Source organism: Paenibacillus xanthanilyticus (assembly GCF_042682185.1).
Lineage (GTDB): Bacteria > Bacillota > Bacilli > Paenibacillales > Paenibacillaceae > Paenibacillus_Z > Paenibacillus_Z xanthanilyticus.
This window is the reverse complement of sequence record NZ_JBHUHA010000002.1, coordinates 1,546,544-1,602,758: the sequence shown is the minus strand read 5'-3', so window position 1 is coordinate 1,602,758 and position 56,215 is coordinate 1,546,544. Positions and strand designations below refer to the sequence as shown.

At 56.5% G+C, this 56,215-nt stretch carries 63 protein-coding genes (2 of these 63 cut by a window edge); 51 read left to right on the top strand and 12 right to left on the bottom strand.

Features of this window, described 5'->3' with window-relative positions; all coding sequences use genetic code 11:
- On the top strand, nt 1–280 hold the 3' end of the coding sequence (locus ACFSKT_RS24265; RefSeq protein WP_377721073.1) for a glycosyltransferase family 4 protein. Its footprint begins 941 nt before the window's first position; only the last 280 of its 1,221 coding nucleotides appear in the window; the start codon falls outside the window, past its left edge; it ends in the stop codon at nt 278–280.
- Nucleotides 281–303: 23 nt separating this feature from the next.
- Here the strand turns inward: ACFSKT_RS24265 and ACFSKT_RS24260 are convergent, their stop codons facing one another.
- A complete protein-coding gene (locus ACFSKT_RS24260) occupies nt 304–1,497 on the bottom strand; it encodes a macrolide family glycosyltransferase (protein WP_377721074.1) in 1,194 nt (397 codons plus the stop codon).
- A 92-nt stretch (nt 1,498–1,589) separates the two neighbouring features.
- Here ACFSKT_RS24260 and ACFSKT_RS24255 point away from each other — a divergent pair, with 92 nt between their 5' ends.
- The 12 genes from ACFSKT_RS24255 to ACFSKT_RS24200 all read left to right on the top strand — a co-directional run bounded on the left by ACFSKT_RS24255 (nt 1,590) and on the right by ACFSKT_RS24200 (nt 13,067).
- Nucleotides 1,590–2,843: an AMP-binding protein gene (locus tag ACFSKT_RS24255; protein WP_377721075.1), complete on the top strand. Its 1,254-nt coding sequence runs from the start codon at nt 1,590–1,592 to the stop codon at nt 2,841–2,843.
- A gap of 3 nt (nt 2,844–2,846) precedes the next feature.
- Nucleotides 2,847–3,116: a phosphopantetheine-binding protein gene (locus ACFSKT_RS24250; RefSeq protein WP_377721076.1), complete on the top strand. Its 270-nt coding sequence runs from the start codon at nt 2,847–2,849 to the stop codon at nt 3,114–3,116.
- The gene (locus tag ACFSKT_RS24245; protein ID WP_377721077.1) at nt 3,113–4,141 is read left to right on the top strand and encodes a Gfo/Idh/MocA family protein; all 1,029 of its coding nucleotides are present in this window, start codon (nt 3,113–3,115) and stop codon (nt 4,139–4,141) included. Before ACFSKT_RS24250 ends, ACFSKT_RS24245 begins: the two co-directional genes overlap by 4 nt.
- On the top strand, nt 4,110–5,246 hold the full coding sequence (locus ACFSKT_RS24240; protein WP_377721078.1) for a DegT/DnrJ/EryC1/StrS family aminotransferase: 1,137 nt from the start codon (nt 4,110–4,112) through the stop codon (nt 5,244–5,246). The genes ACFSKT_RS24245 and ACFSKT_RS24240 overlap by 32 nt, the downstream gene beginning before the upstream one ends.
- A 1-nt stretch (nt 5,247) precedes the next feature.
- Entirely contained in the window at nt 5,248–5,517 is a 270-nt protein-coding gene (locus ACFSKT_RS24235) for an acyl carrier protein (protein ID WP_377721079.1), read from the top strand.
- Nucleotides 5,514–6,473 (top strand): DUF6005 family protein, encoded by a 960-nt coding sequence (locus ACFSKT_RS24230; protein WP_377721080.1) that lies wholly within the window; start codon nt 5,514–5,516, stop codon nt 6,471–6,473. The genes ACFSKT_RS24235 and ACFSKT_RS24230 overlap by 4 nt, the downstream gene beginning before the upstream one ends.
- Entirely contained in the window at nt 6,470–8,254 is a 1,785-nt protein-coding gene (locus ACFSKT_RS24225; protein WP_377721081.1) for an ABC transporter ATP-binding protein, read from the top strand. The genes ACFSKT_RS24230 and ACFSKT_RS24225 overlap by 4 nt, the downstream gene beginning before the upstream one ends.
- Nucleotides 8,255–9,331: a hypothetical protein gene (locus ACFSKT_RS24220; RefSeq protein ID WP_377721082.1), complete on the top strand. Its 1,077-nt coding sequence runs from the start codon at nt 8,255–8,257 to the stop codon at nt 9,329–9,331. It begins immediately after the preceding gene.
- Nucleotides 9,312–9,593, top strand: a complete 282-nt coding sequence (locus ACFSKT_RS24215) for an acyl carrier protein (protein WP_377721083.1) — start codon at nt 9,312–9,314, stop codon at nt 9,591–9,593. Before ACFSKT_RS24220 ends, ACFSKT_RS24215 begins: the two co-directional genes overlap by 20 nt.
- Before the next feature lie 17 nt (nt 9,594–9,610).
- Nucleotides 9,611–10,960, top strand: coding sequence for a class I adenylate-forming enzyme family protein (locus ACFSKT_RS24210; protein ID WP_377721084.1), 1,350 nt, complete (start codon nt 9,611–9,613; stop codon nt 10,958–10,960).
- 33 nt (nt 10,961–10,993) lie between these two features.
- Nucleotides 10,994–11,857 (top strand): sugar phosphate isomerase/epimerase family protein, encoded by an 864-nt coding sequence (locus ACFSKT_RS24205; RefSeq protein ID WP_377721085.1) that lies wholly within the window; start codon nt 10,994–10,996, stop codon nt 11,855–11,857.
- Nucleotides 11,858–11,918: 61 nt separating this feature from the next.
- Complete coding sequence (locus ACFSKT_RS24200) at nt 11,919–13,067, top strand: class-II aminoacyl-tRNA synthetase family protein (RefSeq protein WP_377721086.1); 1,149 nt, start codon at nt 11,919–11,921, stop codon at nt 13,065–13,067.
- A gap of 128 nt (nt 13,068–13,195) precedes the next feature.
- Here ACFSKT_RS24200 and ACFSKT_RS24195 read toward each other — a convergent pair whose 3' ends face one another.
- On the bottom strand, nt 13,196–13,687 hold the full coding sequence (locus ACFSKT_RS24195; protein WP_377721087.1) for a hypothetical protein: 492 nt from the start codon (nt 13,685–13,687) through the stop codon (nt 13,196–13,198).
- A 222-nt stretch (nt 13,688–13,909) separates the two neighbouring features.
- On the opposite strand from ACFSKT_RS24195, the gene ACFSKT_RS24190 reads away from it, so the two are divergent.
- From ACFSKT_RS24190 to ACFSKT_RS24175, 4 genes are all read left to right on the top strand, one after another.
- Nucleotides 13,910–14,491, top strand: coding sequence for a TetR/AcrR family transcriptional regulator (locus tag ACFSKT_RS24190; RefSeq protein ID WP_377721088.1), 582 nt, complete (start codon nt 13,910–13,912; stop codon nt 14,489–14,491).
- A 13-nt stretch (nt 14,492–14,504) separates the two neighbouring features.
- Entirely contained in the window at nt 14,505–14,846 is a 342-nt protein-coding gene (locus ACFSKT_RS24185; RefSeq protein ID WP_377721089.1) for a DMT family transporter, read from the top strand.
- The gene (locus ACFSKT_RS24180) at nt 14,846–15,160 is read left to right on the top strand and encodes a DMT family transporter (protein ID WP_377721090.1); all 315 of its coding nucleotides are present in this window, start codon (nt 14,846–14,848) and stop codon (nt 15,158–15,160) included. Before ACFSKT_RS24185 ends, ACFSKT_RS24180 begins: the two co-directional genes overlap by 1 nt.
- A 453-nt stretch (nt 15,161–15,613) precedes the next feature.
- Complete coding sequence (locus ACFSKT_RS24175) at nt 15,614–16,159, top strand: hypothetical protein (protein ID WP_377721091.1); 546 nt, start codon at nt 15,614–15,616, stop codon at nt 16,157–16,159.
- 270 nt (nt 16,160–16,429) lie between these two features.
- Here the strand turns inward: ACFSKT_RS24175 and ACFSKT_RS24170 are convergent, their stop codons facing one another.
- Nucleotides 16,430–17,317, bottom strand: coding sequence for an NAD(P)H-binding protein (locus ACFSKT_RS24170; protein WP_377721092.1), 888 nt, complete (start codon nt 17,315–17,317; stop codon nt 16,430–16,432).
- A gap of 229 nt (nt 17,318–17,546) precedes the next feature.
- Here ACFSKT_RS24170 and ACFSKT_RS24165 point away from each other — a divergent pair, with 229 nt between their 5' ends.
- From ACFSKT_RS24165 to ACFSKT_RS24135, 7 genes are all read left to right on the top strand, one after another.
- Nucleotides 17,547–18,188 carry a TetR/AcrR family transcriptional regulator gene (locus ACFSKT_RS24165; protein WP_377721093.1) on the top strand — a complete coding sequence of 214 codons (642 nt, stop codon included), beginning with the start codon at nt 17,547–17,549 and terminating at the stop codon, nt 18,186–18,188.
- 421 nt (nt 18,189–18,609) lie between these two features.
- Nucleotides 18,610–19,137: a class I SAM-dependent methyltransferase gene (locus ACFSKT_RS24160; RefSeq protein WP_377721094.1), complete on the top strand. Its 528-nt coding sequence runs from the start codon at nt 18,610–18,612 to the stop codon at nt 19,135–19,137.
- A gap of 435 nt (nt 19,138–19,572) precedes the next feature.
- Nucleotides 19,573–19,818 carry a YgaP family membrane protein gene (locus tag ACFSKT_RS24155; RefSeq protein ID WP_377776359.1) on the top strand — a complete coding sequence of 82 codons (246 nt, stop codon included), beginning with the start codon at nt 19,573–19,575 and terminating at the stop codon, nt 19,816–19,818.
- 350 nt (nt 19,819–20,168) lie between these two features.
- Nucleotides 20,169–21,140 (top strand): NAD-dependent epimerase/dehydratase family protein, encoded by a 972-nt coding sequence (locus tag ACFSKT_RS24150; RefSeq protein ID WP_377721096.1) that lies wholly within the window; start codon nt 20,169–20,171, stop codon nt 21,138–21,140.
- Nucleotides 21,141–21,173: 33 nt separating this feature from the next.
- Entirely contained in the window at nt 21,174–22,649 is a 1,476-nt protein-coding gene (locus tag ACFSKT_RS24145) for a multicopper oxidase family protein (RefSeq protein ID WP_377721097.1), read from the top strand.
- 71 nt (nt 22,650–22,720) lie between these two features.
- Complete coding sequence (locus tag ACFSKT_RS24140; protein ID WP_377721098.1) at nt 22,721–23,242, top strand: P-loop nucleotide/nucleoside kinase family protein; 522 nt, start codon at nt 22,721–22,723, stop codon at nt 23,240–23,242.
- Between the two features lie 138 nt (nt 23,243–23,380).
- A complete protein-coding gene (locus ACFSKT_RS24135) occupies nt 23,381–23,662 on the top strand; it encodes a hypothetical protein (protein WP_377721099.1) in 282 nt (93 codons plus the stop codon).
- A 76-nt stretch (nt 23,663–23,738) separates the two neighbouring features.
- Here the strand turns inward: ACFSKT_RS24135 and ACFSKT_RS24130 are convergent, their stop codons facing one another.
- The 3 genes from ACFSKT_RS24130 to ACFSKT_RS24120 form a co-directional block, all read right to left on the bottom strand.
- The gene (locus tag ACFSKT_RS24130; RefSeq protein ID WP_377721100.1) at nt 23,739–24,686 is read right to left on the bottom strand and encodes a macrolide 2'-phosphotransferase; all 948 of its coding nucleotides are present in this window, start codon (nt 24,684–24,686) and stop codon (nt 23,739–23,741) included.
- Nucleotides 24,687–25,057: 371 nt separating this feature from the next.
- Nucleotides 25,058–25,804, bottom strand: a complete 747-nt coding sequence (gene map / locus ACFSKT_RS24125) for a type I methionyl aminopeptidase (protein WP_377721101.1) — start codon at nt 25,802–25,804, stop codon at nt 25,058–25,060.
- A 7-nt stretch (nt 25,805–25,811) separates the two neighbouring features.
- On the bottom strand, nt 25,812–26,396 hold the full coding sequence (locus tag ACFSKT_RS24120; protein ID WP_377721102.1) for a TetR/AcrR family transcriptional regulator: 585 nt from the start codon (nt 26,394–26,396) through the stop codon (nt 25,812–25,814).
- Nucleotides 26,397–26,932: 536 nt separating this feature from the next.
- On the opposite strand from ACFSKT_RS24120, the gene ACFSKT_RS24115 reads away from it, so the two are divergent.
- Complete coding sequence (locus ACFSKT_RS24115; RefSeq protein ID WP_377721103.1) at nt 26,933–27,139, top strand: hypothetical protein; 207 nt, start codon at nt 26,933–26,935, stop codon at nt 27,137–27,139.
- Between the two features lie 9 nt (nt 27,140–27,148).
- Here ACFSKT_RS24115 and ACFSKT_RS24110 read toward each other — a convergent pair whose 3' ends face one another.
- Nucleotides 27,149–27,607 carry a response regulator gene (locus ACFSKT_RS24110; protein WP_377721104.1) on the bottom strand — a complete coding sequence of 153 codons (459 nt, stop codon included), beginning with the start codon at nt 27,605–27,607 and terminating at the stop codon, nt 27,149–27,151.
- An 82-nt stretch (nt 27,608–27,689) separates the two neighbouring features.
- On the opposite strand from ACFSKT_RS24110, the gene ACFSKT_RS24105 reads away from it, so the two are divergent.
- The 4 genes from ACFSKT_RS24105 (at nt 27,690) to ACFSKT_RS24090 (ending at nt 30,511) form a co-directional block, all read left to right on the top strand.
- Entirely contained in the window at nt 27,690–28,028 is a 339-nt protein-coding gene (locus ACFSKT_RS24105) for an aminotransferase yhxA (RefSeq protein ID WP_377721105.1), read from the top strand.
- Between the two features lie 6 nt (nt 28,029–28,034).
- The gene (locus ACFSKT_RS24100) at nt 28,035–29,267 is read left to right on the top strand and encodes a glutathionylspermidine synthase family protein (RefSeq protein ID WP_377721106.1); all 1,233 of its coding nucleotides are present in this window, start codon (nt 28,035–28,037) and stop codon (nt 29,265–29,267) included.
- Nucleotides 29,268–29,291: 24 nt separating this feature from the next.
- On the top strand, nt 29,292–29,732 hold the full coding sequence (locus ACFSKT_RS24095) for a DUF350 domain-containing protein (RefSeq protein ID WP_377721107.1): 441 nt from the start codon (nt 29,292–29,294) through the stop codon (nt 29,730–29,732).
- A 122-nt stretch (nt 29,733–29,854) separates the two neighbouring features.
- Nucleotides 29,855–30,511: a hypothetical protein gene (locus ACFSKT_RS24090; RefSeq protein WP_377776358.1), complete on the top strand. Its 657-nt coding sequence runs from the start codon at nt 29,855–29,857 to the stop codon at nt 30,509–30,511.
- A gap of 105 nt (nt 30,512–30,616) precedes the next feature.
- Here the strand turns inward: ACFSKT_RS24090 and ACFSKT_RS24085 are convergent, their stop codons facing one another.
- Both ACFSKT_RS24085 and ACFSKT_RS24080 read right to left on the bottom strand, forming a co-directional pair.
- Complete coding sequence (locus tag ACFSKT_RS24085) at nt 30,617–31,003, bottom strand: hypothetical protein (protein ID WP_377721109.1); 387 nt, start codon at nt 31,001–31,003, stop codon at nt 30,617–30,619.
- Nucleotides 30,997–31,803: a copper amine oxidase N-terminal domain-containing protein gene (locus ACFSKT_RS24080; protein ID WP_377721110.1), complete on the bottom strand. Its 807-nt coding sequence runs from the start codon at nt 31,801–31,803 to the stop codon at nt 30,997–30,999. The genes ACFSKT_RS24085 and ACFSKT_RS24080 overlap by 7 nt, the downstream gene beginning before the upstream one ends.
- Nucleotides 31,804–31,959: 156 nt before the next feature.
- Between ACFSKT_RS24080 and ACFSKT_RS24075 the strand changes: the two genes are divergently transcribed.
- The 13 genes from ACFSKT_RS24075 (at nt 31,960) to ACFSKT_RS24015 (ending at nt 43,564) form a co-directional block, all read left to right on the top strand.
- Nucleotides 31,960–32,196 (top strand): ribbon-helix-helix domain-containing protein, encoded by a 237-nt coding sequence (locus ACFSKT_RS24075; protein WP_377721111.1) that lies wholly within the window; start codon nt 31,960–31,962, stop codon nt 32,194–32,196.
- Between the two features lie 37 nt (nt 32,197–32,233).
- On the top strand, nt 32,234–33,352 hold the full coding sequence (gene dnaN / locus ACFSKT_RS24070; protein WP_377721134.1) for a DNA polymerase III subunit beta: 1,119 nt from the start codon (nt 32,234–32,236) through the stop codon (nt 33,350–33,352).
- A gap of 33 nt (nt 33,353–33,385) precedes the next feature.
- Entirely contained in the window at nt 33,386–34,333 is a 948-nt protein-coding gene (locus tag ACFSKT_RS24065) for a helix-turn-helix transcriptional regulator (protein WP_377721112.1), read from the top strand.
- A gap of 66 nt (nt 34,334–34,399) precedes the next feature.
- Entirely contained in the window at nt 34,400–34,945 is a 546-nt protein-coding gene (locus ACFSKT_RS24060; protein ID WP_377721113.1) for a DinB family protein, read from the top strand.
- Nucleotides 34,946–35,189: 244 nt separating this feature from the next.
- Nucleotides 35,190–35,492: a hypothetical protein gene (locus tag ACFSKT_RS24055; RefSeq protein ID WP_377721114.1), complete on the top strand. Its 303-nt coding sequence runs from the start codon at nt 35,190–35,192 to the stop codon at nt 35,490–35,492.
- A gap of 95 nt (nt 35,493–35,587) precedes the next feature.
- A complete protein-coding gene (locus ACFSKT_RS24050; RefSeq protein ID WP_377721115.1) occupies nt 35,588–36,067 on the top strand; it encodes an SRPBCC family protein in 480 nt (159 codons plus the stop codon).
- Between the two features lie 411 nt (nt 36,068–36,478).
- A complete protein-coding gene (locus ACFSKT_RS24045) occupies nt 36,479–39,802 on the top strand; it encodes a galactose-binding domain-containing protein (RefSeq protein ID WP_377721116.1) in 3,324 nt (1,107 codons plus the stop codon).
- 202 nt (nt 39,803–40,004) lie between these two features.
- Entirely contained in the window at nt 40,005–40,457 is a 453-nt protein-coding gene (locus ACFSKT_RS24040) for a VOC family protein (RefSeq protein ID WP_377721117.1), read from the top strand.
- A gap of 164 nt (nt 40,458–40,621) precedes the next feature.
- A complete protein-coding gene (locus ACFSKT_RS24035; RefSeq protein ID WP_377721118.1) occupies nt 40,622–41,206 on the top strand; it encodes an S-layer homology domain-containing protein in 585 nt (194 codons plus the stop codon).
- Between the two features lie 19 nt (nt 41,207–41,225).
- Nucleotides 41,226–41,843 (top strand): SMI1/KNR4 family protein, encoded by a 618-nt coding sequence (locus ACFSKT_RS24030; protein ID WP_377721119.1) that lies wholly within the window; start codon nt 41,226–41,228, stop codon nt 41,841–41,843.
- Between the two features lie 42 nt (nt 41,844–41,885).
- Nucleotides 41,886–42,440: a DUF4240 domain-containing protein gene (locus tag ACFSKT_RS24025; protein WP_377721120.1), complete on the top strand. Its 555-nt coding sequence runs from the start codon at nt 41,886–41,888 to the stop codon at nt 42,438–42,440.
- Nucleotides 42,441–42,545: 105 nt separating this feature from the next.
- Nucleotides 42,546–42,737: a hypothetical protein gene (locus ACFSKT_RS24020; protein WP_377721121.1), complete on the top strand. Its 192-nt coding sequence runs from the start codon at nt 42,546–42,548 to the stop codon at nt 42,735–42,737.
- Nucleotides 42,734–43,564, top strand: a complete 831-nt coding sequence (locus tag ACFSKT_RS24015) for a hypothetical protein (RefSeq protein ID WP_377721122.1) — start codon at nt 42,734–42,736, stop codon at nt 43,562–43,564. The genes ACFSKT_RS24020 and ACFSKT_RS24015 overlap by 4 nt, the downstream gene beginning before the upstream one ends.
- A 155-nt stretch (nt 43,565–43,719) precedes the next feature.
- Here ACFSKT_RS24015 and ACFSKT_RS24010 read toward each other — a convergent pair whose 3' ends face one another.
- Nucleotides 43,720–44,094, bottom strand: coding sequence for a MoaF-related domain-containing protein (locus tag ACFSKT_RS24010; RefSeq protein ID WP_377721123.1), 375 nt, complete (start codon nt 44,092–44,094; stop codon nt 43,720–43,722).
- Nucleotides 44,095–44,175: 81 nt separating this feature from the next.
- Nucleotides 44,176–45,084 carry a phosphotransferase family protein gene (locus ACFSKT_RS24005; RefSeq protein ID WP_377721124.1) on the bottom strand — a complete coding sequence of 303 codons (909 nt, stop codon included), beginning with the start codon at nt 45,082–45,084 and terminating at the stop codon, nt 44,176–44,178.
- 1 nt (nt 45,085) lies between these two features.
- Between ACFSKT_RS24005 and ACFSKT_RS24000 the strand changes: the two genes are divergently transcribed.
- From ACFSKT_RS24000 to ACFSKT_RS23985, 4 genes are all read left to right on the top strand, one after another.
- Nucleotides 45,086–45,502: a hypothetical protein gene (locus ACFSKT_RS24000; protein WP_377721125.1), complete on the top strand. Its 417-nt coding sequence runs from the start codon at nt 45,086–45,088 to the stop codon at nt 45,500–45,502.
- A 41-nt stretch (nt 45,503–45,543) separates the two neighbouring features.
- Nucleotides 45,544–46,110, top strand: a complete 567-nt coding sequence (locus ACFSKT_RS23995; protein ID WP_377776357.1) for a GNAT family N-acetyltransferase — start codon at nt 45,544–45,546, stop codon at nt 46,108–46,110.
- An 830-nt stretch (nt 46,111–46,940) separates the two neighbouring features.
- Nucleotides 46,941–47,780, top strand: coding sequence for an alpha/beta fold hydrolase (locus tag ACFSKT_RS23990; protein ID WP_377776356.1), 840 nt, complete (start codon nt 46,941–46,943; stop codon nt 47,778–47,780).
- 315 nt (nt 47,781–48,095) lie between these two features.
- Nucleotides 48,096–49,655: an IS1182 family transposase gene (locus tag ACFSKT_RS23985; RefSeq protein ID WP_377776355.1), complete on the top strand. Its 1,560-nt coding sequence runs from the start codon at nt 48,096–48,098 to the stop codon at nt 49,653–49,655.
- Between the two features lie 153 nt (nt 49,656–49,808).
- On the opposite strand, the gene ACFSKT_RS23980 is transcribed toward ACFSKT_RS23985, so the two are convergent.
- Entirely contained in the window at nt 49,809–50,120 is a 312-nt protein-coding gene (locus ACFSKT_RS23980; protein WP_377717878.1) for a Dabb family protein, read from the bottom strand.
- A gap of 263 nt (nt 50,121–50,383) precedes the next feature.
- On the opposite strand from ACFSKT_RS23980, the gene ACFSKT_RS23975 reads away from it, so the two are divergent.
- The 5 genes from ACFSKT_RS23975 to ACFSKT_RS23955 all read left to right on the top strand — a co-directional run.
- Nucleotides 50,384–53,173, top strand: a complete 2,790-nt coding sequence (locus tag ACFSKT_RS23975) for a glycoside hydrolase family 3 C-terminal domain-containing protein (protein ID WP_377717877.1) — start codon at nt 50,384–50,386, stop codon at nt 53,171–53,173.
- 252 nt (nt 53,174–53,425) lie between these two features.
- On the top strand, nt 53,426–54,790 hold the full coding sequence (locus tag ACFSKT_RS23970; RefSeq protein WP_377717876.1) for a hypothetical protein: 1,365 nt from the start codon (nt 53,426–53,428) through the stop codon (nt 54,788–54,790).
- Between the two features lie 107 nt (nt 54,791–54,897).
- Nucleotides 54,898–55,452, top strand: a complete 555-nt coding sequence (gene lepB, locus ACFSKT_RS23965; protein WP_377717875.1) for a signal peptidase I — start codon at nt 54,898–54,900, stop codon at nt 55,450–55,452.
- Between the two features lie 131 nt (nt 55,453–55,583).
- A complete protein-coding gene (locus tag ACFSKT_RS23960; RefSeq protein ID WP_377717874.1) occupies nt 55,584–56,033 on the top strand; it encodes a hypothetical protein in 450 nt (149 codons plus the stop codon).
- Nucleotides 56,034–56,163: 130 nt separating this feature from the next.
- Nucleotides 56,164–56,215, top strand: the start of a protein-coding gene (locus ACFSKT_RS23955; RefSeq protein ID WP_377717873.1) for a DUF4127 family protein. Its footprint extends 1,643 nt past the window's final position; the window shows 52 of its 1,695 coding nt (coding positions 1–52); it begins with the start codon at nt 56,164–56,166; the stop codon falls past the right edge of the window.

Sequence of the window (56,215 nt, the reverse complement as noted above, 5' to 3'; positions counted from 1 at the left end):
GATCCCGGTGAAGCCGATCGCGTCCTACGAGACCCGAGTGGACGAACGGCTTATTCCGATTCCGGTCATTCCGGAACAGAACATGGATCCATGGGCAGCCGCGCTGGCGAAGCTGACGGAAGACCGCGCGCATTATGAGCGGATCGCCGAGCAGTCCAAACAAGCGGCGCGCGCTTTCCAGGCGGAGATCCGGCCGGAGAAGCTCGTCCGGTATTTGATGGACCTGCAGCCGGATTCGGCGCGCTCGCATCAGGAGCAGCAAGAAGAAGCGCGGCCTTAAGCGCCGCGCCTCTTCTTGCATCCTTATCGCAGACGATGTTGTTCTTTGAAAGCCCTGATGTGGGCCATCGCCCTCCGGTGGCCGCCGGCGGCGCGAAGGGTCTCTCCGATCGCGACGCTGTTCATCTTGTAGTCGCCGGATGCAAGCACCCGGTCGACTGCCTCGCGCAGCTCCGGGCCCGTCAGCGTATCCCGGTTCAGCCGGAGACCAGCGCTCAGCGCTTGAACCCGGTCGCCGTTAATCGGCTGATCGGCCGCCATCGGGATGACGATTAGCGGCACGCCATGGTACAGCGCCTCGTTCACGCTGTTCATGCCGCCGTGGGTGATGAACAGATCGGCATGCCGCAGAATCTCCAGTTGCGGCATGCGGGCGGCCACGGTGAAGTTGCCGGGGACATCGCGCAGTTCGGAGAGGTCGATTCGGGTACCGACAGCCATGAAGACGTCCCCGTCGAACGAAGCCAGCGCCTCGAACATAAGCCGGTACAGCTCGGCGACGTCGTTGAACATCGTGCCCATGGAGATATAGATCAGCTTGCGGCCGGATTGGCCGACAATCGGCGGCATCTCCGCTTGCCCGCGCCGGTCGGTCAGGCTCGGACCGACGAATTTGTAATGGCTGCCAAGCCGCTCGCGATCCGGCTGGAAGCGGTCGGAAGTGAATACCAGGTTCAGCAGTCCCTCGTTGAAGAACACGCGATCGATCTCCAGCTTGCGCCGGATTCCGTATTCGGCTCGGATGCGGGCGGCCAAGGCGGCGAAGTGCCGGATGAGCTGCAGGTTGTCCTTCATATGGGTGGCGCTCCCGGCGTTCTCGCTTAACCGCTCGGCCCGGATGAGCGATGTGCACGTCGCGATATGCGGGATGCCCAGCATGTCCGCGACGACCTGGCCGCAGCCGTACATGGAATCGTGAATGAGATAGTCGAACGAATGGATGGACGCCGCTTGCCGGACGCAGGGGAGTATGATGTCGTACGCGCTTAGTATCTTGATGACGAGCGAGAGGAAATGTTTGGTATCGAAGGGATCTTCCCGTTCAAGAAAGTTGTCGTACGCGATGAAGGTTACGCCGGGCCGTTCTACGAGGCCGCGGAATTGTTCGCCGCATAGATAGACGATCTCTTCTCCCTCGGCGACGAGCTCCTCTACGAGTCCGAGCGTTGGATTGACGTGGCCGCTGGCGGGGCCGTTGATGAACAGAACCTTGGACAAGCGCGATCTCCTTTCACGATATGCAATAAATAGAAGTAATACTATATTTATTCAACTATACCATATTTTAATTGGTTGTTAAGAGGTGGTTCATGCTTACCGTCAATCAGGATCGATTCGACGAGCATGCGTTCAGAAGCAGACATGCCGAGATGGAACGAACCGGCGCGTATCGCCATCCGGAGGGAAAGCGCTATGCGGTATGCGTCGGCCATGCGTTCGATCTGATCGCGATCGTGCTGTATATGCGCGAGCGCGGAGGATCGGTGCTGCTGATGCATGAGGCGACGCCATTCCAATTGGCTGTCGATACGGCCCGCAAGGCGGACTGCGCCTGCTTGATCCACGGCAGATGGGAGGATGCGTTGGAGCTCGCGGGCGCGGCGGACCATCGGCCGTCGATACTGCAGTACAGTTCCGGCACCTCGCGTGAACCGGCGCTGGTCGAGCGGAGCTGGCGGCAGGTGGAGACGGAAATTATGCATTACAATCGGTTGTTCCGCGAGGAGGGGCGCGTCGAGCCGGTCATTCTCGTGCCGGTATCCCATTCGTACGGTTTGATCGCCGGCACGCTTTCTTCCATCGCACGCGGAGAGGAGCCAGCGGTCATCCAGCACCGCAATCCGAAGGCCGTCTTGCAGGAGATTCGGAGCCGGCCGCGCGCGATGGTCTATACGGTGCCTTTTCTATTCAGCGTTCTGGATGCGATGGCGAAGGAGGAGGACCGGTTCCATCGGATGATCGTATCGGGGTCGCCGCCATCCGATCCGCTGCTGGATCGAATGAAGTCCCGCGCGGGCGAAGCGTGGCAGCAGTACGGCTGCACGGAGGCCGGCTGCATCTCCGTGGCCCGCAATCCCGAATGCGCCTCGGACGTCGGTCATCCGCTGGGCCACGTCGAGATCTCGATCGCCTGGGGAGAGGCGGACGGCGCTTCGCCCGGTCAAGGGGAGATCGTGGCCGCGATCGGCGGCTGCTTGGTCCGCACGCGGGATCTCGGCGCCGTGAATCCGGCGGATGGCCGCCTCCATGTGCTGGGCCGGCTGGACGACTTGCTCAACGTATCCGGGCTCAAGGTCATCCCCTCCGAAGTGGAGTCGGTCATCATGCGCATGCCGGGCATCATGGAATGCCTGGTCCTGCGGACCGCTCACCGAGTATGGGGCGAAGCCGTCCGGGCGATGATCGTCGCGGCGACTCCGATCGAGGCGCGGGACGTGCGGGAGTGGTGCATCCGGCACCTCCCGGCTTACAAGGTGCCGAGCGTCATCGACATGGCGGACGAGATTCCCCGTACGCCGGCCGGCAAGATTAGCCGAGCCTATATTGCAGAAATGGAGAGATGAGAGATGGACAATCGCCAATGGATCTTAACCGAGCTTCGCGCGTTAATTACGGAGAACCTGGAGCTTGAGGCGCCCGAGACGCTGACCGAATCGATGCGCCTGTACGACGATCTCCATATCGATTCGATTATGGTGCTGCAGCTGATGGTGTATATCGAGGAGGTGTTCCAGGTGAGCATTCCGGACGAAGGCGTCGATCCGGAGCACTTCCTTATGATCGGTTCGCTGGCGGAGCTGATCGAATCGTTCCGGCAAGCCGCGGTGCAGCCATGAACGACACGCTCAGACTGGGCATCGCGGGATTCGGCCGGATCGTCGAGCTGGTGCATCTGCCGCTCTTGAAGCGGCTGCCGGAGATTGAAGTCGCCGGCATCTGCGACGTGACGCCGCAGCGGCGGGCGCTGGCCGCGAAGCGGGGGTTCGAGGTCTACGACGATCCGGAGGCGCTGCTCGCCGCCCCGATCGATGCGTTGCTTATCGCAACGCCTCCGAACAGCCATGCGGAGCTTGCGGAACTCGCGCTTCGCGGCGGCAAGCACGTGCTCATCGAGAAGCCGGTCGCGCTGAACGCCGAGGAGGCGATGCGCGTCCGGGATATCGCCAGACAGGAGAAGCGGGTCGTCACCGTCTTCCATAACCGCCGGTTCGACGCCGATTACCTCCTCGTGAAGCGGCTGCTGGACGAAGGCGTTCTCGGTTCGCCGCTCTTCGTCGAGAGGCGGCACCATATGTTCGGGACCGGCGCTTCGTTCGGCGTGAAATCGTTCTATCCGAAGTGGCGCGACGAGCGGCGCTACGGCGGCGGCGCCTTGCTGGACTGGGGCGTCCATCTGGCCGATCAGCTGCTGCGGCTTCAACTGGGGACGTATGGCGCCGTCCGCGCGACGATGGGCGGCATATGGCCGCGCGAAGACGAGGTGGACGATTACGTCCAGGCCAACATGGTCACGGACCGGAACGTGATCTTGTCGATGAACATTAATTTTGGCTCGGCGCTCCCTTCTCCGATGTGGGTCGCGGGCGGCGACAAGGCCACGCTCCAAGTGGTCTCGCCCGGCGAGGCTTATCTATGCGAGCCCGGCAAGTCCCCTAGAGCGCTAGAGATGGGCAAGGATGAACGACAGGGGCCGGAGCGAATTTACGCTTCGTTCGCCGACGCCATATGGCATGGCGGCCCTCTTGCGATTACGCTCGACGAGGCGATCGAGACGATGACGATGTTGGATGAAATCCGCGCTTCCGCGCGGCAAACGAAGGAGCGGGCAGATGGGAATCTTATTTGCGGCACCGCAGGTTGAGTACGACCTCATCCGGGAGGAGTGGCTGGCGTCCGTGGCGCAGATCGGCCGGCAAGGCGTCTTCGTCGGCGGCGCTTGGGTCTCGAAATTCGAAGCCGCCTTTGCAGCCTATCTCGGCGTGGACGCGGCGGTCGGCGTCGGCAATGGAACGGACGCGCTGTTTCTGGCCTTGAAGGCGCTTGGCATAGGTCCCGGAGACGAAGTCATTACGGCGGCGAACACGTTCGTGGCGACGGTAAGCGCCATTCATCATACCGGGGCTGCGCCCGTACTCGTCGATTGCAACGACGGGTACTTGATGGATCTGGACGACGTGCGCGCCGCCGTCACGACTAACACGAGGGCGGTCATTCCCGTTCACTTATACGGGCAATTAATCGACCTGGACGAATGGAAAGCATGGTCCGAAGAGACGGGGATCGCGCTCGTCGAGGACTGCGCGCAGGCGGCGGGCGCCTCCCGCCGGGGACAAGCCGCCGGAAGCTGGGGCGTCATGGGCTGCTACAGCTTCTACCCGGACAAGAACCTGGGCGCCCTCGGCGACGGCGGGGCCATCGTTTCCTCCTCGCCGGAGACGGCGGGCCGGCTGAGGAAGCTGCGTAACCATGGCGGCGAGGTCCGCTACCAGCACGAGCTGCCGGGATTCAACAGCCGCCTGGATCCGATACAGGCAAGCGCCCTGCATTGCAAGCTGGCCTATCTGGACGAGTGGAATGCCCATCGGCGCAAGGCCGCCGGCTGGTACCGGAACCATCTGGCCGATGTCGCCGAACTTGCGCTGCCCGGCCATGTCGAACCCGATGACGGCAGCCACGTCTTCCATCTCTACGTGATCCGCGTCGGCGGCGGGCGCCGGGAAGAACTGAAGAAGCATTTGCAGAAGAAGGGCATTCTGACCGCCGTGCAATATCCGGTTCCGGTTCACCTCCTGCCGGCCTACGCGCATTTGGGTTATGGTCCGGGCTCCTTTCCGCAAGCGGAGCGTTATGCCCAAGAGATCTTGTCGCTGCCGATGCACGCCGCCCTGCAGGAGAGGGAGGCCGCCGCGATCGGAGCCGAAATCCAATCGTTCTTCGCCGCGCCGCCGGTTACGGGGAGGTCTTAGCATGAGCGGTAACGCGTTGGAAGAAATCAAGCGGTTCGTAAGGAACAGCGTGGCCAGCCTGTCGAAGAACCCGCCGGCGGCCGGCGAGCTGGACGAAGACGCGCCGATTCAGAGCGCGGGCATCGACTCTATGCAGCTGATCAACCTGGTCGTGCAGCTCGAACTGCATTACGACCTCGTATTCGAGGACGATGAGATGCTGCTCGAGAATTTCAAGACGATCGCGATCATAGCCGACAGCATCGTCGTGAAGCTCGGGGGCGCGCGGTGAAGAAGCGGGATCAGATTCACTGCATGCTGGACTGTTATGCCTGGATCATCGAGCGGGCCGGATTCGACAGCCGCCCGCTGTACAGCGGAGTGTGGGAGGCCAGTTACGACGTCAACGAGCGCGGCATCGCCTATTTCGGAGAGGAGATCGATCCCAAGCGCTGGCATGAACGGGTACGCCGTCTTTATAACGCCGCGGTCGTGTATTGGTGCGACTATGAGGCCGATAAGAGCGTGAATTTCGCCAAACTGCTCGACACCCTGGATGCCCGCGGCCCCGATGGCGCATTCGTGCTGACCGTCGACCTGTACCATTTCCCTCACGCGCCGCAATTCGGCTCGCGGCATCTGCCGCATATCGTCGTTTTCGAAGTCCGGGCCGATGGAGAGTGGCGGATCGTCGATCCGTATTTCTCCTGGTCGGGCGGCATCTCGCGCGATGCGCTCCGGGCGGGCTTCCTCTCCGGCGTGCGGCTCGATACGGCCGGCATGCGCGATGCCGCTCCGGAAGCGGCGGCGGAGCTGTTCCGGCAGGACATCCATCTCGGGGTCAATCCGCTCATCGGGGACGTGGAACGGTTCGTGCGCGAAGCGATTCGGCGCAATGACGGCTATGCGCCGTCAACCTTGTTCGACGCCATTCAGCAGACGGGCGTCATCGCCAAGCGTTTCGGCGGCTACCTTCGCGTGTTCCGCTATCTAGCCGGCCGCGACGAGGAGGCGTGCGAAGCGCTGGCCGCCGACGTGAGGACGCTGATCCAAGGCTGGGAGAACTTCATGCTGACCATCGCGCGCCTCGGCCTGCTGAAGCGAGCCGTTGATTGGCCGGCCCTATCGGGCAAGCTCGCAAGTCTGCACGAACGGGAAGCGGGCATAAGGGAGAAGCTGCTGCGCTCGTTCGCTTCGTGGCGGTCCCTCGCCGGGTACCGAGATGAATGCGAGGGGATAAACGAATGAAAAGCATTCGCATGTACGTTCGCTTGATCCGGTACATCCGCCCGCGATGGCGGATGACCGGCCTCGGCTTTCTGTTGACCTTGATTTGCCTGGTGCTGAATCTGTGCCAGCCTTACTTGATTTCGCAATTTATCGATCGGGTGTTAATCGGCCGGAATACCGAACTCGTCGTCCCGATTCTGGGCGCCTCGATCGGCTTCGCGGCCGTAGCCGCCGTCTGCACGGTCATCGGGTTTACGATATTCAGATTTCTCGAAGCCCGTCATACGCTGGATATGCGAACGACGATCCTTCGCCATATCCGGCGCATCCCGCTGCCGGAGATCGAGAAGCACGGCCCGGGCAAGTATATGGCGCTCATGGGGATGGACACGACGACGACCGCCCGGTTCATCAACGTCATCGCGGTCGAACTAATCTCGCTTTGGCTCCAGATGCTGGTCGCGCTCGCCTTCATTTTCACGATCGACTGGCGTCTTGGCCTTATGGCCGTCGCCGGTATTCCGATCGTGATGAGCATCCCCCGGCTCTACCGGAAGCCGATCCGCGCGGCCGTCGGCGGACTCCGCTCGCATAATGAGCACATCGGTTCCTACTTGTACGAGAGCATTCAGGGCTCGAGAGAAATTCGCGCGTACGGCTTGGAGGGTTGGGAGGAGGAGCGGAATGACGCCATGTACAAGGATCTCGTCAAGGTTAGCATCCGGGAAGGCATGTTCCGGCAGCTATCGGGCCAGACGGGGTCTCTGGCCGTCGCGCTCGCGACCGTCCTCATCTACGGCTTCGGCAGCGGTCAAGTAATGTCCGGTTCGTTCTCCGTCGGCTTGCTGGTCGCCTCCGTTCAGTACATCCAGTCCGTGCTGAACCCGATTCAGGGCATGAACTATCTGATCAGCGATCTGATCGGCAGCGAAGTCGCGATGGGACGGATCGAATCCTTCCTCTCCACGCCCGCCGAACAATCGGATGCAGGCGGCAGCGCGAATGGATCCGCGCCTCCTGCATCCGAGCGGGCCTCTAATTTGACGTGCAGGGATTTGGTCGTGGCCTACGAAGGGACGACGATTCTGCGAAACGTCGACGCGGATATTCGGGAAGGTCAGATGGCGGCCTTCGTCGGGCGAAGCGGATCGGGCAAATCGACGTTCTTCAAGGCCGTGCAAGGGTTCATGCCGGTTCAATCCGGCATGCTCCGCATCGGAGGGCTGCCGATTCGCGAATGGCCGCGCAGCGCCCTCTCCCGATCGATCAGCTTCGTCTCGCAGGAGACGTTCCTGTTCCGGGGCACGCTGTACGAGAACGTGGCCTTGGGGAAACTGGACGCATCGGAGGAGGAGGTGTATCGGGCGCTGCGCGAAGTCGGTCTGCAATCCTTCGTCGATGCGCTTCCGGCAGGCATACATACCCAGCTGGACAACCAAGGCTTCCGGCTGTCCGGCGGGCAGCGGCAGCGGATGGCGATAGCCAGGGCGATCATGAAGCAGCCCGATCTCTTGATTCTGGACGAGCCGACTTCTTCGTTGGACCGGCATACGGAGCAGCAGGTGCTCGACACGATTCATCGCGTCATGCGCGGCAAGACAACGCTGATCTCCACCCACCGGATGGAGACCATCCGCGCGGCGGACGTGATCTATGTCATGGAGCATGGCGGCATCGTCGACAGCGGCACCCATGACGAGCTAATGAGCCGTTGCGGTCTCTATATCGACCTGGTGAAGCGCGAAGAGCTGCAAGAACGGGTCGAACGAACCGGCGACGAGCGATTGGAGGCGATGTGAATGGTCGGCAAGCTTGCGGAGCTGAGGCCGGAGGACAATATTCAGCTGGCCTATATGGAGTGCTTAACCTCCTGCATCCTGACGTACCTGAAGAGCACGGGCCGCGATTATCGGAAGGTGCTGTTGAATTACTGGAACTTGAGCTATGAGCAGCGTACGCTGCTGTCGAGCAAGAACGCGGCGCATATTCCGCTGCGGTATTTGTACGGCATCGACTTGACGTTCAGGGAAGACACGCTGGAGAAGCTGCAGTCGGCCGTGATGGCGGGTCAATCCGTCATTTGTCTGAGCAAGGCGTCGCTGCTGGCTTATTTCCCGCACAAATTTCTGAGCATGGAGTCGAGCGGGTTCCGGCATGCGATCCTCGTGCAAGGATGGGATGCGGAGAAGGAGATGCTGCTCGTCGCGGATCCCGTCGTCGGCGCGGTCGTCGAGCTCGATCCCGACCAATTGCGGAAGGCGAGCGTCGTTCGCACGGATCGCGAAGAGCTCCAATTCTTCGTGCTGACGGAGCCGCAGTCCCCGTACCCGGAGCCGGATACGATGGCCTGTCTGCGAACTAGCGCGGAGCGCAACTTGTTCGCGTATCATACGCCCGACGATCTCTTCTCGGAGCAGGAGAGGCAGGACGGGGAGACGGGCAAGTGGGACAAGATTCGCCGATGGCTGCGGCAGCGGAGCATCGGCGTGCGAGCTTGGGACATGTTCGCCTCGGATGCGCGCGATTCCTTGAATTGGACGCCCGCCCATCGCGCGCGATGGGTGAAGCAAAATTCGCTGACGATGCTATCGATTAAACAGCTGCGCGCGGAGACGTGGAAGGTCTATCAGGAGTTCCTGGCCATGGACGAGCGGCATATCGAGGAGGGGCGGCTGCTGATCAATCGGGTCGCGGCCGCCTGGACGGCCTGCAATCTCGCGATGCTGAAGTACGAGCACGCCGGGGAGCGGGGAGCATCGCTGATCCAGACGCTCGCGGACCGCGCGGAAGCCGCGAAGGAGGCCGAGATCCGATTTTTAGAGTGGCTGAACGCCGCTGTCGCAAGAGGAGGAAAGTATGCGCAACCCATGGCTTGACCGTATACGAGACTTGATCCTTCGCAACGAGAAGGTTCGACTGGGGCGGGATGAGATCGGCCCCGACACCGATCTGATTCACGACTTGGCGCTGGATTCGATGGCGATCGTCCATCTGCTGGCGGATCTGGAGGAAGAATTCGGGATTACGATCGAAGTGGAGGAGATCGGCCTGTCGCTCTTGAGGGAGCTCCGGCTCTTGGAGAAATTCGTAAGAAGTAAGGCTGCCGCGAGCCTTGGCGAGCCTGCCGGGCGCGGCTGATGGGAGGGGATACGACGATGGAATGGCTGTTGCGCGCCATGTCGGGTTATGCGAATCGGCAGGCGATGGTTCACGGCGAGCGCGCCTTTACGTACGCGGATCTGTTGGAGCGTTATCAAGCATGGTCCGGCGCAATTCGGGAGCACGGCATTCGGCCCGGCGAAGTCGTGTCGCTGGAGGGGGATTATTCGCCTTCGGTATGCGGCGCGATCTTGGCCTTGCTGTCGAATCGCAATATCATCGTCCCCATGTCGGCCGGCGTGCGGCATCGGCGCGACGAACTGGCGGATATCGCGCAGGTCGACCGCTCGCTCGACTTCGACGGGCCGGATGCGGTAATTCGAACGCACGCGAGAAGCGGACACAGCGGATTGCTGGAGCATTTCATCGCGGAGGAGAAGCCGGGTCTCGTCTTGTTCACCTCGGGCACGACGGGCCGGCCCAAAGCGATACTGCACGATGTCGCCGCTTTCCTGGAACGGTACAAGACGCCGAGGGATACGCTGCGGACGCTGACTTTCTTGCTGTTCGACCATATCGGAGGCCTCAACACGATGTTCCATACGCTCGCCAACGGAGGGACGATCATCGCGCCGGACAGCCGTACCGCGCCCGCGATCTGCGCCTTGATCGAGCGGCATCGCATCGAGCTGCTTCCCGCGTCGCCCAGTTTTCTCAACTTGCTGTTGATGTCCGGCGTCTATCGCAACTACGATCTGTCCTCGCTTCGCATCATCACGTACGGTACCGAGGTCATGCCGGATTCCACGCTCCAAGCCGCGCAGCGGGCGTTCCCCGAGATCCAGCTGCGGCAGACCTACGGCCTGTCCGAGCTTGGCATTCTGCGCGCCAAGTCGCGCGCGTCCGGTTCGCCCTGGCTGCGCATCGGCGGCGAGGGCGTCGAGACCCGAATCGTGGACGGGATGCTGCATATCCGCTCCGGCACGGCGATGCGGGGCTATTTGAACGCGCCGCATCCGTTCGACGAGGAAGGCTGGTTCAACACGCAGGATGAAGTGCTGGCGGACGGCGAGTATATTCGCATTCTGGGGCGGAGGTCGGAAGTAATCAACGTCGGCGGACGCAAAGTGTACCCCGTCGAAGTGGAGGACGTCCTGCTCCAGATGCCCGAGGTGGCGGATGCGGCGGTCAGAGGAGAGCCGAACCCGCTGATGGGGAGCATCGTCATCGCCTCGGTCAATTTGCATGAACCGTTCGACCCTGACGTGCTCAAAGCCCGCATCCGAAGCTTCTGCCGAGGGAAGCTGGAAGACTATCAAATTCCCGTCAAGATCGAGATCCGGCAGGGCGAGCTGTACACGGAGCGCTATAAGAAAATTCGGAGGGAGCAGCTACCGAGCGGCTAGGCCGGCCGAGAAACCAACGAAAGGTGGGTTTGCATGCATATTTGTTTATGTTCCATCTCGTTCCGCCATGAGCTGGTCTCGTTCGGCGAGCTGGTCGATTTCGCGGAAAGGACCGGATTTCAAGGCATCGAGCTCTGGGGGGTGCATGGCAAGTCGCTGCTGCGCGATCGGCGGCGGGAGCTTCCCGGCATGCTGGAGGCCATGGAGGCGCGAGGGCTCGGCATCTCCATGATCAGCGATTATGTCGACCTGCTCGCGCCGGAGGATCGGACGCCGCAGCTGCTGTGCGGATGGGCGGATCTGCTCGATCTGGCGCAGGCGTTCCGTACGCGCAAACTCCGAATATTCGCCGGAGATCGCCCGAGCGCGACGGCCGCGGAACGGGAATGGGCGTTGTGCGTGAACAGGCTCGGCCAGCTGGCCGGCCAGGCTGCGGAGGCGGGCGTGCAGCTCGTCGTCGAGACGCATCCCCGCACCTATGCCGATACGCTGGACGCGACGCTCCGCTTGCTGCGGGATACCGGCCGGAGCGAGATCGGAATCAATCTGGATTTCCTGCACCTGTGGGAGTCAGGCACCCCTCCGCTCGAAGCCTACCGGGAATTGCGGAGATGGATCGTGAACTATCACGTGAAGAATGTGGCCGCTCCCGAGCAGGCCGGATTGTTCGAGCCCGGCAACGTCTTCTCGCCATCCGGCAAGCGCGACGGCATGGCGGCTTTGGCGCAGGGGGCCATCGATTACGCCGCCGTCTTCGACCAATTGAATCAGGATCTAACGCCCCACCCGATCGCGATCGAATGGTTCGGCGAGCATCCATTCGCCAGGCTGGAGAAGGAGCGCCAATGGCTGGCGCTCTGGAGCCGGCCGGAGAGGCAGGCCGCCCATGCCAATTGATAATCGGGGGACGGCAAGCAAGGACGGAAGTCATGACGCCACGGACAAAGGAGAGCGAATCGTGATCAAAACCTACTCTACGTCGGGTATCCTGCATGCGCGGCAAGCGCAGTCGCTGCTGGCGAAGCTGATATACAGCATCGAAGGCATCTCCGGCTGCCGGCTGGACGAGGAATCGCAAACGATCGCGGTGGAGCTGCTGCCCGGCACCGCGGAAGGTCCCATCGACGAGACGGTCGAGCGACTGATCGCCAAGGAACGAAGCAACCGCATCATCGGCGCGCGCCTATATCGGGAAACGGAGGATCGCGTTGCCGCGCAAGCGGGTATGCCGGACGGGATTCACGACCTGTTCGCCGCCAACGGCGCGTGGAAGCGGGGGCTTGCCGTGACGCTGTCCGAACAGATCGACCGACTATTGGTCGAGTGGTCGCAGCGCCATCATGCGCAGCTGCGCAGCTACCCTTCCATGATTCCCGTCGACACGCTGCACAAATGCCGGTACATCCAGACCTTCCCGCAAAACATTCATTTCGTGTCCGAATTTCCCCATCGATTGGGGGAGCTGGAGAAGGTTCGCGAAGCCGGCGACTTGAACGAACTCGCGCGTCTCAGTCCGTACGCGCTCTCACCCGCGGTCTGCTTCCATTGTTACGCGGAGCTGTCGGGCAGCCGGTTGCCCGAGCCGCTCGTGCTGACCTCGCGCGGATCGTGCTTCCGCCACGAAGCGGCGTGGCGCGTCGGCAAGCACCGGCTCAACGAATTCAGCATGCGGGAGATCGTCCTGTTCGGCGATGCGTCCTTCATCGAGGAGGAGCGGCGCGCGTTCATGGAGGAGGCGTGGTCGCTGTTCGAACGATTGGGGCTCGCGGGCAAAATGGAGACGGCGAGCGACCCCTTCTACTTCTCCGAGGAAAGCGGCAAGGGCCAGCAGCAAATGATGGGGAACATGAAATACGAGCTCATCGCGCGGGCGGGCGAGGACGGAGAATCGTTCTCCATCGCTTCGTTCAACAATATGGACACGTCGCTCTGCAAGCCGTTCGAGGTGCTGGACGCGGAAGCGAATCCGATGCATTCCGGCTGCATCGCCTTCGGCATCGACCGCTGGGTGTACGCGCTGCTCGCTTATTACGGCGGCGAATACGACAAGTGGCCTTCTAAAGTTAGAGAGACGCTGGAGGGCGCTAGAATAACCGTACCGCAATAACGAGTCTGGAGGCGTCAGGGGAGCCGGATTGCCGAACCGCAGGCAGGTCGTGCAGGACACGTCCTCGGCCAGACCTTGAAGAGAAACCCGCGTCTATTCGCAGACGTTCGGGTTTCTCTTTGGTTTACTCATTCCGGCTTGTGCGCATCATACAATCGCTTTAATTCCGCGAACCAAGATTCGGCGCTTCCCTTTAAGACAACGGCCTTCGCAAAGGCATCGTTTCCTCTACGTACCTCAACGCGGCCTTCCGAATGGATTCGATATTCCAGCATACCCTCCTCCGTCGAAGTTAGCGCGATCGTCAGCTCAAGAAAGTCATTGGAGTTTGAAGCTGTCGGAATCCAGCTCGGTCTAGGCATCGTTCGGATCAGCGTTCGATGACGAAGCGCATCCGCGACGGCTTGGAGCTGCTCCTCACCTGTGATGGTAACAGAGGTGGTCATCGTCTTTTCCAAGCCGGCTTTCACGTCGCTGAGGGTCATCGTGATGTTCGTTATCTCCTGCTCGTTATAAAAACGGCTGACATACATGGTCCTGCTGTAGACTAGAGCCGCGATCAGCGCCGCGATCACGGCTGAACAAACAAGCAGGCGTTTTCTTCTCCTGCGTACCGTCAATTCAGCCCCTCCCTTCACGCGGTTCATGAATAATCAAACGCGGGAGTTGGGAAGAAGTGGCATTTATTCCACTGTGTGCAAGGAGGTAGCGAAACAGGTTAAAATTGGCAGGGCGTGTTCGCATCGAAAGCGCAAATAATACATTGAAATGCAGCAGTCGCTGTGCTAAACTAACAACCGTTAGTTAACTAACGACCGGTAGTTAGTAGTGGGAGGGTCTCCATGACTGCACAAAAAATCAGGGATATTGCGCTTCGCCATTTTGCGCGCAACGGGTATGAGGGCGCTTCGCTCGCGGACATCGCCGCCGAGGTCGGAATCAAGAAACCGTCTATTTATAATCACTTCAAAGGCAAAGACGAGCTGTTCATGGCGGTCTATCAAGAGGCGGCGACGCGGGAGCTGCAATTCGTGGAAGCCGATCTGAAGCCGAACCGTTCATCGTCGCTGGAGCTTCAGTTACTCGGATTTTTGAGCGGATATAAGGAGCGGTACGAGCAGGAGGAGAACACGAAGTTTTTTTTGCGGATGTCCTTCTTCCCTCCCGTCCATTTGCGGCGGCAATCGATGGCGCTGAGCTTGCATTATATCGACCGAATGGCGGAAGCGGCCAGTCTGCTGTTCCAATCCGCGAAGCAGGACGGATCCATCGATGCCGACGTGACCGTCGAACAAGCGACGGGCGCGTACATGGCTGTATTGGATAGTTTATTCGTCGAGATGCTCTATGGCGATCACGATCATTATAAGAGACGGCTGGATGCCGCATGGCATGTTTTCTGGCGGGGCGTAAGAAGCAACTAGAGGAGGAGCAGCTATGAATCGCAGCTGGATGTATATCATAATCGGCGCATTATTCGAAGTTATGTGGGTCATCGGCTTCAAGCACGCCGACAATGCGTTGACTTGGACCGGGACGGTCGCGGCCGTCGCAATCTCGTTCTATCTGATCATCGTGGCATCGACCAAATTGCCGGTAGGCACCGTCTATGCCGTATTCACGGGTCTTGGAACCGCGGGCACGGTGCTGGCCGAGATGATCTTGTTCGACGAACCCGTCAAAGTGGCCAAGCTGCTGCTGATCGCCATGTTACTAGCCGGCGTATTGGGCTTGAAATTGGTCGGCGGCGAAGCCAAATCCGAGGAGGTATCGGAATAATGGCTTGGTTAACGTTATTGATCGCCGGCCTCTTCGAAGTGGTGGGCGTGCTCGGAATGAACCGAATCAAACGCGACAACGATGCCAAGGCTTACGCCTTGTTTATCGGGGGCATCGTGATGAGCTTCGGTTGCTTGAGCTTGGCCATGCGCAGTCTTCCGATGGGGACGGCGTACGCGATATGGACGGGGATCGGCACCGTCGGCGGCGCGTTGGTCGGGATGCTGTTCTTCGGCGAATCGAAGGAATGGCGCCGGATGCTGTTCATCGCGATGGTATTGGCCGCCGCGGTCGGACTTAAGCTCATCGCTTAACCCCATGATGCGGCGCGGGGGAAGCCGTCCGCCAGCGTCTATAAGAAACCCGGTCGAGTTGACCGGGTTTCGCTGTTTTTATCCCGCTTGCCGGGGGATTAGCCTTTTTGTTGAGAAGTCTTTTGCACGTTCTTTTTGCCTTGATCGCTCGGATCGTTCGATCGCGAAGGCTTATGCTTAGGTTGGTTATCGTTGCTCATCTGTCGTTCACCTCCCGCCATTATTCCATCCGTAAGAAAGTATGTCTCCAAGCCGCTCTCCTTATGAGCTTGGGCTCCAATAGCGTCTGGATGCAGACTCTGTCTATTGTGGCATCGCAGCCGGGTTTCATGCATGTGCGGCGCTGCGGCAATTAGTCTGCCAGAATTCCGCCGCGGCATAATCTAATGGGCAGATTACATTAGGAATCCTGTATACTGGACAAGAGAAATCGCCTTTGAAAGGAGTCTGCAGATGGACGCAATCATTATAACGCCGCATGTCGGCATCGGCCCCTTTCGTCTGGGTATGAGCAGGGAAGCGGTCGAGCAGGTTTTTCTAGACCTTGTCGATTGGAGATTCGACGATGGCACAACGGCTGATCCCAGCTATATCGAGATGCTGTTTATACGTGAGCATTTCGAATATGACACCAATGGCCGGGTGAAATTCATTCAGCTGAACAATCCGAACTACTTGAGCCAATTCCGCATTCCATGCCTGTTTCAAGGCGTGGATGTCTTCGCGACCAAGGCAGAGGAATTGATCCACACGCTTAGGAAAGAGCATTCAATGATCGGAGATATTGATCCTAAGACGGGATTTACCTTTGCCATTAAAGAACTTGAGCTGTGCTTCTGGCGTGAAGGTATTATGAATGATGACATCATGAAGGATCCGGGTTTCCTGGAGATGAGCGAGGAGAATCGGGAGCTCGAGAAGAGGTACTTCTATTTTACGACCGTCTCGATTGGAGCGCCGGGGTATTTTGACTTCATGGATGACACCCCGGGCAGGTAAGTGATGAACTCACAATTGACGAGAGAGGGGAGGCCAAGAGCCTTCCGTGTTCGAATACATAATGTGATAAGAATCTTATCATAGGTAAGGTTATTTTTTGGTGCGTATTCATCAATAAAGAACAAAGCTCGCTGTCACTTCAGCGAGCTTTGTTCTTTATATGACAAAACCCAATATTAAAGCCTATTCGAGGTCTGAGATTAGAGCAGGATGAACAGGGATGCTGTCTCAAGATTCTCCGGGTCAAGTTATCGGAAGAAATAGCGCTGTTTAAACAGATTTAATATACACATCTGCAAAAACTTTCGCAAAGTCTCCGAGCTTGACTTTACCGAGGTGGTAGTCGGTGGCACGGAGGCTGGCGTAGAACTCGTCGGCGTTCTCGCAGGCGCGGTTCATTTGGGCAAAGCCATTGGCAGTGTTTTCGTGGAAGCCGATTTTTTTCATATTCTCAGCAAGAGCTTCAACGGGGATTTGTTGGTATTTGGCCTCGATACCATGCTCAGCAAGGGCATTGAGCCAGTCGTTGCCTGTGGCCCAGTCACTAACGATGAACTTCGCGCTTTTACCCGATGGGGTGTGAGAAATCAGGGCGTAAGCGACGTCCGCGATATCGACGGGGCTGACCCAGCCTTGCGGGACGTCAACTGAAATTGGGCTGAAGATGGTCTGCTGGGTTTTTAGGCTGTGCATGTCGGCAAAAAGATTGCTGTAAAAGCCGACAGGGCGGATGTGGACAACGTTCACGTCTTCAAGCGAGTTTAGCGCTTCTTCTGCAAAATGATAGCTGTAGAGAATGCCGGCGTTTGGGTTGTCGGCGCCGACCGAGCTGAGGTTGACGACGTTTTTTACGCCTGATTTTAGCACAGCGGCCTTATAATTTTCAGAAAGTTTAATGGCGGTCTGCCACATATCGGTGCCAGAGGTATAATCGATACCCGAAATCATGAGGTAGACGACGTCGCTGCCTGCAAAAGCCTGCGCGAGGAATTCGACGTCGAGGTTTGAGCCGACCGCTGGTTTGGCACCGAGCGCTTTGATGTCGGCGATACGATCTTTGGAGCTTGTGATGACGGTAACATCGTGGCCGTCTGCGATTAGGGATGGGAGGTAGTTGCGGTTAATATTGCCGTGCGAGCCGAGCACTGTGATTTTCATTGTGTAATCTCCTTTTCTAATGTGATTTCGAGAAATGGATATCGCTTATTGAGACCGTTATCCCTTCCTTGATTGGATATTCCTTACAAGGGAGATTATACATCGTTAAATAAACTAAGTAAACTGATTTAATGAAATTAGTTAATTTAATAATGTTTCTAAACATGGTTTATTGATACCACTATTTTGATATACTATGATTTGACGAGCGGTAGAGGAGGCTTCAATCGTGAGAAAACCGATGAGCGCAGATCAATATCTTAATAAAATCAAACCTGTAATAAGAAGAACCAGATTCAGCCAACTGAAAATTGACGATATCGCAAAACATATGGATATTAGTAAAGTGACGCTTTACAAGCATTTTTCATCCAAAGATGAAATCATCGAACAGGTTGTAGAGTATGGAATTCAGTACTTGCAGCAGGCTGACACTGTTGTATATGATGATTCCGTTTCCTATATTGATCGATTTCAAAAAACGTTTCTGGAATCGTTAATAGGTGTAATTTATTTATCCGATTTGTTCCTGCAAGACCTCAAGGAGTTTTACCCACGACTTTTTGAACATATTTTCGTTGCTCAACAAAATAGAATTAAAAATTTACAGTCTTTTTTTCAATCCGGTATGGATAAGAAGATTTTTAACAGCATGCACGTTGCGCTGTCCTTAGTTCAAGACGATGCTACGCTTCGGCGCATTATGGAACCGACCTTTAGTATCCAATGGTATGATCTCACCTTGAAACAAGCCGTTATGGAATTTTATAAGATGAAACAGTATCAAGTGATTCGTCCTGAGTATCTGGATACGGTTGACGATTCCGTTGTCGAAAAAGAAATCATTCGTATTTTACAAACCATTTCGTGAACGCGTTCGTTTTTCCCGACTTGCTCTTATTGATGCTGTCGTCGGCCATGTGAATCCAGGATGAAGTTGAATGGCACGAATCGGCGAGTCATATTCCAAAACACCAAAAACACAAGGAACAAGGAGCAAAATCACTGTGGATTTTGCTCCTTGTTCCTTGTGCTGCATGAGGGGAAGAAAAAAGACTTCTTGGCTGCGATGATATAAAAGTGCCGGAGGATAAGCTTAGCCGTAATGGACAAGAACATATAGCCATACCCGAATCAAGCAGCCGACCGCGAAAAGCCCTTACTTTTTCTCAACGGAGGGACGAGCAGGATAGCTGAATAGTTGTGGAAAAGTGTTACAATTTAGATAATGCGTTGTAAGGAGTATCCATTGTGAAACAATCTGCGAATCAGAACCAAAGTGAGGGAAACGGATGCAAAAACGTATTGCTGATCGGCTCGTTTGGGCGGTAAAGACACTTGCAGTTGCTCCATCCGACCGTATCCTTGAAATCGGCTGCGGAAATGGGTCTGCTGTCTCACTGATTTGCAAAAATTTGATTAGTGGTAAAGTTGTGGCTATCGATCAGTCGGAAAAAAGGATCGAATTGGCTAGAAGGGTAAACGCCGAAAATGTTGAGGCAGGGAAAGTGACCTTTTTGACGGCACCGCTCCATGAAGCGGATTTATGCCAGGCGCAGTTCGACAAAATATTTGCTGTAAATGTAAATCTGTTTTGGATGAAGGCAGCCCGTGAGCTAACCATCTTGAAGGAACGGCTTTTGCCGGGAGGGGCGATTTATTTATTTAATCAACCGCCCACAAAAGAAAAAGTTGGAGACATAGCGGAACGAACTGTCAATAATTTGCGAAGTGCCGGCTTCAATGTTCAACCAATCGTTATGGGGGACATAGTTCCGGTTCCTGTTGTATGCGTGGTAGCAGATAGCGGCGATGCTTAATGCTCCTCCTTACGCAACTAGTCTAAACTTAATTTTTAAAAGCTGACGATTCTTCCATTCAAAAACCGCGGCAATTAAACAACGCCAGTCTAACACTTTATTTTTACCGAACAATATTCCAGCAGATTACAATGAAAAGAGGAAGTGTTACTTGCTATGTTTACGGAATCAAGCAAAGAGAGAGCGCTTTCGTTCGATATTCGAAGGACTATCATCCTGGGTGCCTTTATCAAAGAATGGTCAATTCCCCAATACCGGGTCATCCTGAACCATCCCGAAAAAGCGGTTAACGTAGAAATGGTACAGAATGGGTGATGGCTTTGCTACATGATTTAGGTGGAGAGTCCGCCGATCGGATATTTTCGTATATATGCGCTATACGGTGCGGTTCGAAGAAATGTTGGTGACTAAGTCACAGACCGAGACGCCATTAACATGTATATTTTGATCAGGCCGATCATTGATAGGAAAGGGAGTAACCATGATATGAAAAATGTTGGCGGTTTTGAGCGTGGGTTTCGGATCATTTTGGGGCTAGGAATACTCTCGCTATTGCTTTTCTTATCAGGACCCGTTCGATTTATTGGTCTTATCGGAATATTCCCTTTGTGGACGGGGGCTACACAGTTCTGCTTCATGAACAAAATGTTGGGTCGTAATTCGTGTAAGCTCCAACTCTAAGAATTTAGGGTCCCTCGATAAAGGTAGGCCCTAAAGGATTGGGCAGCAGATTAGCGAAATCATGGTAAATATTGAGAACTGGTTTATGTGAGGTGAATACATTGAGTTTAGCTGCTTGGTTTGCCGTCGGGATCGGCACGGCTATTGCAATAGGTTTATTCGGAAAATCAAAATTTAAAAGGGGAAAATAATATCGGCGACAGTCTAGGACTTTATTTTCTGGTCCTTGGCTGTCGCTATTTCAATTTTGAATGCGAAATTAGTGATTGACCAATCACAAATCTGCTGGTATAGTTTGATCATAAGTTATTGATTGACCAATCACCAAAACTAAAGGAGAGTCGAGAAACATGAAAAAAGCGATTGTAGTGGGAGCAACGGGCGGTACGGGAGCGGTTATTACGGCGGAATTGGTGAAGCGGGGCGTGCCGACGATCGCGTTCGGGCGCTCGCGTCAAAAGCTTACGGAGCTTGCGGGCGAGCTCGGCCATCCGGCGCATCTCGCGCTCGCCGTCGGAGACGCCTTCCGGCCGGATGACATCGAGGCTGCGGCGAAGGACGCGGACGTATTGTTCCATTGCGCCAATGTTCCGTATCACGAAATGGCGAGCAAGCTGATTCCGCTCGGCGAGTCGATCATGGAGGCGGCGAATCGCCTAAGTTTGAAGGTTGTTGCGATCGACGGGATTTATCCGTACGGAAGAAGACAGATGGAGCAGGTGACCGAAGAGCATCCGAAGCAGCCGCATACGAAGAAAGGGAAGGTGCGCCTGGCTTTCGAGCAGATGATCTTTAGCGGCCGATGGACGAATACGCGGGCGATGATCGTGCGGTTGCCGGATTATTACGGACCGACCGCGAATCAAGCGTCATATCTGGGCGGGACGCTCGAGGCGATCGCCGCGGGGAAAATGGCCTTCTTCATCGGGAATATGAGCACGCCCCGCGAATATGTGTATCTGCCGGATGCCGCGATCATGGTGGCAGAGCTTGCGGGACGCGATACCACATACGGGCAGAACTGGAATATACCGGGCTCGGATATGATCTCAGGCCATGAGATCGTGCGCATCGCTCAACAGGCCAGCGGCACGAAGAAGCCGGTCCTTGCGCTCGGCAAAGGGGGACTGTCGCTGCTGGGTCTGTTCGTTCCGGTCATGAAAGAGGTCGTCGAAATGCTGTATCTAACGAAAGAGCCGCTGCGCTTAAGCGGGGCCAAATACAAGCGTCATATCGGACCGATTCCGGCGACGAAGCCGGCGGATGGTATTGCGGCGACGATTCGCGAGCTGCAGCGAAAAACGGCGACCAAAAGTAATTGATTAGCCAATCACAATTCGAAAGAGGTGGAGAGGATGCGCAAGTTATCGTGGAAAAGGACGGTTGCCTTGACCGGTTTGGTTCTGGTTGTTTTGCTAGGCGTGATCGTCGGAATCTACTTCTGGCAAATGCGAATGCTGAAACCTTATGAGGTTGATATGGGCGCGATGGATCATGCCGGGCACTCGGCCGGGCATGCGCATGGTTCCGCTCATGCGGCTCTGCTGCCTGCTTCGCAGCCGGCCAGGTTGTGCAGCGCGATTACGGAGCAAGACGGGCAAGAGCCGGTGCGGGAGTTCCGGCTCGCGGCCTCCCAAAGCAGCGTCGTGCTGGATGATGGGGGAACGGAACGCGTCTGGGCATTTAACGGCAGGGTGCCCGGGCCCGAAATCCGGGTAACGGAGGGGGAACGCGTACGCGTCGTGCTGGATAACCATGATATTCAAGCAGGCGTGACCGTCCATTGGCACGGCATCGTCCTGCCTTGCTCCCAAGACGGTGTGGCCGGGGTGACCCAGGATGCCGTCAAGCCGGGCGAGCGATTCACGTACGAGTTCGTCGCCGGCGCGTCCGGCACATATTGGTATCACTCGCATCAGGCTAGCTCCGTGCAGGTGGAGAAGGGATTATTGGGCGCGTTCATCGTGGAGCCGAGGGAACGGGAGGGCGGCCACGCTCAGGAGGAGGTCGTCTTGATTCAGCAATTGAACGGGACCTATCTGTTGAACGGCTCCGCCAAAGGAGCCATTATCGCAGCGGCTCCGGGCACGAAGGTGCGAATCCGGATGATTAACGCCGCGAACGAGACGGACCGCATTCGGGTAAGCGGAGCGTCCTACCGCGTGATGGCGATGGATGGGCACGAGCTTTACGAACCCGGGCTGCTGGAGCGTCACGAGTTCCGGATGGGAGCGGGGCAGCGCTATGATCTTCTTTTGCAAATGCCAGCGAAAGGGAAGGTGGTAATCGGAACCGAGACGGGCTTGACCGTCACCTTGGGAGAGGGCGCGGAACCCGACCTCGCGGCGAATCAAAGCTTATTCGACTGGACTCGGTACGGCAAGCCAGACCCCTCCGCCCCCCTTAGCCAAGTGCGGGTGGACCGGTCGTACACGTTAAAGCTGGGCCAGAACTTGTTCATCAATACGATTAACGGCAAGAGCTTTCACGAGATTCCCCCGCTTATCGTCCGGGAGGGCGAGCGGTTGAAGCTTACCATCACGAATGCCAGCGGCGGCGATCATCCGTTTCATTTGCACGGCCACGTCTTCCGGGTGCTAAGCCGCAACGGACAGCCGTTAAGCGGTACGCCGGTTCTGCTCGATACGCTGTTGACCCATGACGGAGAGACATACGAGGTATACGTGCAGGCGGATAATCCTGGCCTCTGGATGATGCATTGCCACAATCTCATGCATGCTTCGATGGGGATGAGCATGATGATGAATTACGAGGGAATCGCGACGCCTTACCGCGTCGGCACCAAGTCCGGGAATTTACCCGATTTGTAGGCGAAACTTATTCCCATCCTTGCGCGTCTCTTCATTAAAGTGGTGAAATAACCGGAGTCGGAGGAATCGACGTGGCGACCATCGTTCTATTCAGAGGGAAAGCGGGTACCGGCAAATCGACGTTATCTCGGGCGATAGCCGGAAGACTTCACATCATTGCCCTACACAAAGACGATCTCTATGATTCCGTTGCCGCGTTCGTGCCGGAGCATGCGTTGCGAAATCAAATCTGCTTCGCGTTTCTCTATCGATTTTTGGAGGGCGTGATCGAGTCGAATAGTCCGATGTTGCTCGACTTTGGCTTAAACCATGCCGACGACGTAACGAAACTGGAGAACTGGATCGCAGAACGGGGCGGACAATTAAAAGTGGTGCACTGCATCTGCAGCGACGAGGCGATCTGGTCCGAGAGACTGTCCAGCCGGAGCCGCAATCCGCGGCCGAACCAGCTGATCACGGATTTAACGAAGCTCAAGGAGCATTACAAGGACATTCAGAACGCGTATTTCGAGCATGAGCTCGTCATTGATACGGTCCTGGATGTCGAGTCGAACGTGCAACGGATTTTGTTGTTCTTGAACGAGAGTCGTTGAGGTAACGCGGGATGCGAGTTCAACCACCTAGACGCAGCCCGATCCTATTGGGTTTAAGTTAGGTAAGCTGGCAGGATTGCGAGGTATTCGGGTTGAATGTATACATCAGCAATTACTCGACAGGAGATGGACTTCACCATGCGTTACTATCATTGGCTCATCGGGCTTGTGCTGGCAGCAGCCGCTCCGACGCTACTCTATTGGCTCATGATCGGACCGGTCTTTTTCGACGTTGTGAAAACCACCTTGCTGCGGGCTCCGGCGGATTTTCGATATCACGATTCGTATTTGATCGTCATTGATTTCCGATTGTTTATCGTGCTAGGCGCGCTGACGTTCCTGTTCTACATCGCAGGGGCCTGGCTGATCGGGCGACGCAAGCGGCGAACGGAGCAGGGCAGAGCTCGAAAGACCGTCTAATCATAGACAGCTATTCCGCAGCAAAAGGCCAGAGGGGACGCGTATCCCATCTGGCCTTTCTCGTATTCCCAATAGCTTACGATTGTTCCGTCGGCAGCTCCTCGCCGTGCTCGTTCACGCCGAGGGCATTCCTCGCCATCACCTTGTATTCCTCTAAACCGGACTTCATGGCGAACAGCGCGATCAATACGGGATACGCGGCCATTCGCTCCACGATATGCTCCTGCATCCGCGGCCACACCCGGCCGCCGGCTTGCTCGTACCGCTTCAGCAGGTCGTCTAATCCCTCGTCGCCGAACAAGGCATGATAGATCGTAAAGTCCGTCGCGGGATCGGCGACCTCTCCCTCGGTCCAATCCAACAGACCAGTTACGTTCCCCTGCGGATCTACGAGTATGTGTCCCGGATGCAAATCTCCGTGGACGAGTCCGGTGTGCTTCGGCCAGTATGAATCATCAGCCAGCCAGCGCTGCCAGCGTTCCCATAGCGCGCGGGATACGCCGAAGCTGCGCTTGACTTCATTCATTTGCGCGGCAAGCGCTTCCCGCACTTGATCCGGCTGTTTCACGCGAACACCCGTCTGCAGCGCTTGCTCGGGGCCGATTCCGTGAAGGGAGGCCAGCGCTTCCGCGAGCGATTGAATGAAGCCGTCCGGTATATGCTGCGGATCCAAGTACCAATCGTATTGGCTCTTTTCCGCATTGATCGTACCCATCGGGGTCCCTTGCAGCCTTCGATAGGCGATCAGCTCCGGCGTGTGTACTTCCCATCTTGGCACCGACACCGTCAGATGGTCTGCTGCCAGCTGCAAGACCTTATGTTCATCAACAGCGGATTCGCTCACATCCTCGCGACGCGGGGACCGCAGCACCCAAGGGATGCCGTCCTTCCCGTCCGCGAATACCGCCAGGAAATCCAACCCAGATTCATTGATCTTGACCGTGGCGGCATCAACCTCGATGCCATTCTGGATGGCCAACTCGAGCATGCGCTCAACAGAAGCGGATAACTTGTTAAGGGTCATGAAGAATACACCTCGTTTATTTGTAGTTGGGAAAGTGGCGACAAGCTTTTTTAACGTAAACGAATGTATCCGATCCCCATGACCGAGTCCCTCCTTCGCGCAAATACCTCCTGATTGTAGCATCGACAGCCTGACCCTCCCAAGATAAAGTTCCGTTATGACCGTTCTTTCCGTAAGCAGTTTTTCGAGGCCATACCACGCGATCCCCAAAAGAAAAACCGCCTTGCGGCGGTTGCGATCGTGCCCATTACCTGGAAGATTACCACATCAGCGTTTCGTTGCGCGTTCGGATACGAAGCGGACCGGCACGAGAGTCCAACCGTTGCGGATCAGCCGCGCGCACTGTACTCGCGACTGTAGGAGGAAGGACGCTATTGAGCCGTTAGAATCTGCGGTCCTTCAGCCGTGATGGCGATCGTATGCTCATACTGCGCGGCGAGCTTGCCGTCCAGCGTCCGCGCCGTCCAGCCGTCCGCATCGATTGTCATCTCGTAGGTGCCTTCCGTGATCATAGGCTCAATCGTGAATACCATGCCTTCCTTGATGCGGAGGCCTTTGCCAGGCTTGCCGACATGCATATAGTTCGGCTCCTCGTGCAGGTCCCGGCCGATCCCATGCGCGAGAAGGTCCCGCACGACGCCGAAGCCGTTCGATTCGGCATGCCGCTGGATGGCGCTCGTCACGTCGCCGAGCCGATTGCCGGGCTGCGCCTGCGCGATACCGAGGTCAAGGCATTCCTTCGTGACGCGCATCAGCTTCTCGGCCGTCGGCGAGATGCTCCCGACCGCATAGCTCCAAGCCGAATCGCCGAGCCAGCCGTCGAGTTCCGCGACCGTATCGATCGTCACGATATCGCCTTCCGCAAGCGGCGTATCGCTAGGAAAGCCGTGCGCGATCACGTCGTTGACGGAGGCGCAGGTCGCATAGCGATAGCCCTTGTAGCCCTTCGTGTAAGGCTTGGCGCCGCGCTTCAAGATAAGCTCCTCGAAGATGCGCTCGATCTCGTTCGTCGTGATGCCCGGCTGGATGAGCGGAGCGATCGTGCGATGGCATTCGGCCACCACTTGGCATGCCTTGCGGATGGCCTCGATTTCATGCTTGCTCTTTAAGATGATCATGGTCGTATCAGGACTCCTTCGTAAGGGCTTGGATCGCGAGCCGGGCGATACGATCGACATCCAGCTCCGATGTGCCCGCATAATAATGCAGCCCGCAGCAGCCGACCAGCACGGCAAGCATATGGTCGACGCTGTCATCTTCGCGCCGGACGAACGCTCGAAGCGGTATGTACAGCCGTTCCATGAATTGTTTCTTGGCGGCGTGCCGATCCTTCTCCGGCAAACCCGCATAATGCTCGGCCGCCATTTTGTAGACGAGATAAGCGCGGGCGTCCGAACGCCACAGCCGGAGCAGCGCCTTGCAATAGGTAAAGATGCTCGTGTCATCCGGGCTGCCGCCGCGGGGACTGGCCCATTCTGCCAGGGCTAGCTCGCATCGCTCGAAGCCGCTGACCAGGACATCTTCTATTAAGGAATGCCGGGTAGCGTAATAATGGTACACCGTGCCGTACCCGAGTTCGGCCTCGCGGGCGACGTCGCGAATGTCGAAGCTGCCGCCCGTGCGGAAGTAGGCGCGGGCTGCGGCGTCCAGGATCTGTTCTCTCCGCTGCATGCGGATGAGCTCATTTTGTTCTTTGGTACGGGGGCACATAGGTGTGTGAACCTCCTAGGATAGACCTGCAAATTTGTCGATAATAAAATTGTACCGCATGGGGTGGGGATAAGCAAATAAGTCGTTAGGGAATATGCAAATGATTCGTTGCGTTCGACAAAGGCCAGAGGGGGCGAGTACCCCATCTGGCCTTTCTTCTGCTTTCCGGTAGATATGGCTGCCGCTCAGGCTGGCCGCTGCGATCAGTACTCGTTCCCTCGTTAATTTAATAGTCGGCATGCTTACAATTATGGTAACATGTGACTGTCTGCTGTTTATGCAACTTTAGTCTTGATTAGGGAAAAGGCGGCGAATGAGAAAAGAACCACCCAAGTTATCGTTGAGCTAACGGCGCCCTGCAGAATGGGACAATTGTTCCGATGGTGAGGGGAGTGGGATCTATACTTACATTTATTGGGTCTATTATCGGAATTCTAATTGCCGTTTTTCTGAATGTGGTCGTAGGACCGTTTGGAGGCGTCATCGCGCTGGGGTTAGCCTTCGGTTTCATTTTCAGTACACATCAGAGAAGCCAAATGATCTATGATGACTTGCAGCTCATAAAAAAGAAATTGGCGCTTGATGGATACGAATCCCCCTCGCAACTCGTTCGTATGGATGAAGAAGACGAGGATGACCTTCATAGAGATCATGACGAAGATTTAACCGAAATCAATGAAAAGATTGAACAGGAACTAGAGCAGTATATCGACCAGCAGCAGACGAAGAAAGAAGAGACCTAATCTGCGGCGTCACGCGCGCATCTCCGGGTCCGGCTCATGCAGGCCGCGGACATAGATGACGTAGCAGCCCCGATTCTCATCCACTTCCGTGGAGGTCGTGTACATCTGGCCTTGGCCCGGGATATCGACGACGTCTTTGAGCAGATAACGAATGGCGTCGAAGTGGGTGGCGCAGGGCAGCGCGGCCAGCAGCATGCCGGATCGGCTCGGTTGACGGAATTCGATGAAAATCCCTTGACCCCGGTAATGGTTCTCGTCCGGATACGCGGCATTCGGGCCGAGCTCTTCGACGATCAGGAGCTCGGTATCGCCGTCCATCTCGTTGGCCAGAAGCTTATACTGCCGTTCCCCGGCCACGAGATAGGTACATAGCTGCCGGGCATAGCACTCGTCGGGCGCAATTTGGTAAGTCAGGAAAGGATCGTACCGGCCGCTGCCGCGGTCGATGAAGTACGAGAAGGTTTGCATCCATCGTCACGCTCCTGTTCTATCGCCAGTTCGGCGTCGGTATGATGGAAGACAGGGCGTACAAATCAACTTGGAGGTTACGATGTCTTCAAAAATCAGTTTAACACAAAAGGTCATGCTGGGCATTTCCGGCGCCGCGCTCGCCGCGGTGGCAGCCGGGTGTTCCAGCACGGGGCACGCCTTGCCGCCGGAGCCGACGGACGGTTCTTGCCGGGATTGGGACTACGATGCCTCGGAAGGCGTCTATGAATGCGATGATTCTTCTTCCTCGCACCACGGCTCTTATTTTTATAACGGGAAGTATTATAAGTCCAAGAGCGCACTGAAGAGCAACAGCGCGTTTCAAAGCTATCATTCGCAATATATCAAGAACAATAGCAGCTCCGGCTTCGGATCGGGCAGCTCGAGCAGCGGGGGCTAGCACGCCATGCGACATGACGTTCGTCGAAGCCGATTTTACGCACGGATCGATCGGTATTGGGCGGATCTGTACGGCGAGGAGTACTCGCTGTTCGATGTCCATCTCGTGAAGAGCGAGGAGATCGAAGCCATCCGGGAAGCGACCGCGCGGGTCGGTCGCATCTATCGCAAAATCGGCGGCTTGCTCCAATCGGTGGACGCACAGACGCTGCTCGATCTCGGGTTTCCCGCAAGCTCGGTCCCGTATTTGCAGGCCGCTGGCTCGAAGCTGCCGGTCATTGCCCGGCTGGACTTGGTTCCCGAAGGCGGTACCTACCGCGTCCTGGAGATCAATGCCGATACGCCAACCTTCATCAAGGAGCTCTATCGCGTGAACGGCATGGTGTGCGAGCAGTTTGGCGTCCAGGACCCGAATGCGGGGCTGGAGGCGCAGTTGGCGGCTGCCATCCAGCGAGGGATTTTCGAGGCTTGGGAGGCGCTTGGGGGAGAAGGGTTTCCGAATATCGCGTTTACGGCACACGAGGACAACATCGAAGATGCGAATACGGCGTTATATTTGCAGGAGCTGTCCGGACTTCCCTCCCGGTTCGTCCCGCTTCACAAGCTGCATATCATGCAAGGCGAAGGCTTGTATGACGAGGACGGGATGCGCATCGACGTCCTGTATCGACAAACCTATCCGATCGAGCAGATGATCGAGGATACCGATGCGGAAGGCCGTCCGGTCGGACTGTGGCTGCTTGAGCTGGTGATCGCCGGCAAATTGGCCATTCTGAATCCGCTGTCGGCGTTTGTGCTGCAGGCGAAGTCGGTGCAGGCCGCGATCTGGGGACTTCACGAAGAGGGCAGCGCGTATTTTACGGCAGAGGAGCATGGGTGGATTCGAGACCATTTCCTGCCGACTTATCTGGAGCCCGATCCGTTTCTGGACCGAAGAGAGCGGTACGTAATGAAGCCGTCGTTCGGCCGGGAAGGCAATTCGGTCAAAATTTTCGACGGCGCCGGGAAGCTCCAGCTCGCCGATCCGCAGGCTAGCTATGCGCATTATCTTCCGGTCTATCAGCGCTGTCTCGACATGCCGGCCGTTTCGTTCCAGACCGTGCACGGCGCGCGCGAAGGGGCTTATATGGTCGGCAGCTTCCTGATCGACGGCAAGCCGGGTGCGATCGGCCTTCGCGCGGGAAATACCATTACCGACAATCTGTCGTATTTTTTGCCTGTGGGGCTGGAGAAAAAATAGGAAAGCAAGGGTGAATGTCTGGTCATGAACAATTTGGTTGTGGATTTTATTTCGTATTCGGCGCTCGGGTTCGCGATCTTGATCGTCGGCTTGATTCTGTTTGAATTAACGACGAAGAACAAGGAATTCCGGTTGATCTTCAGCGGCAATGTCGCGGCCGGGCTGTCGCTTGGCGGCAGGCTCGTCGGACTTGCGATCGTCGTTCGCGCCGCGGCCGAAAATTCGGTTTCGTTAACCGATATGCTGCTGTGGGGGATCATCGGCATCGTCTCACTCATTATCTTGTTCTATCTCGCCGAATTATTGGCCCTGCTGTTCGGCCGCGCGATCGGCGTGCCAGCGACAATTACGAAGGCGGTCGATCAGAACAACATCGCGGTTGGCATCATGATTCTGCTGCTCTCGGTCAGCGTCGGACTGGTGATCGCCGGTTGTCTCTCGTATGACCCGGCTGCAGCGGGCTAAGACAAGGCATCGCGTGACAAGGGGAGCAGGCCTACGAGGCGCTGCTCCCTGAATTATTTTACGGGTGAACGAAAGTTCAACCTTCGTCAGGCAGTCGAACAATGCTCTTATGCAGAAGGAGAATGATGGTGGGATCATTACGGTTTAAAATTATATTTTATATCGGTGTGTTTGTACTTACCTTTTTAATGGCGTCTAGGGGATATTCCACTCTTCATATAGCCGCAACCGTTGTTGTTGCCGGTTCTCTTGCGTTTTTGCCATACGTTTATGCATTACTCATTGAGAAGCGCATCGATCGCCTGGAAACCTTTCTTCGGAAGCAGAAGGGAAATCCCGCGATTTACATCAACTATGTCCTTGCAAACAAGCTAGAGGATGAGGCGAGCTCCATAATGGCACAGCTGATACGCAAATATAAGGAGCCCAATAAGCAGGCGCTTTTCAAGGCAGCTTATGGTTTGTATCGGAAAGATATGAATGCCGTTCGGGAAGCCGTTCCGTATATCCGCCTATCCAATTATCGAGCGTACTACGAAGTCATCCTGCTGGTGGAGGATGGTCGAAGTGATCAGGCGCTAGGAGCACTTGACGCTATCAAGAGACCTTGGATGAGATCGGCATTAATGGCCGAGATCGAGCTTCGAGCTGGTCGTCACGACGCTGCCAGTCAGCATGCAAGGGAAGCGCTGCGCGCTGTGAGAGGCGTGCACCGGTATGTGATGTATAAGGAATACGAGAGGTTGTTGCCGCAATCCATTGCGGGTTTAAGCTACTAAGACTGAAGGTGCTTCGGTGCATCCAGTGACGATTAGCAACGCTAGCTCAACGCTCCCATAACGACAAGAACGGTTGCTTCGGCAACCGTTCTTGTCGTTATGGGCTTATTTCGCATCCTGCCTCGTGTAGGTGTAGCGGATGTATTCGGCTTTCGGGTCGAACGGACTTTTATAGTAGAAATAGAGCTCGCTCTCGTCCGTATTCGAGCCGCCGAACCTCAGCAAGTCGCCTCGGAACGGCACGTCGTTGGTCTGTGCATAGGCCAATTCATCGCCGCTTAATAGTTCGCCGGCCAGTTCTACGACGGACCGGTCTACCAGATCGATCAGCGTCAGCATCCCCGTCGTGTTCGGACGTACAACCAAGAAGGTCTTGCCTGCGCCGAGCACCGCATACGACTCGTCTTTGCCGGCGAGCGCCGGCAGGTCGTGCAGCGCGGAGACTTCGCCACGGTCGTTGTAGACCGTCAGCTTGCGTCCATCCGTCAGCATGTAATACTGTAGCCAGCCGTTCGGGTCGTAGACTTGATAGTGATAGGCGTTGGGCTCGTGCCGGAGAAGTAAGGGGCTTTCTTCTGGTCGGCAATTTTTCCGTCGCGGACCAGCACGCTGTAATCGTCGTAATGGACCATCGGCTCGCCGTAGTGGTCGAGGAGCTTGACGAGCATGGTGCGGGAGTCGAGCACGACCGTCCCAGCGGATACGAGTCCTTGGAATTGGGCGGTGACTTTCCCCGCCCGAACGGGGGCCTGCTCGTACGGGAACGCGACATAGAGGTCACCGGTCTGCCGGTTCAGCCACGTCGTAACGTTTACGCCGTCAGCTCTTATATAGGTGTCTGGTTTTCCGATGCGGATGGCGTTGGTTGTGCCATCCCACATGACGGCAGCCCCGATCGTCTGCGAGAAGAAGCGCAGCGGCGCGTAGATGTGCCCGTTAACAGACTTCAGCGAGGTGGACAACCGAACAGGTTTGCCGTTTACGGTCGCCTCGGTCGAGCCTTGCTTGAGCCTGACGGTCAGTTCCGGGTAGGTCATCGCGACGGTCTTGATTGCACCGTGCCAAGAAACGACCGAGCCGAGCAGTTGACCGAGCTCCCTCACGGGGAGATACGTAACGCCAGCCTCGACGAACGGCGGAGTCTTCATGTCGAACGCCTGTCCGTTCAGAATGATGTCGATTTCGTCCTCAGACGGTCCTGCTGCAAGCGTGACGGAGGGCGGGACGGCCGTTGCGACGACGGCGGCGGCAGCTATACAGATCAGGGATTTAAAGGCGTTATTTCGATTCATGTCTTTCACCTCCGAATGGATGACATCGATTGCGCTACGTAACTGACGGATGAAAGGATAAAAAAGTTGTGGTTGCACGCGTGGAAACGTGCTAAAATCATTGTAGTTGGAAATGATTAAAGTAACCAAAATCAATAAAGTGGTGGTGATTACTGAGTGAGCGATAAAGAAATCAAAGTCAGCGTCTCCAATAAAGACGGTCAATTAGGCTTTTCGTTCTCGAGAGGCGGTCTGCGGGAGGGAGCCGGACGAAAAGGCATCGGCGTGACGAAGAAAGTGTCCTTAACGTTGACGGAGGAGCTGTGGGAGAAACTTGAGAAACAGGGGGCCGAACATCATCAATCCCGCTCCGAGGTTATCCGCAACCTGATCCAGCATTTTTATTCCCAATAACGGACTCCTAAGATAGGTGATGGCATTGTTGGTCAACATGCAGAAAGCTTCGCTGGTCCAGGCGTTACAGCAAGTTTCAAAAGCGGTATCGGTCAGCAGCCCGATCCCCGTGCTTGCAGGGATTTATGTGGAGGTCACGAAGGACGAGGTCGTTTTCATGGGCAGCGATGCCAGCCTGACCATTAAGGTTACGCTGAACGAGGCTGCTCATGGGCTGCGCATCCACCGGACAGGCCGGATTGTTGTACCAGCCCGGTACTTGAACGAGATCGTTCGCAAACTGAGTGCGGACGTGATCACGTTCGATATGGACGAGCCCCTCATGCTCCGCATTACGGCGGCAGATTCACAGGCCCGGTTATGCGGCATGGACCCGGAAGAATTTCCTTCCATGGATGATATCGAACCCCGTCCGCTTATTAAGTTCCGAATCCACACTGGTTTATTGAAAGCCTCCATTGCGCAAGTGGCAGCTTCGGCTGCGATCTCGGACATGAGGCCCGTATTGACCGGCGTTTCCTTCGATTACAGTCATCAGTCGCTGAAACTTATGGCGAGTGACGGCATTCGGCTTGCATCAAGCACGATATTTACCGGTACGAATTCTGGCCCCGCCGCTCAAATTGTGATTCCCGCCCGAAATTTAGGCGAGCTGTCCAAACTCCTCAAGCACGACCACGATGAGACGGAAATCGAAATCCGGCACAACCGCGTCCGATTTACGGCGCACGAGCTGCAGGTGGAATCGGCTCTCATCGACGGTGCATTTCCTTCTCTATCCCATGTCATTCCAGACGCCTATGCTTCCGAGCTCCTCGTCGAGAGAACCCGGTTGCTGCGTGCCGCTGAATGTGTTTCCGTCTTAGCCGGCGATCGAATCATCAAGCTGGATGCGACCGAAGGTTCTTTGGCGTTATCGTCTCGGACCGCGGAGATCGGGGAGGTGCACGATCGGGTCCCGTTACGTAAAATGAAAGGGAAGGCGTTTCGCATTTCTGTTAACGGAAAGTTCTTGATGGATATGCTTCGCGGTATGGATGGCGAATTCGTCAGATTAAGATTCGTAGGGAGAACAAGTCCGCTTGTCCTACTGCCGGAAGATGAAACATCGCCAACGTTGTTTTTAATTACGCCGATTCGCACGAACGACGGCTAAATAACCGATCACGGATCAGCGGAGGAAGCTAGCATGAACAAAACAGACCGTCAGCTCGCCATCATGCTGGAGCTGCAGCGGAACAAGATGCAAAGGGCGGAAGATCTGGCTGCCTTATTCGAGACGAGCGTGCGGACTATCTATCGCGACATTCAAGCCCTTAGCGAGATGGGGGTTCCAATCATGGGCGCTCCCGGCCACGGTTACTCCTTGATGGAAGGGTATTTTCTGCCGCCGATCGGGTTCTCCGCCGAAGAGGCGGTCACGCTGCTCATGGGGACGGATTTTATCGAGCAGCGGTTGGATGGAGATTACGGACAGGTCGCGAAGGCCGTCAGGCGCAAAATCGAAGCGATTCTGCCAGAGCCCGTGCGCGAGGAGTCGAAGCGCGTACGCGAAACGATGCGGCTTCTTCACGTAAGCGAACCGATCACCGGCTTGAAGGAGAAAGAATATCTCGGACAAGCGCGGCGCGCGATTATGGAGCGGCGCAAAATCAGGATGGCGTATCAGAAAAAACTTCCGGAATCGGACGGCAATCGGAAAAGCGCGCGAGAGGTCGATCCGTACGGATTGGCGCTCGTACAAGGCCATTGGATGCTGATCGGACGCTGCGGCCTGCGCCAGGAGATTCGCCATTTCCGGGTGTCGCGCATCACGGAGCTCGCCATGTTGGAGGAACGTTTCGAGATGCCGCCAGACTTTAAATTAAGCCGTTACCGCCCGTCGGACGACCGCAACGAACGCGTGGTCGTTCGCGCTCATCCGGACATGGTCGACAAAATCGCGGAGCACGCGAATTTCTATTTGGACGCGGTCGAGGAACGAGTCGACGGCGCATGGGTAAGCTTTCGCGTGCGAACGCCGGAGGAGCTGCTGCATCACATCCTCGGCTGGGGAGGCGACGTCGAGGTGGTGGAGCCGGAGTCGCTGCGCCGCCGGGTACGGGAAGAGGCCGAAAAAATGTTAAAACGCTACTGACACGCTGTTGTCAGGAGCGTTTTTTTATAATGAGCCTATCCCGAACGAAATAAGGAGTGTTGTGAAATGAAAAAAACAGCGGAAGCCTTGCAGACATTAGAACTGACGGTTGGACGTTATTTGGCGGAATTGGAGCAGCTCGATATGGAGCAGCTGCTGGCCAAGCCGAGCGAGGAGGAATGGTCGATCGGGCAAATGGTGGTGCATTTGATTCAGTCGGCCGAGCTCATGCACTTGCGTAATGTCGACCGTTGCTTGGCTGGAGACGAGGCAGCGCTTGGGAACGTGGCGGAGAAGACGGAGCCTGGCCGGACTGCCTTCGAGCTTGGAAGTTATCCGTCGATTCGGATTAAAGTACCGGCTTCGCCGCAGTATACGCCACGGCAGCCGGAGAGCAAGGAGCAGCTCGCGGAAGGACTACGGGGCGTTCTCGAACGGATGAAGCGTACGGAAGTCAAGTTGAGTCAGGCCGACGAACGGTATACGCTCCCTCATCCCGGCTTCGGCGCGCTTAACGCGACAGAGTGGTTTCTGCTGGTCGACATGCATTACCGACATCATTGGTCGCAGCTGGAACGTTTGCGGGAATTTCTGAGACAGCCTCAATCGTAAATCGCCAAGGCAGCGGATCATTGCGATCTGCTGCTTTTTGCTGTTTTCATGAAGCAACCGAGAACGAGAGGCGTCGAAGATGGGCATAATTAACAGGAGTGTATAAGCCAACTCTCAAAAAAGGATGTGCATCATGATTGCGCAAGCAGTTTGAAATCATCCTGTACGCCGCTTTTGCCGCGATACTCATCGCCTACTAACTACAACAGATAGATGAACATTTCGGAGTGAGCAAGGAGGACTCATGATCGGAACTATTTTTCTTGGGACGTTAGGTTTGTTTCTGATTGCGATCGTCGCGCTAATGATTCGAACCAAGCGGCTTGTTTATTGGTGGTTTTGCATGCAGGGGGTGCTGTTCTTTTTGAGCCTGTATTCCTTCTACAGCTGCCATCAGAATGAAGTGCAAACCTGGAGGACGGGGATTCGGCCAGCCGTGGATCCCGACGTATTGCTGGGGATGGCGGTCCTGTTCGGAGCAGCCAGCTTATGGTTTTGTTTTCTCGGCGTGGTCTTTCTCACCTATTATCGACAACCGTTACGCTAATCTGTGTTTAGGAGCGCTGTGCCACGAATGAGCAATCGGAGAGAAATTCAACCCTGGGTCGATTTGGTATAATGGCCAAAAGGAGTTGAATAGACATGAACGAAAATCAAATGGCCAGCCACAAGTCAGCGCAAGTAGGCGATCGCGAGATCGCGATCACCCGTTTATTGGACGCCCCGCGGGAGCTGGCGTTCGAGGCGTGGACGAAACCGGAGCATCTGTCGAAATGGTGGGGCCCGCAGGGCTTTACGTCGACGTTTCAGAGGTTCGAGCTCCACCCGGGCGGTACGTGGGAATTTGTGATGCATAGCCCGGAGGGCGTGGATTTTCCGAACACCAACGTCTTCACCGAGATCGTGCGGCCCGAGCGCATCGTCTTCCGACATGCCGTATTTCCGCATTTCGTGGCGACGGCCGCCTTCGAGGAGCAGGGCGGCAAGACGAAGCTTACGTACCGCACGGTGTTCGAAGAAACCGAAGCCGTCTTCGAACAGGTGAAAACCTACGCGGCTCCCGGCGCCGAACAGACGCTGGATCGGCTGGAGGCGCTGCTGGCTCATCTGGCGAGTAAGTAAAATAGGTCCGTCCTCCGTGATCCGTTCCATGCTGCAATCGGCACCGGCAATTCATTTCGAATCCCCGCTATCGAGCGGGGATTTTTTTGCGCACGGGTTATACGATGGTTGCTCCTAACGTCGCGTCATGAATAGCCCCGCATGGCCAGCTCGACGCGAGGACAACGGATGTCCAATCCCGATGCATAAGATATGACCCATTAACCGTTGAATCACACCTTAAGCGGCGGGAGAGCGGATTATATAATCGTAGTACCCTGGAAATTCAGGGAAATACAGTGACGAGAGGAAGGAGAGAGACAGGCGGCATTCGGGAGCTAAAGGACGGATTCGGCTTCGAACATGTTTGTAAGCGTTACCATTCAAGAGGGTGGCCTATAAGCCACGCCAATACTTTCGAGGAGGTTCATTATGCGAAGCAAGTTCATCGCGATGTCGATGATCGTCAGTTTGATCGCGAGTTTGTTGATTACGGTTGGTCCGCAGCGCCCGGTGTCGGCGGCGGGCGGAACGAACCTTGCCTTGGGCAAAACGGTCACGGCGAGCGGGCAGGCCGACGTCTACGCGGCAGGCCGCGCCAACGACGGCAATGCGGGCACGTACTGGGAGAGCGCAAACAACGCGTTCCCGCAATGGATTCAGGTCGACCTTGGGGCCAGCGCCAGCTTGGATCAGATCGTGCTGAAGCTGCCGGCCGGCTGGGAGACGAGAACGCAGACGCTGGCCGTGCAGGGCAGCGCGAACGGGTCGACGTTCACGAACCTGGTCGCTTCCGCGGGCTATACGTTTAATCCGGCGAATGGCAATGCGGTCACGATCAACTTCCCGGCGGCGAGCGCCCGTTATGTTCGGCTGCATATAACGGCCAATACCGCTTGGCCGGCCGGTCAGATATCCGAATTCGAAATCTATGGCGCGGGCGGGACGACGAATCCGGATCCGCAGCCGACCGGCACGAACGTTGCGCCGGGCAAACCGATGACGGCTTCTTCGACGACGCAATCGTATGTCGCGGCGAACGCCAATGACGGGAATACGGCCACGTACTGGGAAGGCAGCGCCAATCCGAGCCAGCTGACGGTCGATTTGGGGGCGAATCACAGCCTGACCTCGGTCGTCGTCAGACTGAATCCGGACGCGGCGTGGAGCACGCGCACGCAGACGATCCAGGTGCTCGGCCATGATCAGAATACGACGACGTTCGGCAATCTCGCCGCCGCGCAGTCCTACACGTTCAACCCGGCGACGGGCAACAAGGTCACGATTCCGGTGAGCGCCACGGCGAAGCGCGTACAGCTGAACATCACGTCCAACTCCGGCGCGCCTGCCGGCCAAGTAGCGGAGTTCGAGGTCTACGGCACGCCTGCGGCGAACCCCGACCTGACGATTACCGGCATGTCCTGGTCGCCGGCATCGCCGATCGAGACGAGCAGCATCACGCTGCAAGCGACGGTGAAAAACAACGGCACGGCGAATGCCCCGGCCTCTACGGTGAATTTCTACCTGAACAACGCGCTGGCGGGGTCGGCCCCGGTAGCCGCCTTGACGGCGGGCGCTTCCGCGACCGTATCGCTGAACGCCGGCGCGAAGAGCGCCGCTTCGTACACGGTCGGCGCCAAGGTCGACGAGAGCAACGCGGTCATCGAACAGAACGAGGCGAACAACAGCTATACCCACGCTTCCGCCCTCGTCGTCGGCCAGGTGTCCAGCTCCGATCTCATCGTGACGCCAGCATGGAATCCGAGCAACCCAAGCGCGGGCAATACCGTCACGTTCACGGCGAATGTGAAGAACCAAGGCAATGCGGCGACTTCCGCCGGGCCGCATGCCGTTGCGCTGACATTGAAGAATGCGCAGGGTGCGACCGTCCAGACGTTGAACGGTTCTTACAGCGGCGCGCTGGCTGCGGGGCAATCCGTGACCGTCAATCTGGGCACATGGACGGCGGCGAACGGCAGCTACGCCATTGCGACCAGCGTATCCGCGGACGCCAATGAAATTACCGCGAAGCGGGACAATAATGCAAGCTCCACGAGTCTGTACATCGGACGCGGCGCGAACATGCCGTTCACGATTCTGGAAGCCGAAGCGGCAGGCAACGGCACGAACGGCACGAGACTGGCGCCGAACTTCAAGCCTGGCGACTATGCCGGCGAAGCTTCGGGCCGCTCGGCGGTGTATCTCGATGCGAACGGCGAGTACGTGGAATTCACCCTGACTTCTGCGGCGAACGCGTTCGTCCTGCGCAATGCGGTGGCGGAGAACACGACGGGCACGGTCAGCGTGTACGCGAACGGCGCCAGCGTCGGCAAGTTCACGGTATCGTCCAAATTCTCTTATCTGTACGCGACGCCGAGCACGCTCGGAAGGCTTGGCTACGACAATGCGCCAGGGGCCGGTCTGACCGCATACTGGCTCTATGAAGACGCCCAGCTGCTGCTGAACCAGGTGTATCCGGCGGGCACGAAGATCAAGATTCAGAAGGATGCCGGCGATGTGCCATGGATCTACGTCGACCTGATCGAGACGGAGAACGTCGCGCCTGCGGCCTCCAATCCCGACCCGTCCAAATACGTGCAGGTGTCGGCGAGCAAATCGATCGAGCAAGCGCTGAACGAATTCCGGCAGGACAACACGAAGAAGGGTATTTTCATCCCGGCCGGCGAGTGGACGATGAACGGCAAAATTTACGTCTACGGACGCGCGACCGAGATTCTCGGCGCCGGTCCATGGCATACGAAGCTGGTCGCGCCGCAGAACCAGTCTAATACGGATATCGGCTTCAATATCGCGTCGACCGCCAACGGTTCGACCATCAAAGACCTGTCGGCGTGGGGCAACTATATGTATCGGGTAGACGGACCGGGCAAGTTCATCGACGGCAACGGCATGCAGAACGTCACGATCCAGAACATTTGGGCGGAGCACTTCGTGTGCCTGTATTGGGGTGTCAACTCCTCGTACAACACGTTCAAGAACAACCGGATTAAGAACACGTTCGCCGACGGCATCAACATGACGAACGGCTCCTCGTATAACGTCATCGACAACAACTATGCGCGCGGCAACGGCGACGACGCGTTCGCCCTGTTCAGCGCCGTCGATGCAGGCGGTTCGTATAACGTCGGCAACAAGTATACGAATCTGACGGCAACCAACGTCAGACGCGCGGCCGCGTTCGCCATCTACGGCGGTTCGAACAACCTGTTCCAGAACCTGTACGGCGCGGACACGCTGACTTATCCGGGCATTACGATCAGCAGCTACAGCTTCGGCTACAACACGCTGGGCTTCGGCGATCAGGACACGGTCTTCGACGGCATTACGCTGGATCGGACCGGCGGGGATTTCTGGACCAGCGTCGGCGCGGACGACAAGATCAACGAGTATCAGAACTTCGGGGCGATCTGGTTCTACTCCGGCGACCGGGCACTGAAGAATATCGTGGTCAAGAACGTCGACATTAACAATCCGGTGTACTTCGGCCTGATGTTCCAGACGATGTATCCGAACGCGCTGGCGATGCAGAACATCCGCCTGGAGAACATCAACATCAACAACCCGACCCGCTATGGCATCAAGCTCGTCGCCAGCGCCGAGCAGGGCCAAGGACCGGCGGTCGGATCGGCCAGCTTCACGAACGTGAAGGTGAACAATCCCGGCATCCAAGCAATTTATGGCGAGAGCAAGAGCCCGAATTTCACCGTGAACCGAGTGTCAGGCAACAATTGGTAGAAGCAGCGTCACAAGCTTGGCGAAGCTTACCGGACCTTCCGGTAAGCTTTTTCATTTCATCGACCTCGAAGCGCTCTGGTCGCAATGGAAAATCGGATTTTCTCGCACGAAATTATTCGCTGACATCCAGTTGTCAGTAATCGCATCGTATGATGTAGTTGTGGATGATCGGTCCAACCTATTGCATAAGGGGAAGATGACGATGAATACGAAACCAACCTTGCGTGGATTTGCAACCATCAGTTACTGGGCGGACGATATGGAGGCGGCCAAAGCCTGGTACGCCGAGCTGCTCGGCATCGAGCCATATTTCGAACGGTCAGGTCCGGACGGCAAACTAGCTTATGTCGAATTTCGTATTGGAGACTATCAGCACGAGCTGGGGCTAATCAATCGGCGGTTTGCGCCGGCCAATGCTTCCGCACTCCCAGGCGGTGCGATCATGTACTGGCATGTTGATGATATCGAAGGCACGCTTCACAGGCTCAACGCGATGGGAGCCGTCGTGTATGAACCGCTCGTGCACCGCGGAGAGGGATTCGTCACCGCTTCCGTCACGGATCCATTCGGCAACGTGCTTGGCATTATGTACAATGCGCACTATTTGGAGATGCTAGAGGCCAGAATTCAGAATCAGGCGACGGTCGCCGAATAACAGGCAACGGACAGCCGGTCACATCGATCGGCTGTTTTGCTATACGTGACCTCGGGGAAATTGGACTGCCCCATAAGATCGGGTGTCACCTCAATTCCAGTATATGGTACAATTGACTCTATCATCGTCATTACATGCATGCGCGCATGAAGAGGAGGAACACCGTGATCGGAAAGATGCTAGGTTTGGCGGCGGCAGCGATTCTCCTATCCAATCTTCCCGCAGGGCATGCTGCCAGCGCCGAACGGTCTGTTATGGAAAAGTACGAGGATTTCAAGCAAGCCGGAATCTTTCTGGGCGTCGCGGACGCTAAGGCTGACTTGGAACGGACGGTTACGAGAGCCGAGCTCGCCGTCGTCCTGACGCGGCTGATGAAGCTGGACACCAGCGAAAATAAACAAGCGGCGTTTGTGGACTTGGCCGGCCATTGGGTGGCGAAGAGCTCAGCCGTTAGCAATATGGTTCACTACGGGATCATGAATGGCAAAGGTCATCATCGCTTCGATCCCAATGGGCTGGTCACGATCGAAGAGCTTGCTGCCGTTATGATCCGCACGTTGAAGCTGGATATTCCTCCTGCTGCAATTACCGATGCCATCGTGTCCGATTGGGCGCGCGCGAACGTCGGAATCGCTGTCGAGGCTGGCATTATCGATCCGCAGGAAGATTATACGGCGCCTGTTACGCGAGCGATGCTGGTCGATGCGATCTATGTAGAGTATCAACCTATGCCGTTGCCAGCTTCATAAGTCGGGAAGGAGCGAGGTCATGCATAACGAACAAATCGAACGGATTCTAGCTAAGCTGCGGCTGCTTAAACAGAAGGACGAGGCTTATTCTATTTTTGGAGCGGAAGATCATCGTTACGAGCTGGATGAAGCATGGACGCTGGACGACGCCATGCGTTTCGAGCAAAAGTGGAACGTGAAGCTGCCCGAGGCCTATCGCGCATTCCTGCTGCTGGCGGGCAGCGGCGGGGCCGGTCCGTATTATGGTTTGGAGCGTCCGGAGGAAGGCGTGTACACCGATTTGGATTATAAAAACGAGCTTAACGACGTCTCGGGCTGTTTCCCGTATACGGAAGCATGGAATGCGGAGACGGATTGGGACGACGAGCGTTTGAGCGAAGCGGAACAGGAAGCGCTGGAGAACGATTATTTCAGTCCGGACAAGTCGGCTGGGCTTCTGCGGATCAGCAATTTCGGCTGCGGCGTGTCCATCAATCTCGTCGTGAACGGCCCGTGCTACGGTCAAATCTGGATCGATGACCGGGTCAACCAAGGCGGCATCTACCCGGACCATTATTTCGAGAATACGGAGCGGCTTACGTTCCTGGATTGGTACGAGACTTGGCTGGATCGCTCGCTGGATGAAATTAGCCTATGATGTTCTACCGGTCCGCATCATTAATAAAGGAGGCAAATCGCGGTGACGAAAGTATTCTGGGAACTCATTCAACAATCGGTCGCGCATGGCGAAGAGCAAGTAACGTGGTTAACGCGAGAATTATCCAAGCTGAGCGCCGAAGACATCCTGGCATTCGATATTCAATGGAAGCAAAAGATGGGTCAAGCCTACACCTCTTCCTTATGGGGCGCAGCCTATGTGCTCATGGGCGGATGTTCGGATGATGGATTCGAATACTTCCGGGCCTGGCTCATTTCGCGAGGCGAAGAAGTTTTTCATAAGGTGCTGGACAACCCCGAGTTTCTAGCCGAATTATTGTCGGACGATTATTTGCAGACGGATGCGTTCGCTCCTCAGTTGGAAGAGATGTTATCCGTCGCTGCCGATGCGTATACCTTTCTGAAAACCGGCGGCTTCGCGTATAACGACAAGGTGAATGACGAATTTCTGAATGAATTGGAAGCTAGAGGCTGCACATTCGAACCTCTTCACATCGAGTTCGATTGGGAGGAAGAGGAACTGCCGGACAAGTACCCGTTGTTGTGGGAACGATTCGGTGAGAACCCGCTGACGTAGGGCGCGAGCAGGTGAGGTGAATGTGATCGGCTATGTGGCGTATCGTGCTCTAGAGGGAAGACAATGCGGCTATAAAATGGAGCTTTAAGCGGAGGTGCAAATAGGTTGGAAATCGAGAAGGTGAAGGAGAAACTTCGCCACCTGGATGAATCCGAAGCTAAGAGTCTGCTGCTGCTTATGTACGCGAGACTCGACACGGCCATCAATGGAAGCGGAGGCGATGAGGTCATAAAGGAAGCTGCGATAGATGTACTTGATACTCTTCGCAGGTTGCCCTCTAGGAGAGTCGAAGAATGAAACGACGATTGACGAAAGCAAACCGCCTGCTGGCTGTGCTGCTGCTATTCGTGCTTGCCTCATGTACGGATGCCCAGACCGCGCCAGCTAATCAACGCACGGCCGCGATCTCCACGACGGTTAGCGAGACGGCCGGCCTCGGCATGGCACCGGCGGCGGATTACGAGGAAAGCGACACCGCCAATCCGGCATTCGATCAGCTTCTCCAGCCTTTTCTCCAGGCCGTTCGAGCGCAAGACAGCCAGAAGCTGACCGATATGCTGGCAGATATGAATCCGGACTACTATCGCGATTATTTGAAGATCGACGAAGCCTTCATGAACCGATTCCTGAAGATGCTCGGCGCGGAGATCGATCCGGGAACGATTCAGGCCGAGCTTCACGAGACTGGGGAGCGGCAAGCAACCTACAAGATAACGGGCACGAAGAACGGCGGCGATCCCGTCGCGATCGCGGATATGCTGTACGTAAGCCTCCCTCAAGGCAGCGAGAAGCCGTCGTTGGACTGGTCTTACATCCGTTACTTGCCGTATGCGGAAGGCTTGGCGACCGAATATATTCGCCTGATCCAGGCGGGGAATGCGGAACAACTGGCGCGTTTCTCGGTCGTGGATGATGTGGCATTGACGACGGCCAATGCCAAGAAGCTCATCGCGATCTATGCCATTTACTTCGACCATTTGAAGCAAGCCGAGCTGATCTACGCGGGCGGCTTTCAGTTCGAGGTGCGCGATGGATCGGACAATCGCCATACCTTCCGAATCGGGTACGGCGATGGGCTGATGGGCATCGAGGATACCTTCGCGCCGGCGATGACGTCGTTGTAAGCCGCCTGACGGTATTATCCCGCGGCCGGTATTCATCCCTCTCGTTCCCGCACAAGAACCCCGTACCGACTGCGAGCGGTACGGGGTTCTTCGATTACGCCGCTTAATCGCGAGCCAGCCCTATCGCGCACCGTAGGTATAGAGGGCGTATTCGTTCAATAATGATGCGGCTTTGGATACAGCCGGGTTACGGGACCGCAGTGGAAGAAGCTTTGGCGCTCGCCATCTTGATCGTAGGTATAGTGGGTGTAGACCGCCATCCGATTCAGATCAAGCACTTGGCTAACCGTGTAGACTTCTTCCAGCCAATACATGAAATACACGCACGGGGCGATCTCGACGTAATTGAAGGCGTAGTACCCCTTGTAACCTTTGTGCTGCCCGGCAATCCCTTCATCATGACGATGCGTGGCGTCGAAGAAATGAATGATGAAGACATTGCCGTCTAGATAATCATAGCGATAGGTGTTTCCGGCATAAGCCGGGATTTCTTGATGATGCCGTACAACATGAGCATGCGGATGATCCATACATTGCGCCCCCTTTTGTGAGCAGTATATGCAAAAGGTAGGCGTATGCTCTAATGCCGGCTTGTTGGCGGCCAGGCGGATTTAACCGGCGCCATAGGCAGCGAGATACAGCGGATAGGCTTGCAGATGAATGGCCTTGGCTTTGCGTTGGGCTTCTTCCCGATGCTCCGGGACGTGCTCCGCCTCGACATAATCGGCGAGCACGTCGATGACGTCGTCGAGCAGTTTCGCCCGACCATACAGCTCCAGCCGGTCGACGACCGCGCCTCCCGCTGCGGCCGACACCTTATTCTTCCATAGCGGCCATGACGAATCATGTCTGAGCGGTCCGAGCAGCACCGAATAGTCCATCGCCGCGTCGCCATCGCCGGATAGGTCGTCCCAGTCGATGATTCGGAAGCCGTCTACGTCGCAGGTCAGCACGTTATTGCCGTTCAGATCGTTATGCACGACATCCTCGGCGGGGAGCAGGAAGGCAGGTGTCCGGCGGACGGTCTCCCTCAATCGCTCGATCTCTTCGCCGAACCAAGTGATCGTCTCGTCCGAGACGAAATCGCGGAGCAGCTCCCGTGATTCGCATATGCCTTCGAGATCCTCCGTGAATCGGGTAATGTACTCGTCCTCGAACGCCTCCGCATACGTGCGAATCTCCGCCTTGGGCAGCATGTCGCGAAGCACATCGTCGCGATGGAGCTTGGCAACGGTCTCCATCACAGCGGGCAGTACGGCCTCGGGATTGCCCGCTCCCGCCAGCGGAGTCGCACCCTCGATGTACGTGAATACAAGGCCGTATGGATAGCCGGAGACGAGCTCGCGATCCATCGCATGAACCAGCCGCGGCGCGGCGTAGTGTTCGGCGAGATAATCGCTGACCCGAGCCCACTGCCGCAAGCGATCTGCTGTGTCCGGAGGCGCCAGCTTGACGTGAAGCCGCGTGCTGCCGTCCGTCACATGCATCGACAGGTTGCAGAAGCCCCCGGGATTATTCATCGTGAACGTTCCTCAGCTGCAAGCTTCTCGAGAAGCGAGCCGTTATGCGCAGACGTTTCGAACGAACCTAGATGAAGCGATTCAAGCGAACACCCCGTTCCGGATGACGGATGTGGCGAATTTCGAGTGGGACCGGATGTATAAGTTCGATGCGTATACGCCGATAGAACAAATGGAAGAGACCATGGGCGCGAAGTTGAAGGGCAGCGAGGAACTGATGGATGAACTCTTTTATAAGCTCATCTTCGTCAAGGGCGACAAGGTCATCCTTGCTATTACTTTGGAACGCATAACGGCCGATTTTTCGTCCAGCAAGCGGATGACGAAACGAGAGTCGTCTTTATTCAAGGTGGAGAAGATACCGGATGAATACGCTGCGGATCGGGAGACGATTCTTATTCAGCATGTGATGGAGTAAGACTGAGCCTAACGGGCAGCGTGCATGGATGTACCGAAAGAATGGCCGAAGTAATGATTCTAGTCGCAAAGACAGCGAATAACCGCGGAGGTGGGGGTAAAATGGTGGTTGAGGTTCGTCGAATGATGGAGTCCGATGTGGAGCTGGTGTATCGCGTGTTCAACGAAAATCGCATCGGGAAACCGATGGACTACATCAAGGAATGCTGGGCGCAGAATGAAGCGGGAGATCGAATCACGTTATTGGCGTTCAATCAAGGAGAGTTTGTCGGGAGTTTGCATCTTCTTCACCGCTCTGACTATCCGTACTTCGCGGAAAATGGCATTCCGGAAATCAACGACTTCAACGTAATCCCAGCCTTACGAAAACATGGAATCGGCACCGCGTTAATGGACGAGGCGGAGAACATCGCTTTCGGTCAATATAGCGTCGTCGGCATCGGCGTCGGGCTCTATCGAGATTATGGCAGCGCGCAGCGGATGTATGCCCAAAGAGGCTATGTGCCAGACGGCCGGGGCGTGATGGTTCACAATCGACCGGTTGTTCCCGGCAGTTCGGTACGCGTTGACGATGATTTGGTTTTATATTTTACGAAGGTTAAGGCGTAACTGTACGATGGCAGCAGTTCAGTTGCAGCCGGGAGGGGAATTCAGTGAAGAAGAATACGGAATACGGCCTTGGGCGTATATTTTGAGCTATACCCCAATCAAGATCTCGAAGGTAAATATAAATACCCTGCCTATAATAATGTGGCTTGGATATTGATAGCTAGAATTCTTGATCCTCTTCCGGGGAATGGGGCCGAAAAAACAGAAGGTTATATACGAACTTTCTAGATTCAATGGGAATGAATATTTTAACTTTAGTTGAGACTGATTTGGACGATGAACATGAAGAAGAATAGGTCAGCAACAGGAACTTTTTGGGAGTCGGATTCGTAACAAGCTCAAACAATCTACTTTCGAGGAGGCTTATTGTCGGTGGGCGGAATATTACCATTCGTGCTGATCATTGTTTACGGGCTCTTTGCATTACTTGGCTTGTATAGTCTTTATTTATTCATTAAGTTAGCGACGCGCGGAATAGAAGCGTTGGATATCTATCTGGATGAAAAACGCAACAGGCGTTCATAGCAAATGGCTCAAACAGACAACCACGGCTAAAATCATGCGGAATCTAAGTGTTAGGCAATATCTGGGTGGTGCGAAGCTGGACGAATGGACAGATGAAATTCGAGTTTGATTGTTCAGTGAAGGGGAGCTCGCTCTAGCGGACTCAAGACGCGACTGAAGCCGTTCGCAGCGATTGGCTTTTTCGTTGTTCTCAAACAGGAAATTATTTACATACGAACAAACGATCGCTATAATGAGGTGGGAATCATCACGATTTTGCTGCGGTCACGATCCAATACCTGTTCTGAGGGAGGGCGTACACGCCGATGCTAGACTTGACGAAAGCCATGCCGGATCATAAGGCGAAATATATTGGCGAGCATGATTTGTTTTTGGAAATATACGAGGGAGATAACCTCTCGGATTCGGCTCATAAGAGGCCGCCTCTGCTTTTTGTGCACGGCGCCTTCACGGGAAGCTGGATGTGGAGCAAATACATCCCTCACTTTGTCCGCGAGGGGTGGACCTGCTATGCGATGAACATGAGAAGCCATTACAAAAGCAGAGTGCTGGATATGACGCAGATTACGTTCGACGATTACTTGGCGGATATTCAAGAGGTGATGGCCGAGTGCGGCGTCCCGCCGATCGTGATCGGGTTTAGCATGGGCGGGATCTTAGGCCAGAAGCTGGCCGAATCGGCCGACATCGCCGGACTTGTATTGATCGACTCGGTCATCAGCAGGGAAGTGTACGAAGCCGTGCCGTACGAGCATCTCGAACAACCGATCATGAGCCTTGTCGTGCCCGCTCCGACCCGTGAAGAGCTTGCGACCATGGATGAATCCGCAGAGGATATTGCCTTTCAGCGCAAGTATTTGACGATGGAGTCGGCGAAGGCCTTTAACGCGTTCGTCTTCTCGCCCGAGTCGAAGGGCATATCGGTTGACAGCGGTTCGATTACGTGTCCATGTCTGGTCATCAAAGCCGTGAACAATGACGGCGACGACCGCCGGGGCCGCGTGATGGCCGAGCAGCTGCGAGCGGAATACAAAGGGCTGTGGAAGACGACGCATACCGGCGTGCTTGTGGGTCAGCGGTATAGGGAAGCCGTAGATGCCGTCTTGGATTGGCTAAGAAAGTCGTTCGACCATGCTGATCGCTAATAGGCAAAGAGAGGGGGGTGTCCCAAAAGTCATCAAAAGATGACCTTGGGATACCCCCGTTTTTTAAAAACAATGTCTGGGTTACCGCACCCACTGCGCGGTCACATGTTCTTCCGATCGCTGTTGTTCCCGGATTCCCTGAATGTAATGGGCAAAGGTAGGAATCCGCTCACAAAGGCGAACGCTGACGCTTCTCCAGAATCATGCGACCTGCTCCGTTTTGGCTAACCATTCATTAAAGTTTCAAAACAAAAGAAGCCTGTCCTTGTTAGAATGGAAGTACCACCAACCATCTAACCAAAGGAGAGGCTTCTTTTGTACAAAGAATATACCATGGACCAACTGTCCTTGCCAATGGACTTGCAAGAAGATATCCCTCAAAACCATCTCGTTCGCATCGTCAATGATGCGGTCGACCGCTTAAATATGAACCTCTTCACCAAGGCCTATCCCGGCGGCGGTCGGGACAGCTACCACCCCAAAATGCTGACGAAGATCATCATCTACGCTTACACGCAGCGGATTTACTCCTCACGCCAAATTGCCAAAGCCGTTCGGGAGAACATCATGTTCATGTGGCTGGCTGCGCGGCAGCGCCCAGACTTCCGCACCATTAATCGCTTTCGTTCCGAGCGCATGAAAGACGTATTGGAATCCATTTTCACCGCCGTTCTTCAGTTTCTCATCGAAGCGAAGTACGTCAAACTCGAGCATTACTTCGTAGACGGGACCAAGATTGAAGCCAATGCGAACCGCTACACCTTCGTCTGGGGTAAGGCGGTCATTAAACACAAAATGAAACTGCAGGAGAAAGTACAGACCTTGTTCGCGACCATCGAAGAAGCGGAGAAGCAGGAAGATCAAGTCCTCCGCGGTCTGGATCTAAGTGAGCTTGGTGAAGCAGCAGACATGACGAGCGAAAAGCTGGAACATGCGGTGCAGCAGCTCGAACAACGACTCGAAGCGAAACCAAAGGACAAGCCGCTCAAGAAAACAGTTCGCATCCTTCGTAAAGACCTGCTGCCGCGACTCCAAAAGTACGAATCCCAGCAAACCATCTTGGGGAGCCGCAACAGTTTCAGCAAAACAGATCCAGACGCCACCTTCATGCGCATGAAAGAAGACCATATGCGAAATGGTCAGCTCAAACCCGGCTACAATGTACAGATCGGAACCGAGAACCAATTCATCCTAGGGTACAGCGTTCACCAGCGTCCAACGGACACCAGATGCCTGAAGCCGCATCTGGAGAAAGTGAAACACGCATTAGGTGTACTACCTGGCACGATCATCGCGGACGCCGGCTATGGCGGAGAAGAGAACTACGCGTACCTGGAGCAAGAAAACGTGGAAGCCATTGTGAAGTACGCAACGTACCATCGCGAGAACACCAAGGCTTGGCAGCAAGACGTGAGCAAACTAGATAACTGGACGTACACCGCTGAAGAGGACAGCTGGGTATGTGTGGCGGGACAAACGCTTACCTTCCGCAGAGAAAGCAAAGAACGTACGGAAAGCGGTTATGAACTTCGCCACCGTCATTACCGTAGTGCCAGCTGCGAAGGATGTCCGCTAAAAGTAAACTGCACAAAGGCAGCTGGTGACCGCGAGATTAAAGTGAGCCTGGATTATCTTCGCTACAAGCAACAGGCACGTGAGCGCTTGAAGAGCGAAGAAGGCTACGCACTCTCGGTTCGACGAATGCATGAACCCGAGAGCGTATTTGGACAGATGAAGAACAACCGGGGATTCCGAAGATTCCTGCTTCGGGGCTTGCCAAAAGTGAGCCTGGAGGTCGGGTGGCTTTCGCTCGCCCATAATTTGCTGAAGAAAGCCGCAATGGACCGAAAATGGCAAATGGCGTCACAGGGATAAGACCCTGTAACGCCATTTTTTGTGCAATTGGAGGCCATTCGCGAGTTAGGAGTCACTTACTTCAACCCTTTTGAGACGGCCTCTTTTTTGACGCGTAATCTTATGATCCTTCCACCGGCATGCGCTTAATATTGGCAGCCGGGCCGCGCGGGATTACTCGTTCTTGTAGTCGATCTCGAGGAACTTCTCGACCTCGGGCACCCACCGCTCCTGCACGAAGCGGACGTGATTCGGATGATCATTGTACGCCTCGTAGTCGGCTTGGTTGGCGAACTCCATCGCGAAGCCGTAGTCGTATTCGTTCTTCGGGCTCACCTGGCGATACACCTTGAAGTTGCGGACGACGGGAATGGCGGTCAGTTCGGCGCGGGCATCCTGCAGGAACCGCTGCTCCTCCTCCGAGCCCGGGGCATGCTTCAAGCTGAAAATAACGGAATGCAAAATCCAGTCCTTCTCCTGCGTCATGGTATTCGCTCCTTCAACTAGATTGGAAAAACTGCGGTAGCTGCTTCTATTCTAGCAAACTGACCTGCCGAAAGAAACGAAGGGCCTTGCGAGAAAGAGCCATGATTTTTCGCCTAATCTCAGGGGTTCCCTTCGCGCCGGTTTCCGTTTACATTGGGACTAGGTACACCAAAGCATGCTGATGGGCTTCTCTCGACTCTTCATCTCGTCGAGAATGGGGCCATAAGCGCAAACGGAGGTTAGCTGGAATGGGAGATCAAGCGTTGACAACATCCAAGAAGCAAATCGGCGTTCCGCTGGAAGGTTTTGCGGCATTCAGCCGAAAAGCAGCCGCGGAAGGCGCCGTGCTATTGAAAAACGACGGAGGCGTGCTTCCGCTGCTGGCGGGGGACCGCGTGGCGGTGTTCGGCCGGACGCAGTTCAATTATTACCGCAGCGGGACCGGCTCCGGCGGAAGCGTCCACGTGGCGTATACGACGAATCTGATCGACGGCCTCCGCGCCAAGCAGGGCATCGCGGTCAACGAGCAGTTGGCGGCCGTCTATGAACAATGGCTCGAGCAGCATCCGTTCGATAACGGCGGGGGCGGCTGGGCGGCGGAGCCGTGGCATCAGCGGGAGATGCCGCTGACGGACGAGCTGGTCCGCGAGGCGCGCAGCCAGTCGAACAAAGCGGTCGTCGTCATCGGCCGAACGGCCGGGGAAGACCAGGACAACGCGAATACGCCGGGCAGCTATCTGCTGACGCCGGAGGAGAAGGCGGTGCTGAAGCTCGTCGCTGCGCGCTTCGAGCAGACGGTCGTCGTGCTGAACGTCGCCAATATTATCGACATGAGCTGGCTGCTGGAGGAAGGCTGCGCCGTCCCGTGCGTCGTCTATGCGTGGCAGGGCGGCATGGAGGGGGGCAATGCCATCGCGGACGTGCTCGTCGGCGAGGTGACGCCGAGCGGCAAATTAACCGATACGATCGCCTATTCGATCGACGATTACCCGTCGACGGCGAATTACGGCAGCGACAGCAGGAACCTGTACCAGGAGGATATCTACGTCGGGTACCGTTATTTCGAGACCTTCCGTCCCGATCGCGTCATGTATGAGTTCGGGTTCGGTCTGTCGTATACCGAGTTCACGCTGGCGCCTTCGGAAGCGAAGCGGACGGTGCACGAGGGGCAAGCCTGTCTCGAGCTTGCCGTTGACGTGACCAACGCCGGCGGCGTCTATGCGGGCAAGGAGGTCGTCCAAGCGTACGTCGAGGCGCCGCAAGGCGCGCTTGGCAAGCCGGCCAGGACGCTGGCGGCGTTCGCGAAGACGGACGCGCTGCAGCCCGGACAGTCGCAGCGGCTCGTGCTGCGGATTCCGGTAGCGGCCTTAGCCTCGTATGACGACGCGGGCAGCACGGGCCATCCGTACGCTTATGTGCTGGAGCCGGGCATCTATCGCCTGTATATCGGGAACAGCGTGAAGAAGCTCGTCCCGGTTGCCGTCGAGGGACAGGAAGGCTATGCGGTAGAGACGCTGCAGGTGGTCGAGCAGCTGGAGGAAGCACTGGCGCCGACGGAAGCTTATTCGCGAATGCAGCCGGGCGCTCGCAAGCCGGACGGTTCTTATGAGCTCGTCTATGCCGAGGTGCCGCGCCGCACGGTTTCCTTAGCCGAACGGATCGAATGGAACCTGCCCCCAAGCCTGGAGCAGACGGGAGACCGCGGGCTGACTTTGCAGGACGTGGCGGCAGGCCGCATCGGCATGGAGGCGTTCGTCGCGCAGCTGAGCGACGAGGATTTGGCCACGATTGTCCGAGGCGAGGGGATGGGCAGCCCGCTGGTGACGCCGGGTACGGCTTCGGCGTTCGGCGGCTTGAGCGAAGGGCTGCTGCGCTTCGGGATCCCGACCGCCTGCACCGCGGACGGACCGTCCGGGATCCGGATGGACAGCGGCCATAAGGCGACGCAGGTTCCGATCGGCACGCTGCTCGCGGCGACGTGGGACACGGCGCTCGTGGAGGAGCTGTACGTGATGGAAGGCAAGGAGCTGCTGCGCAACGAGGTCGATACGCTGCTCGGACCGGGCATGAACATCCGGCGCAGTCCGCTCAACGGACGGAATTTCGAATATTTCTCGGAGGATCCGCTCATCACGGGGGCATTCGCGGCCGCATGCGTGCGCGGGATCATGAAGGGCGGCTCGAACGCGACCTTGAAGCACTTCGCCTGCAACAATCAGGAGAAGCACCGGCATGAGGTCGATGCGGTCGTTTCCGAGCGCGCCTTGCGCGAGGTGTATTTGAAGGGCTTCGAGATCGCGGTGAAGCAGGGCGGCGCCAATTGCATCATGACGGCCTATAATCCGATCAATGGGCATTGGTCGGCTTCCAACTACGACCTGAACACGACGATTCTGCGCAAGGAATGGGGCTTCCAAGGCATCGTCATGACGGACTGGTGGGCGAGAATGAACGATCCCGCGACCGGAGGGCCGTCGGATACCAAGAACACGGCCGCGATGGTGCGTGCGCAGAACGATCTGTACATGGTGGTTCCGAACTACGGCGCCGAAGTGAACGTCATGGATGACAATACGCTGCATGCGCTGGCGGATGGTTCCTTAACCCGCGGCGAGCTGCAGCGCAGCGCCATGAATATTTGCCGCTTCATCCTGGGGGCGCCGGTATTCGCGAGAGAGCCGGAGCAGGACGAATCCGTTCCCCGGTTCGCGGGCAATCCGAATCGGAGCGAGGCGGGCGTGCAATCGATCGCGGAAGAGCCGGACGTGAAGATCGCCGTCGGCGGCACGGCCAGCTTCGCCGTGGAGGAAGCCGGTCGCTACCGTATGGACGTCCGCCTGATGTCGGCCGATAATCTATGGGCCCAGAGCGCATGCAGCGCCAGCTTGAACGGACAGCTGATTACGACCATCCAGACGAACGGAACGGAAGGCAAATGGGTGAAGCAGCGGCTGTTGACCATCGAGCTGGAAGCCGGACAATACGAGCTGTCGGTGGAAGCCGTCAAGCCGGGCATGCAGATCGAGTCGATCGCCTTCAAGCGCAGCAAGTAGAAGACACGGAAGTCCAAGCCGTTTGTAAGAGCGGCTTGTTTTTTTTTGCCTCGGAAGCATCAGCTTGGGACAGTGCTCTCGGTGATCGTCGTCATCGGCTCGGAGGGGCGAGACGGCGACAGGTTGTTATTGTGAGATACGGAGGCGCTGTTCATAATGGAAGAAGATTGAACGGGCCGTCCGCGGGGCGGGCGCGAGGCGAAGCAAGCTGCCGTCCGTTCAGTCGAGATGAGAGGAAAGAAGGCGGAGCGGATGATATCCGCGATAAGAACGGCCCTCGAGCGGACGCTGATCTTTGCTGTGGCCGCCGTGTATATTGCGCTGCAGGCGGCTGGACTCGAGGAGCTGGTGTACTTACTGGGTGGGCTGGTGTTCGCCGCGATCCTCCTGCTGCTGCCGAGGCTGAAAGGGATGACGCGCTGGCTCACGGTTTTCTTTCTGGCTGCCGGCGTCGCGCTGTTGTCGTTTCAGCAAGCGGATGCGCGGACATGGTTCGAGTCGGCCGGCATTAACGTGACGATCGTGACGTTATTTTGTTTTGCTCCGTTGTTCGGGATTCCGGTGCGCATTCCACGGTACGTCGAAGCCTTGAAGCGGTTCTACGAAGCGAATCTGCGCAGCAAGACGGCTTTATTCTTGGGCACGCAGCTGCTCACGCAGATCATGGGCGTCTTTATTAACGTCGGCTCGATTCCGGTCGTGTATCAAATGGTGTTCGTGAGGCCGCTGCCCGGCATGAGTCAGCTGCTCGCCAATGCGATGAACCGGGGCTTTGCGGGGGCCATTCTATGGTCGCCCTATTTTGCCGCGATGACGCTGGTCACCTCGTCGCTAAGGCTGTCTTGGTCGTCCGTCCTGCCGTATATGCTGGGGTTAGCGGTGCTGAGCCTTGCCATCAGCTGGGCCGTCGATTGGCGCGGCCTCCGGCAAGCCGAGGCGGGGGAACTCGAACCTGGGCAGCCGGTAGACGCGAAGGAGCGGGCGGCGTTCCCGTTTGGCCTCGCCTTGTATTTAATAGCGGCCATTATCGTGATTCTCGCCTTGGAACGGTTGGTCGAGCTGCCCATGGTCCTCTTGATCTGCTTGGCCGCGGCGGCGTTCCCGCTGTGCTGGTGTCTTGCGCAGGGGGCGTGGCGCGTCTATCGGGAAGGGCTTCGCAACCATGTCACGGTCACGCTGCCCGCGCTGCAAAAGGAGATCACGCTATTCCTGGCGGCCGGCTTCTTCAGCGGTTCGATCGGGGCGACGAACGTCGGTTCCAAGGTGCCGGACCTGCTGGAGATCATCCCGCTGCCGATGGCGGTCACGTTCTCGCTGCTGGCCGTTCTGTTGATCGCGGGCACCTCGCTAATCGGTCTTCATCCGATCGTGCCCGTGACGCTGCTGGCCGGCGGCATCGATCCTGCGGGCGTCGGGATCAGTCCGGTCTATTTTGCGGTGCTGCTGCTTGGCGGCTGGGCTTTGTCCAATCCGATCTCGCCGGCTTCGGCCGTGAACAATTTGCTATCCGGACTGCTCGGGAAATCCGTCTTTGAGATGGCCGCGCCGAATTACAAGTTCGCCGTCTGCATGGCGCTGGGGCTGATCGCGTATTTGCTGGTTGCGCTCGGCGCATAACGGGATTTTTATTTTCGCCGGGCTGCAACCATTTTCACTCGACGGCGTCTAATTGGATAGGATTGGCTATTTTAGAAGAGTCACGCAAGAGGAAGGGGAAGGAACGCTTGAGACAACCGAAGCCGCAATCCGCTCCAGCCGCCAAGAAAGGCGTATTCCGGGAGATCCGGGATTGGACCCTTACCTTGTCGATCGCGATCGCCGGCAGTCTGCTGATTCAGAATTACGCGATCGCGCAGACGGAGGTCCAGAACGTCTCGATGCAGGGCACGCTCTACGAAGGGCAGCGGCTCGTCGAGGACAAACTGTCCTACCGGTTCAACGCCCCCGATCGCGGCGATATCGTCATCATTAACGGGCCCGAATATGAACGGCGTCTCGTGAAAAGGCTGATCGGCCTGCCGGGCGATGTCATCGATATCCAGGCGGGGCGGTTGTATATTAACGGGGAGCTGCAGGAAGAGCCGTACGTGAAAGGCAGCACCTACGCGGGGAGCGTGTCCTTGCCGTATACCGTGCCTGAGGGGCATGTGTTCGTGATGGGCGATAACCGCGAGCATAGCATCGACAGCCGCGAGCTCGGGCCGATCGCCCTCTCCAGCCTGGAAGGGAGAGCAATCTTCCGGCTCTGGCCGCTCGGCGTGTTCGGGCAGCTGGATTAGCAACACGAACGAGCCCTAGAAGCGATTCTAGCGGCTCGTTTGCTTAATTGCTTCCTAATCGGTGTAGGTACTAAGGGACGAGTCCGCTATACCTATTATAGCAGCTGAGAGCGATGGTGGGAGGGGGTTGAATGGTGGCGCGCAGCATGAAGAAAGGCACGTTCCTGACGGCGATTCTAATGGCCGGTCTCCTGATCGCGGGGTACTACTACGTGACAAGCCAAATGGAAAAGCAGCAATTGCAGGATGCGGTGGATGCCAAATTTAAAGTGGAGCTCAGCAATGTCCTCGGAAGCGTAAGCATGACGATGAACGACTATACGTATCGGTTCGTCTTATCGAGCGTTGCCGCCGCTGCCTCGATCGCCGATCTGACCTCTTACGAGGAACAGAACGATGATTTGGATATCAGCCTGCATAATCTCTATATCGCGCTGCGGGAGGAGAAGTCCAGAGCTGCCGTGATGTCCCGGGCAAGCGAGATTCGAGAGAGTATTGCGCTGCTGCTTGTGGATCCGGCTAATAAAAGAGCGACGGATAAGTTGAAACAGCTGGCCGAAGACACCTTTTTCGAAGGATGACATGGCCGGACCGTCACGCGAAGCCGCCAGTTAGCGGGAAGCCGCCGTCCGGCGGCGGAAACTTAACCCCTCTTCCCCGCGTCTATGGTGTAGAACGCGAATCCACGATACCGAACAAGGAGTTGATCGCATGAAGAAAGTGCTGTATATACCGCTCGACGACCGCCCCGTTAACCTGGATG

Coding starts and splice junctions, on each gene's coding strand:
- ACFSKT_RS24255 (WP_377721075.1), top strand. CDS start 1,590: ATGCTTACCGTCAATCAGGATCGATTCGACGAGCATGCGTTCAGAAGC.
- ACFSKT_RS24250 (WP_377721076.1), top strand. CDS start 2,847: ATGGACAATCGCCAATGGATCTTAACCGAGCTTCGCGCGTTAATTACG.
- ACFSKT_RS24245 (WP_377721077.1), top strand. CDS start 3,113: ATGAACGACACGCTCAGACTGGGCATCGCGGGATTCGGCCGGATCGTC.
- ACFSKT_RS24240 (WP_377721078.1), top strand. CDS start 4,110: ATGGGAATCTTATTTGCGGCACCGCAGGTTGAGTACGACCTCATCCGG.
- ACFSKT_RS24235 (WP_377721079.1), top strand. CDS start 5,248: ATGAGCGGTAACGCGTTGGAAGAAATCAAGCGGTTCGTAAGGAACAGC.
- ACFSKT_RS24225 (WP_377721081.1), top strand. CDS start 6,470: ATGAAAAGCATTCGCATGTACGTTCGCTTGATCCGGTACATCCGCCCG.
- ACFSKT_RS24220 (WP_377721082.1), top strand. CDS start 8,255: ATGGTCGGCAAGCTTGCGGAGCTGAGGCCGGAGGACAATATTCAGCTG.
- ACFSKT_RS24215 (WP_377721083.1), top strand. CDS start 9,312: ATGCGCAACCCATGGCTTGACCGTATACGAGACTTGATCCTTCGCAAC.
- ACFSKT_RS24210 (WP_377721084.1), top strand. CDS start 9,611: ATGGAATGGCTGTTGCGCGCCATGTCGGGTTATGCGAATCGGCAGGCG.
- ACFSKT_RS24205 (WP_377721085.1), top strand. CDS start 10,994: ATGCATATTTGTTTATGTTCCATCTCGTTCCGCCATGAGCTGGTCTCG.
- ACFSKT_RS24190 (WP_377721088.1), top strand. CDS start 13,910: ATGACTGCACAAAAAATCAGGGATATTGCGCTTCGCCATTTTGCGCGC.
- ACFSKT_RS24185 (WP_377721089.1), top strand. CDS start 14,505: ATGAATCGCAGCTGGATGTATATCATAATCGGCGCATTATTCGAAGTT.
- ACFSKT_RS24180 (WP_377721090.1), top strand. CDS start 14,846: ATGGCTTGGTTAACGTTATTGATCGCCGGCCTCTTCGAAGTGGTGGGC.
- ACFSKT_RS24175 (WP_377721091.1), top strand. CDS start 15,614: ATGGACGCAATCATTATAACGCCGCATGTCGGCATCGGCCCCTTTCGT.
- ACFSKT_RS24170 (WP_377721092.1), bottom strand. CDS start 17,317: ATGAAAATCACAGTGCTCGGCTCGCACGGCAATATTAACCGCAACTAC.
- ACFSKT_RS24160 (WP_377721094.1), top strand. CDS start 18,610: ATGCAAAAACGTATTGCTGATCGGCTCGTTTGGGCGGTAAAGACACTT.
- ACFSKT_RS24155 (WP_377776359.1), top strand. CDS start 19,573: ATGTATATTTTGATCAGGCCGATCATTGATAGGAAAGGGAGTAACCAT.
- ACFSKT_RS24150 (WP_377721096.1), top strand. CDS start 20,169: ATGAAAAAAGCGATTGTAGTGGGAGCAACGGGCGGTACGGGAGCGGTT.
- ACFSKT_RS24145 (WP_377721097.1), top strand. CDS start 21,174: ATGCGCAAGTTATCGTGGAAAAGGACGGTTGCCTTGACCGGTTTGGTT.
- ACFSKT_RS24135 (WP_377721099.1), top strand. CDS start 23,381: ATGCGTTACTATCATTGGCTCATCGGGCTTGTGCTGGCAGCAGCCGCT.
- ACFSKT_RS24130 (WP_377721100.1), bottom strand. CDS start 24,686: ATGACCCTTAACAAGTTATCCGCTTCTGTTGAGCGCATGCTCGAGTTG.
- map (WP_377721101.1), bottom strand. CDS start 25,804: ATGATCATCTTAAAGAGCAAGCATGAAATCGAGGCCATCCGCAAGGCA.
- ACFSKT_RS24120 (WP_377721102.1), bottom strand. CDS start 26,396: ATGTGCCCCCGTACCAAAGAACAAAATGAGCTCATCCGCATGCAGCGG.
- ACFSKT_RS24115 (WP_377721103.1), top strand. CDS start 26,933: ATGATCTATGATGACTTGCAGCTCATAAAAAAGAAATTGGCGCTTGAT.
- ACFSKT_RS24110 (WP_377721104.1), bottom strand. CDS start 27,607: ATGCAAACCTTCTCGTACTTCATCGACCGCGGCAGCGGCCGGTACGAT.
- ACFSKT_RS24105 (WP_377721105.1), top strand. CDS start 27,690: ATGTCTTCAAAAATCAGTTTAACACAAAAGGTCATGCTGGGCATTTCC.
- ACFSKT_RS24100 (WP_377721106.1), top strand. CDS start 28,035: ATGCGACATGACGTTCGTCGAAGCCGATTTTACGCACGGATCGATCGG.
- ACFSKT_RS24095 (WP_377721107.1), top strand. CDS start 29,292: ATGAACAATTTGGTTGTGGATTTTATTTCGTATTCGGCGCTCGGGTTC.
- ACFSKT_RS24090 (WP_377776358.1), top strand. CDS start 29,855: ATGATGGTGGGATCATTACGGTTTAAAATTATATTTTATATCGGTGTG.
- ACFSKT_RS24085 (WP_377721109.1), bottom strand. CDS start 31,003: ATGCTGACGGATGGACGCAAGCTGACGGTCTACAACGACCGTGGCGAA.
- ACFSKT_RS24080 (WP_377721110.1), bottom strand. CDS start 31,803: ATGAATCGAAATAACGCCTTTAAATCCCTGATCTGTATAGCTGCCGCC.
- dnaN (WP_377721134.1), top strand. CDS start 32,234: ATGCAGAAAGCTTCGCTGGTCCAGGCGTTACAGCAAGTTTCAAAAGCG.
- ACFSKT_RS24065 (WP_377721112.1), top strand. CDS start 33,386: ATGAACAAAACAGACCGTCAGCTCGCCATCATGCTGGAGCTGCAGCGG.
- ACFSKT_RS24060 (WP_377721113.1), top strand. CDS start 34,400: ATGAAAAAAACAGCGGAAGCCTTGCAGACATTAGAACTGACGGTTGGA.
- ACFSKT_RS24055 (WP_377721114.1), top strand. CDS start 35,190: ATGATCGGAACTATTTTTCTTGGGACGTTAGGTTTGTTTCTGATTGCG.
- ACFSKT_RS24050 (WP_377721115.1), top strand. CDS start 35,588: ATGAACGAAAATCAAATGGCCAGCCACAAGTCAGCGCAAGTAGGCGAT.
- ACFSKT_RS24045 (WP_377721116.1), top strand. CDS start 36,479: ATGCGAAGCAAGTTCATCGCGATGTCGATGATCGTCAGTTTGATCGCG.
- ACFSKT_RS24040 (WP_377721117.1), top strand. CDS start 40,005: ATGAATACGAAACCAACCTTGCGTGGATTTGCAACCATCAGTTACTGG.
- ACFSKT_RS24030 (WP_377721119.1), top strand. CDS start 41,226: ATGCATAACGAACAAATCGAACGGATTCTAGCTAAGCTGCGGCTGCTT.
- ACFSKT_RS24015 (WP_377721122.1), top strand. CDS start 42,734: ATGAAACGACGATTGACGAAAGCAAACCGCCTGCTGGCTGTGCTGCTG.
- ACFSKT_RS24010 (WP_377721123.1), bottom strand. CDS start 44,094: ATGGATCATCCGCATGCTCATGTTGTACGGCATCATCAAGAAATCCCG.
- ACFSKT_RS24005 (WP_377721124.1), bottom strand. CDS start 45,084: ATGAATAATCCCGGGGGCTTCTGCAACCTGTCGATGCATGTGACGGAC.
- ACFSKT_RS23995 (WP_377776357.1), top strand. CDS start 45,544: ATGGCCGAAGTAATGATTCTAGTCGCAAAGACAGCGAATAACCGCGGA.
- ACFSKT_RS23990 (WP_377776356.1), top strand. CDS start 46,941: ATGCTAGACTTGACGAAAGCCATGCCGGATCATAAGGCGAAATATATT.
- ACFSKT_RS23980 (WP_377717878.1), bottom strand. CDS start 50,120: ATGACGCAGGAGAAGGACTGGATTTTGCATTCCGTTATTTTCAGCTTG.
- ACFSKT_RS23970 (WP_377717876.1), top strand. CDS start 53,426: ATGATATCCGCGATAAGAACGGCCCTCGAGCGGACGCTGATCTTTGCT.
- ACFSKT_RS23960 (WP_377717874.1), top strand. CDS start 55,584: ATGGTGGCGCGCAGCATGAAGAAAGGCACGTTCCTGACGGCGATTCTA.